Genomic DNA, 57,671 nt, shown 5'->3' with positions numbered 1-57,671 from the left:
GTGAACAGAAACTTCTTTCGGTGCATTTACACCAATACGCACTTGATTACCTTTTACGCCTAAAACGGTGACCGTTACTTCATCACCTATCATCAGTGTTTCACCAACACGACGAGTCAATATCAGCATACTTTTGCTCCTTTAGATACACATTCTGCTTTTACGGCACTATTCCGTTGTAGTCTTATTATACGATTAGCTTAATATAAATTAATAGTGTTGCTGCCAAAAACCCTACCTAACGCACATTAAAGTAATCTAAATATGCCATAAGTCTACTCCTACCACCAATTAATCTCAGTTAACACTGTAAACTATGGCATAAAAAAAGCGCTGAATAAGCGCTTTTTTTGAATTTAAATTAACTCAGCTTCTCAGAGAGCCAAGGCAACACAGAGGCGAGCGCCGAGTCCAGCTTAGCAGGCTCGCTACCACCTGCCTGTGCCATATCGGGACGTCCACCGCCTTTACCGCCCACCTGGGCTGCGACCATGGCGACCAGTTCCCCGGCTTTGACTTTGCCGGTCAGATCTTTAGTCACGCCAGTGATAAGGTTAACTTTATCTTCACCTGCGATACCCAATACCACTATGCCAGATTGCAGCTTCTGCTTAAGCTCATCCTGCAGGCCGCGCAGCGCACCGGCATCGACGCCTTCAAGCTTCTTCACCAGCACTTTCACGCCACCAAGGTCCTGGGCTTCGCCAGCAAGGTCGGCACTGGTCGCTGCCGCTAGTTTATCCTTAAGCTGAGCAAGCTCTTTCTCAAGCTGCTTAGTCTTATCCAACTGCGCCTTAAGCTTAGTCACCACAGACGCGCTGTCGCCCTTAAGCAGATGGGCGGCCTGCTCGAGCTGGGCCTGCTGCTCGCTAACATAAGCCATGGCCGCCGCTCCCGTTACCGCCTCGATACGGCGGACACCGGCGGCGATCCCACCTTCAGAGGTGATCTTAAACAGCCCTATATCACCTGTGCGGCCCACGTGTGTACCACCACAAAGTTCAATCGAGAAGTCGCCCATGGTCACCACACGTACCTGAGAGTCATATTTCTCACCAAAGAGTGCCATCGCGCCTTGGGCCTTAGCCGCTTCGATATCCATCACCTGCGCCTTCAGCTCATGGTTGCGACGAATTTGAGTGTTAACAAGATCTTCTACCGCTTTTAGCTCTTCGGGCTTAACCGCCTCGAAATGAGAGAAGTCAAAACGCAGTCTTTCTGGATCGACAAGCGAACCTTTTTGACTCACGTGAGTCCCTAAGATCTGACGCAGCGCCGCATGCAGCAAGTGGGTAACTGAGTGATTCAACTGAGTACGGTGTCTTAGCTTCTTATCTACATTGGCACTGAGCACTTGACCCACGCTCAGGCTGCCAGATTTAAGTGTGCCCAGGTGACCAACCGCTTGGGCATATTTTTGTGTGTCGTTAACCACAAACTCGACGCCGCCCGCCTGCAGTACACCTTTGTCACCACACTGACCACCGGACTCACCATAGAATGGTGTGCTATCCAGAACGACCACGGCTTCTTGCTCACCCTCAAGATGAGTCACGGCTTCACCATTTTGATAGATGGCAACCACCTTGGCCTCGCCATTCAATTCTGTGTAGCCACAAAAATCGGTTTGAGCATCAATCTTTAAACCGCTGTTATAGTCAGCTTCAAATTGACCCGCGGCCTGAGCACGGCTGCGCTGGGCTGCCATCGCCGCTTCGAATCCCGTCTCATCAACCTGAATATCACGCTCGCGGCACACATCTGCGGTCAGATCCACAGGGAAACCGTAGGTATCATAGAGTTTAAATGCCGTCTCACCGTCTAATGTGTTGCCTTCAAGTTCGTTAAGCGCACTGTCTAAAATTCCCAAGCCACGCTCCAGCGTACGGGCAAACTGCTCCTCTTCGGCTTTGAGTGATTTTTCGACTATGGCCTGAACTTCTTGTAGCCCTTTTGCCGCATCGCCCATCACCTCGATCAAGGTAGGAACAAGTTTATAGAAGAAAGCTTCGCTGGCACCCAGCTTGTTACCATGACGCACAGCGCGACGAATAATGCGGCGCAGCACATAACCACGACCTTCGTTCGATGGCATCACGCCATCTGCGATTAAGAAGGCACAAGAGCGAATATGGTCGGCGATTACGCGCAGTGATTTGTTTTCCAGATCTGTCACTTGGACAATTTCGGCCGCTTTTTTAATGAGGGCCTGGAAGATATCTATCTCATAGTTAGAGTGAACACCCTGTAAGATAGCGGCAATACGCTCGATACCCATGCCGGTATCGACCGAAGGCTTAGGCAGCTTATCCATAGTGCCATCGGCCTGACGGTTGTACTGCATGAATACGATATTCCAGATCTCGATAAAGCGATCACCATCCTCTTCAGGTGTGCCAGGACGGCCACCCCAGATATGCTCGCCGTGATCATAGAAAATTTCAGTACAGGGACCACAAGGACCCGTGTCGCCCATCTGCCAGAAGTTATCTGACGCATAAGGCGCGCCTTTATTGTCGCCGATACGGATAATATTTTCAGCGGCAACACCTATCTCTTTATTCCAGATCTCAAAGGCTTCATCATCTGTCTCATAGATGGTGACACATAGACGTTCTTTGGGTAACTTGAGCTCTTCAGTCAGGAAGGTCCATGCAAAACGAATCGCATCATGTTTGAAATAATCACCGAAGCTGAAATTACCTAACATCTCAAAGAAGGTGTGATGACGTGCCGTATAACCCACATTGTCCAGATCGTTATGTTTACCGCCCGCACGCACGCAACGCTGCGCCGTGGTTGCTCGGGTGTAATCGCGCTTATCATCGCCAAGGAAAACATCTTTAAACTGGTTCATACCAGCGTTGGTGAACAATAAGGTGGGATCATTACCGGGTACCAGTGAACTGCTGTCCACAACCTGGTGACTGTTTCTGCGGAAAAAATCCAAGAAAGCACTTCTCAGCGCTGCTGTGGTTTGATACATGAAATCATCCTGAAATTAGGTTAAATTCACAGTGAAATTCGCGATTCACCGATAGCGTAATAAGTCCGATATTATAAGCAGTCTGGCGTTGAACAACCAGAGGTTTAGCTAAGGAAGCGTGAAAGAAAACGAGAAATGTTCATTCGAGCAGCTACTAGTCGGCCCACGGGCGGCGACTCAGCTGTGAAGATTAATGGAGCGCAATGGCAATAGGTCGCTAAATTCTATTAGTTCAGACTAGATCTGAGCTAGTACATATTAATCAAGGCTAATCAGGCTCTATAGCCAAGGCATAGCTTATCTGATCATAATCGAAGCCTTGAGCAAGCAGATAACGAACCCGTTTAGCCCGCTCTTTCTGATCGCTTATCTCACCGCTATTGGCAAATTTCTTATTCGCCTTGGTTTTAGCCAGTTCATACCAGTCGCAATCACTGCTGTTGAGCGCCGTCTCACCGCAAGCCTTATCCAAGCCTTTCTGATACAGAGATTGCCGAATACGATTCTTACCATGACCTTTGCTGATATGGGAGCGAACCAGCAGAGCGGCAAACCGGACATCGTCTAAGAAGCCTCGCTCAAGACAGAGTTGCAGCGTCGATTCAATTTCGTTTGATTCGAACCCTTTTTGCTGCAATTTGGTTTTAATTTGGTGGGTCGAATAATCGCGGTGGGCAAGCAGGCCTACCGCGATATCCATAGCTGAAGCAGACATAGATCAGCGCAATGGCAACGGGTGATTAAAACACTTCACCGGTTTCTAAATCCACATTCTCATCACTGGTCGCTGAGGAAGCCGACACTTTCTCGCCAGAGAGCAGCATGGCACGTAGCGCGGTATCGATTTCGGCTGAAATATCTGGGTTATCCAGTAGATATTTACCGGCATTCGCACGGCCCTGCCCTATCTTGTCGCCTTTATAGCTGTACCAGGCGCCTGACTTTTCAATCAGCTTATGAGCCACACCTAAGTCAACCAATTCGCCTGTGCGGTTAATACCTTCGCCATAAAGGATCTGGAATTCGGCCTGTTTAAATGGGGCGGCGATCTTGTTCTTCACGACTTTAACGCGGGTCTCGTTACCGATAACCTCATCTCTGTCTTTAATCGCACCTGTACGGCGGATATCCAGACGAACAGAGGCGTAGAATTTAAGCGCGTTACCCCCAGTGGTGGTTTCTGGGTTACCAAACATCACACCTATCTTCATACGGATCTGGTTAATAAAGATAAGCAGGGTGTTAGATTGTTTCAGGTTACCGGCAAGTTTTCGCATCGCCTGGCTCATCATACGTGCTGCTAAGCCCATGTGAGAGTCACCAATTTCGCCTTCAATCTCGGCCTTAGGCGTTAATGCTGCAACCGAGTCAACGATGATCACATCTACCGCGCCAGAGCGAGTCAGCGCATCACAGATCTCCAGAGCTTGCTCACCTGTATCTGGCTGAGAACAAAGCAGATTATCGATATCCACACCCAGCTTTTTAGCATAGATAGGATCCAGCGCATGTTCGGCATCGATAAAGGCACACACTTTACCATTACGCTGGGCGGCGGCAATTACCTCCAATGTTAGAGTCGTCTTACCTGAAGATTCCGGGCCATAAATCTCAACAATACGTCCTAGTGGTAAACCACCCGCACCCAATGCGACATCCAGAGAGAGCGAGCCGGTTGAGATGGTTTCGACATCCATAGTACGGTTTTCACCTAACTTCATAATGGAGCCTTTACCAAATTGCTTCTCAATTTGACCCAGTACCGCGCTCAGGGCTTTCTCTTTATTCGCATCTATCTTCATTATGCTTTCCTCATCATCACAGACGCCGCGCTGTGTTAAATCCGTAAGTTAAGGCAAACGCCTAAATTGACGCCAGACCCTTTTCAATATGAAACCTAGTATACTGTACAATCATACAGTATCAAGTACTGTATCCAATTATTTTTTATCGATGCAAAAACAGCAACTTAACCAGAAGCCCTTCTCAATCGTCTCGAATTTCATCAATTAACCATGATAAATCAGTACGTAAAGCAAAATTATTGCTACTATTGTGGATTCAATTTTTAGCCATCTTGGCATTTAGTTTACCGAGCAATTTAGCAGGATATCTGAGTCTCTTCATGAACGCCGTCGATCATCAAAACCTCGAAAAGCACACACCTATGATGCGTCAGTATTTGACGCTAAAAACCGAAGCCCCAGATATGCTGCTATTTTATCGAATGGGCGACTTTTATGAGCTCTTCTATGATGATGCCAAGCGTGCATCTGAGCTGCTTGGGATCTCGCTGACGGCCCGTGGCAAAAGCGGTGGCGATCCGATCCCTATGGCGGGGATCCCCTACCATGCGGTCGAAGGGTATCTGGCTAAGCTGGTGCAGCTTAGGGTCTCTGTTGCCATTTGTGAACAGATTGGCGATCCGGCAACTTCCAAAGGCCCGGTAGAGCGTAAAATTGTTCGTATTGTCACGCCTGGTACTTTGACCGATGAAGCACTACTGCAAGAGCGTCAGGATAACCTGCTGGCCGCGGTTTACCATGGCAAAGTGGGTTTTGGTTATGCCACCTTAGATATCTCATCGGGTCGCTTTGTGGTCACAGAGCTGACAACAAAAGAGGGACTGGAAGCCGAGCTGCAACGCACGAATCCTGCCGAACTACTCTACAGCGAAGATTTCTCTGAGATGGGACTCATCAACCATTTCAACGGCAAACGTCGTCGCCCCGAATGGGAGTTCGACTATGACACAAGCCACAGGCTGCTGCTAGAGCAGTTTGGCACCAAAGATCTCTATGGTTTTGGTCTGGGTGATGTCCGGCTGTCGATACAGGCGGCGGGCTGTCTGATGCAATATGTCAAAGACACCCAGCGCACCGCCCTGCCCCATATCAATGCCATAGTGCGATTCAATCAATATGACAGCATCATCTTGGATGCGGCCACACGCCGTAATCTGGAGCTAACCCGAAACCTGCAGGGCGGCAGTGAAAACACCCTAGCCTCAGTGCTGGATAACACGGCAACCCCTATGGGCAGCCGAATGTTACAGCGCTGGATCCACGAACCGCTCAGAAATCATCATCACATTCGGGCACGTTTAGATGTATTAGAAGAACTGTTGGATTCTGGCAATTTTGAGCCACTGCACGAGATGCTCAAAGCCCTTGGCGATGTGGAGCGGATCACCGCCCGCCTGGCGCTGCGAAACGCCAGACCCAGAGACTTTGCCCGTCTGCGTCAGGCGCTCTCATGCCTGCCTGAGATTCAGATGCTGTTAGCCTCATGCCAGAGTACAAGGCTCAAAGAGCTGGCCCTCTCTCTTGGGGAGTTTCCCGAAGAACATGCCCTACTAAGCCGCGCTATTGTAGACAATCCTCCCATGCTTATCCGTGATGGCGGCGTCCTGAAAACCGGTTATAACCCTGAGCTGGACGAGTGGCGCAGACTCAGCCAAGGCGCCAGCGATTACCTAGATCAACTGGAAGCAAGAGAGAAAGCTCGCACTGGCGCATCCACACTTAAAGTGGGTTACAACAGAGTACATGGCTATTATATTGAGGTCAGTCGGCGCGAGTCCGACCTAGTACCTATGAGTTATCAGCGCCGTCAGACCCTAAAAAATACTGAGCGCTACATCATAGCTGAACTCAAAGAGCATGAAGAGAAGGTGCTCTCCAGTCAGGGCAAAGCCTTAGCACTGGAAAAACAGTTATGGGATGAGCTGTTCGATCTGCTGCTGCCCAAACTGCATGAACTGCAGGAGTTTGCCCGCGCCGCCGCCGAACTGGACGTGCTGAGTAACTTCGCCGAACGTGCCGAGCTGCTGGACTACCACAGACCCGAGCTAAGCGCCGATAGCGGCATCCTTATCGAAGCGGGCCGTCATGCCGTGGTCGAGCGCGTCAGCCAGACTCCCTTTATTGCCAATCCGGTTGCCATTAATCCACAAAGACGCATGCTGATCGTGACCGGCCCCAACATGGGCGGTAAATCCACCTATATGCGCCAGGTGGCGCTTATCACTCTGATGGTACACATAGGCTGTTTTGTACCCGCACAAAAAGCGGTGATAGGCCCAGTCGATCGCATTTTTACCCGTATTGGTGCCGCCGACGATCTCGCCTCTGGTCGTTCAACCTTTATGGTAGAGATGACAGAAACCGCCAACATTTTACATAACGCCACCCCTGACAGTCTGGTATTGATGGATGAAATCGGCCGCGGTACCTCCACCTATGATGGACTCTCCTTGGCCTGGGCGGCGGCGGAATATTTAGCAAATAAGCTAAACGCCATGACGCTGTTTGCCACCCATTATTTTGAGTTAACCCAGCTTGCAGACACGCTCAATAATGTGGCTAACGTCCACCTGGACGCCATGGAGCACGGCGACACTATCGCCTTTATGCATGCAGTGCAAGAAGGCGCCGCCAGTAAGAGCTATGGCCTGCAGGTCGCCGCACTGGCGGGTGTCCCCAGCAAGGTGGTACAAGCGGCAAAACATAAGTTGCATCATCTTGAGTCGCGGGATTATGATGCCCCTCAACCTATGACCGGGCAGCAGATGCTCAATTTCAGTGAACCTGAGCCATCTGCCGTGCAGCTGAAACTTAAGCAGATCGATCCCGACCAGCTCTCAGCCAAACAGGCACTGGATCTGCTTTACGAGTTAAAGGCCTTAAGTTAAGACTTACATTGACTTAAATTACTTGATGCTTGAGCGAGTGACTCCATCTGCGCAAACTCGCCAAGCAAATCAACTCAACAAGCAGATATCTCGACAAAGAAAAAGCGATAACGACTCATTAGCGGTAGAGTGGTTATCGCTTCTTATCTTTTTATCTAGAAAGAGAACGGTTAATCGCCGCCCATTATCGATAAGTGGCTTAGTTGTGACCCCAGCCGACACTGGGTTTAAGCCACAGGTGGACTGTGACTTCATCCCTGTCATGATAGAGATGCTTACAGGCGAGTTGAAACTCCTCGATACCATTCTCTTTCAATATGGTTCTCATCGTCTCTAAGATGGTTGACACCTCTTTATAACGGCTCTTCATCGGCAATTTAAGATTAAAAATCGCCTCTTTAAACCAGCCGTTGATCGCCCAGGCTTCAATAAGTTCGGCCACCCGCGAAGGCTTTTCCACCATGTCGCACACCAGCCAGTAGATATTCTTACGTGGCGGCTCGAAGCGAAACCCATCAGCCTCATAGTGTTTCACCTGGCCGGTATCCATCAGGCTCTGCGCCATGGGGCCATTGTCTACCGCAGCCACAAACATGCCGCGGCGCACCAACTGATAGGTCCAGCCGCCAGGACAGGCACCAAGGTCAACCGCGTTCAAACCGCTGCGAAGGCGCGTCTCCTGCTCCGGCTTGGGAATAAAGTGGATAAAAGCCTCATCCAGTTTCAAGGTCGAACGGCTGGGCGCGTCGCTGGCCATTTTCAATCTGGGGATCCCCATAAAATGGGGCGAGCTGTTATTGCTCAGAGAATAGCCCACATAAGCCGTCCCCGAGCCAACGAAACAGACATGAATAATGGGGCGCTTAGGATTTTCTTTCTCCAGCAAGCGTCCGCTGCGCTTGAGCGCCTGGCGTAGAGGCACGGTCAACTTACGACAGAAGGTCGACAGCTCTTTTGCCTCATTGGTGTCTGGGGTTTCGACTCTCAGCTCACCCGCTTTACTAACCTTAGCCAAGGCATCAACAATGGGACTGACCCGATCATTTTCCGGCAAAGATTTAAGCAGTTCGGTCGCGGCAAACATCTGCCGGGTGAAGATCAGCGAGTCCAGTGGCAGCTCCTGTGCTAGACGATCCGCGTCACCAGCTTGAAAACACTGGAAAATCACATAGGCATCATTTCTGTTGGTTTTAACAAACCCGCCAATACTCAGTTGTGCTGCGCGATCTTGGATCTCAGCGGCACACTCTTTCTCGTAGCCGGCGCGGCAGTATAAAAATAGGTTGATCATCGACATATCCTGAATAAAAAATGGCGACCATGATAATTGGCCGCCATTCTACACTGTCTGGTGAGACAATACGATTATCTTAGTCCCGCACTAATCCAGCTCCACCACACGATTGCGCCACACGGTTACCGCAATAAATAACCAGCCAAGCAGGAAACAGACACCGCCAATTGGCGTTACAGGCCCGGTCCACTTAGTGCCAAACAGGGCATAGAGATAAAGGGAACCGGAAAACAGCCCGATCCCAAGGATAAAGAGGTAGCCGGCCCAATCGATCAGCCGCGACTTGAGCCAGTGACCGCTGAAGGCCACGGCAATTAGCGCAAAGGTATGATAGAACTGATACTCCACCCCAAGATTGAAGATGGCTATCATCTCCGGCGAGGTGATATTTTTTAAACCGTGGGAAGCAAAAGCGCCCAGCGCCACCGCCAAAAAACCACTCAAGGCCGCAATTAAATAAAACCCTTTACGCATGTAAACTCCTTACAAAATTGTCGCTATAAGACACTGCCAGAGCAAGATTAGCCGCTTGGGTGGTCCCTGACGACTTTCTTGGGACAAAACTATGATCTCCGTCGGTCAACCACTTAAGCTCGGCATTGAATGGCGCTAACCAGGTATCGACCAGCCCTTTCCCCCCAAATTTATCACGCTCGCCCTGGATAACTAATAAGGGCGCATGACATTGTGCAATGGGTTCGAGTCTGGGCTCACCCCCTTTAAGCGCAATAAAGGGATAGCCTAAGCAGATAACGCCATCTAACTGTGTATCATGGCCTAACATGGCCGCCATGCGCCCGCCCATAGACTTACCCATCAGGATGAGACGTTTAGGCCGAAACCGCTCATTTAAATCTGTAATGTGCAACTTGAAATCCAACAGCAGTTTAGGCGCGCGATCCGGCGGTCGACGCTTGCCATCCAAGGCGTTGCACCGCATATAGGGGAAATTGAAACGCACGACATTAAGGCCTTGGGCCCCAAGAGACTTTGCCATATCTTGCATAAAGTCATGGTGCATATCGGCGCCAGCGCCGTGGGCGAGCAGAATAAGCGTGTCGACTTGTTTCGCTACTGAGTCATCTTCTGCTAATAACTGCAACGCAAGCGGGCCATTTACCAGACATTCACTGACAGGCAGCTCGTTAGCCAGCAGTGGACTGTCGATAATCAGCGAGGCGGTCACACTCTGAGCCTGAGTTGACCCATTATCCAGGCAGAAGCTCACTGCGCGACTCCTCCTCGAACATATCCAGCATCCACTGCCTAAAGGCAGCAATCTTACCCACTTCGGCATGATTTTGCTGACACACAAGATAATAGGCGTGTTTACTCACCAGCACGTCGGGGAAGGGACACACAAGACGGCCCGCCTTAATATCCGGCTGAGCCAATACGCTGTAGCCCAACGCCACCCCCTGACCATGAGCCGCCGCCTGTAATACTAATGAAGAATGACTAAAAACTGGACCCTGGTTCACATTAATATCATTAATTCCACATTGTCTAAACCACGCCTGCCAGTCGTGGCGACTGGCATCGTGTAATAGTGTGTGATAACGCAAATCGCTTGGCTGAGAAAGCGGCTTTGGGCCGTGGAGTAATAGTGGCGAACAAACCGGAATGAGCACTTCGTTACGCAGTTTATCGGCACGCAGTCCCGGCCAGTTGCCCACGCCGTAATAGATGGCCACATCCACATCATCAGTCAGGGAGCTATGCTCATCGTCCACGGCCTTGATCCGTACATCTATGTCAGGGTTATTCTCGCTAAAATTGGCCAGTCGCGGCACAAGCCATTGAATTGCAAAACTGGGTGAAGTACATACTGTCAGGGAGCCTATGGCACTTCGCGCCAATAGTCGATCGGTGGCATCGGCCAGTTGAATAAAAATATCTTTTATGTCGAGAAAGTATCCCTGGCCCTCTTCGGTCAATAGCAGGGAGCGATTCTTACGACGGAAGAGTTTTATCCCCAGATATTCTTCCAGAGCTTTAATTTGATGGCTAACTGCGGCCTGGGTCACAAATAGCTCTTCAGCCGCCCGGGTAAAACTCAGGTGCCTTGCTGCTGCTTCGAATGCCTTAACCGCGTTCAATGGTGGTAAACGTCTCGACATAGTGATCCCTGTCTCATATTTTAATTAGTTTTTCTAATCGATATTGTTACATTTTATCGTTTGTAAATAAATTACTATTTGTTTAAATTTGCACCATCGAAATTGACTTGGTTAGACAGCCTCTACGACGTGAAAGGGGAATGTCTGACATCCCTTATTGCCGTTGGAGGCGAATTTAAATGATCAACTTTAAAACTGTTTTTGCTATCGCACTGCTGAGTGCATCTACTGCTACTGTCGCCGATGAAATCCTTATCGACACAGATGAGCTCTATCAAGACATCAATATAGAGCTGGCGCAGGGTATAGAGCAGCTGCAACAAGAGCTCAGTCAGGATATAGATGTTATCCTGGTTGCCAAGGAAGCTAAACTCAACCAAGCGAATGTACAAGTTACCAGATAAAGCCGATACGTCTTTCGCAAAGTAAAAAAACGAGCTAACCAATGAAACCGCATCAACCGATGCGGTTTTTTTATCTCTAGCGACTTACGACTTTAACTGAAAGTTTATAACAATATCGTCAGTGCAGGCGATATTAAGTCGCTAAATCGGATAAAACTCAATCTAATAAAATCAATCTAGTAAAATCAAGTTGATAAAATCAATCTGATAAAATAAGCCTGCTATATCAGCAGGCTTAATTATCAGTTATCCGCAGTCAAATGTAAAAGATTACCTCAGGGCTCTCTTTACATTCTCCCAAACCTAGGCGTGTTTAAGGACGATAAACCTTAACGTTATGGTAGCCCTGCTCCTGCAGATAAAGCGCCTGTAACTTGCTCATCACGCCACGTTCGCAGTAGAGAAGATAGGTTCTGTCCTTGTCCAGATCGGCAAACTGAGTCGCCAACTTGAAGAAAGGAATCACCTTAACCTCGACCCCCTCGATCGCCAGCGGGCTCTGCTCCTCCTCTTCCGGGGCACGAATATCGACTATCACGTCGCCACCATTGATGGCATCGACGGTTTCGGTTGCTGTGATCTTGGTATCCATGCTTAAGGCAATCTCCCTAATATCAATAACTTCAGCGGCTTCAACCACACGTTCTATCAAATCTTCCGAAAACTTGGCTTCTTCAGCCTCCACCTTAGACAAAACGGCTTTCACTGTCGGCTTTTGTGAGATCACGCCGCAATACTCAGGGATAGATTTTGCAAAATCCTCTGTGCCTATCTCGCGGCTGATATTAATAATGTCCTGCTTATCCATCACGATCAGCGGCCGCAGGATCAGCGTCTGTGTACTGCGGTCGATCACATTCAGGTTAGTTAAGGTCTGGCTGGACACCTGACCCAATGCCTCACCTGTTACCAGCGCCTGAATGCCCATCTTATCGGCAATTTTACTGGCGGCGCGCATCATACAGCGTTTGAGGATCACCCCCATCTGGCCATTATCTATTTTCTCCAAGATCTCCTGAACTACAGGGTCAAAGGGAACAGAGATAAATTTCACCTTGTGGGATTCACCATACTTTTGCCACAGATGATAGGCCACCTGCTTCACACCTATCTCATGTTGATCGCCACCTAAGTTAAAGAAACAATAGTGGGTACGTGAGCCGCGCTTGATAAATTGATAGCTGGAGACGCCTGAGTCGAAACCGCCGGAAATGAGTGATAACACATCTTCCTGGGTCGCCATAGGGAAGCCACCCAGCCCCTCAATACGTTTCTCAACCAGATAGAGCTTGTCGTTATCTATCTCTAGATTCACTGTCATGTCGGGATTTTTCAGTCTGACACCGGTGGCATCGGTAAATTGATTCAGACCGCCGCCCACATAACGCTCAACCTCGATTGAGTTAAACTCATGCTGACCTGTGCGGCGCACCCTTACGCAGAAGGTCTTTCCTGCCAGCTGCTCCTTATATAGAGCGAGAGTCTGCTGGTAAATATCATCGACCGACTCGAAGGTGCTCTCTCTAACTTGCAGCACATGGGCGATGCCGGGAATACAGGCCAGGCGCTCGGCAAAAATCGCCACCTGCTCAGGTTTATCGGCCGGCACCTTAACCATGATCTTGTCCCACTGACGTTGCACTTTGGCTTCTTCATCGACTTTGCGCAGGACATTACGAATATTGGTCTCAAGCATCTTGGTAAAGCGCATTCTTACCGGTTTGCTCTTCATCATGATTTCGGGAAACAGTTTTACGATAAATTTCATTGGACTTCCGAGGGAATAATTTAAACAGCAATCCTGCCATTATACCAATATCGCTATAGAAATGCCTGTTAAGCAAAGTCGAAAAACGAAAAACTGTGCAAAGATAAAAAGAGAGTGCAAAGATAGAATATGCTGCTTACAGAAAGCCCAAATAGAAACGGACCCAGTTGCTGGGCCCGTCTCTTGTTTGAACTAATACATCGGGTTACTCCAGTGAGATCTCGCTCGACTCCTTGGCTTTCCCCTGCTCTATGGCTATCTCGACCCTGCGGTTTCGCGCCCTGTGCTCTGTGGAATCATTGGGCACAACAGGGGCTGTGCTGGCCATACCCACCACCTTCATGCGCTGCTCATCGAAGCCTTTGACCTTAATAAGCTCCTGGGCCACGGCAACGGCGCGCTTACTGGAAAGATCCCAGTTAGAGCTATAAAGCTCATTGCTGATCTTAATGTCATCGCTATGACCTGAGACAGTGACTATGCCGGGCACATCTTTGAGCAGTTCACCGATACGACGAATGACAGGGGTAAACTTAGGCTGTAAAAAACCCGATCCCGAGGCAAACGAGCCTTTCTCACGGATACGAATAATGATCTGCTGGCCTAAGGACTCAAGCTCAATGGCACCATCGACTATCTCCTCATTGAGCGCCTGGGCCATCTTCTTCAGTTCAGTATTGATCTGTTCCTGCGCCGCTTGCTGCGTCTGCTGAGCCTGTGCCGATTCACTCTGCTGCGACTGAGACTCGGCCTGAGCATCATCTTTACGCAGCTCCTGAGCCGTCGCTGTCGAGGCGCCACCGCGCTGCTTACCTGTTTGCTCCTGCACCCCGCCCGCACTGTCATCATCACCGGCCTGCACATCTATGGTCGGCTCTGTCATCTCGTTGGTTTGCTGATTGATGATCTCGATCGGCGTGGGCTCGGGCTTACCGGGACGAAACTCAAGTGCAATCACTGAGGTGCCCTTTGGAATATCTTTTACTTCCACCTTGTTCTGCACCCCGAAGGCATATTTCATCGAGCCGGCGATCTGCTTAAACTTCATCACGTCCATCTCAGAGAACGCCAGCAGCAGCACGAAGAAACACATCAGCAGCGACATCAGATCGGCAAAAGTCGACAACCATTTAGGTGAGCCAGGGGCACTATCGTATCTGACCTTCCTCGACACCGACTATTCCCCGTCCGTTGTATCTATCTGCCGCTGCTTTTCAGACAGGTAATTTTTCAAAAATCCCTCGATCACCCTGGGGTTCTGACCATCCTGAATCGCCAATACCGCATCCATGATGAGATGACGGTTCAGCATCTCCTCCCCCATACGCAGGGTCAGCTTATCGGCGATAGGCAGTGCCACCATGTTGGCAATGATGGCACCATAAAGCGTGGTTAACAGGGCGACGGCCATGGCAGGCCCAATCGATTTGGGGTCATCCATATTCGACAACATGGCCACCAGACCGATTAGTGTGCCTATCATCCCCATGGCTGGCGCCACATCTCCAAGCGCCCTGAAGATACCTATGCCGGTGCGGTGACGCTCCTCTGTCAGGGCGATATCTTTCTCCAGCGCCTCTCGCACCACCTCACCGTCATGGCCATCCACCAGCATATCCACGGCTTTTTGCATAAAGCTGTTGCTGATCTCGGCTTCTTCGAGAGCGAGAAAGCCCCCTTTACGGGCCGAGTCTGCCATCACAACCGACTGCTCGATTAACAGATCAGGCTTATCGAGCTTAAAAATAAAGGCCTTGGCTGCAATTTTCACCGCACCAAAAAACTGTTGTAGATTGTATTTCATCATGACGACAAAAAGTGAGCCTATGATAACAATGAGCACTGAAGAGACATCGGCAAATATGGTCAGTCCGCCACTGTTTATCATTGCGCCAATGATAAATGTAAAGGCGCCAATCAAACCTATTAAGGTTGCTAAATCCACAACGCTTCCTCATTCTTGTTGTTATATCAATATCTGCCCCGATCTTACCCTAAACCCGATACGAGCGACGATAAGATTCACCGAGCCGCTGACTTTAAGGTATACTCACTAGCAAAATGATGATTGTTCTAATGGGTTATCGGACAAACGGCGCCCAAGTTTAGCGACAATTTCGATTTTATGATAAAAATTCCTGCGTAAAGCGTGCTATTGCACAAATATACTTCAGCCTGATTTGACCCATAAGGTGCACTAAGCTACTTTGTGTGTCGCTAATTTTTTGGGAAAACCACAGTGGCTAAAAAACCTGAAAATCTCTCTTTTGAAGACTCTTTATCTGAGCTGGAACAGATAGTTGCCGACCTTGAACGGGGCGACGTCTCTCTCGATGATGCCCTCAAACAGTTTGAGCGTGGCATTAACCTGGTGAGAAACAGCCAGGGCAAATTAGAACAGGCTCAACAGAAAGTCACTATCCTGACCCAGGAAAACGATCAATCCAGTTTGCACCCCTATCTTCCCGAGGGCGAGTAATTGCTAAGTGACGCGATAACCCAATATCAACAACGTGTCGATAAACAGCTTGCTGACTTTATCGACAGCCAGAATGAAACCGAACCCAGATTAAAAGCGGCGATGAAACACGGCGCCCTTATCGGCGGTAAACGAATCCGCCCTTTTCTTGTCTATGCTGTCGGCGATATGCTTAATATCCCCTTGGCTCATCTGGATAACTGCGCCGCCGCAATCGAATGTATTCACGCCTATTCCCTTATCCATGACGATCTGCCCGCCATGGATGACGATGCGCTGCGCCGCGGACAGCCCACAGTGCATATTGCCTTCGACGAAGCCACGGCAATTTTAGCCGGCGATGCACTGCAGACCCTGGCCTTTGAGATCATCAGTAAAGAAACGCCCAACCTAAAGGCGCGCCAGCAGCTCGCCATGGTGCGAGCATTAGCTCAGGCCTCCGGCTATCAGGGGATGTGCGGTGGCCAGTCAATGGATCTTAACGCCACAGATAAAGAGATAGATTTAGACACCTTAAAGCGTCTGCACAGATTAAAAACCGGTGCCTTGATACGCTGCGCGGTGCAATTGCCCATCATTGCCGCCAACATCACAGATAGTGAGCGCGATCTCTTGCTAGAATTTGCTGACGCGATCGGCCTTGCATTTCAGGTGCAGGACGATGTGCTCGATATTATCGCCAGCACTGAGGAGCTAGGAAAGCCCCAAGGGTCGGATTGTGATTCAAATAAAAGTACTTACCCCAAGTTACTGGGGTTATCGGGTGCCCAGCAGACAGCAAAAAGTTTGATTGATGATGCCCTATCAGCGCTGGCTAAATTACCATACAATAGCCAGTTAATTGCCCAATTCGCCCGTTTCATCATTGAGCGAAGAGTATAATAAAGAGCCAAAGAATCTCGCTATGAGCTTGGATATAACCAAATACCCTGTATTAGCACAGGCCAATACCCCGGACGAACTCAGACAGCTTCCTCAGGGCGTACTCCCTAAACTTGCCGATGAACTGCGCAGTTATCTGCTGCAATCGGTCGGGATCTCCAGTGGCCATTTTGCCTCGGGCCTAGGTACTGTCGAACTGACGGTCGCCTTACATTATGTGTATAACACACCATTTGACCGTTTGATCTGGGATGTGGGCCACCAGGCCTATCCCCATAAAATATTAACCGGTCGTCGCGATCAGATGCCCACCATTCGTCAAAAAGGCGGATTACACCCTTTCCCCTGGCGTGAAGAGAGCGAATACGACACCTTCAGCGTCGGCCATTCAGGTACCTCAGTCAGCGCGGCGCTGGCGATGGCAGTGGCAGCCGAAAAAGAGCAAGCTGGACGCAAAGTGGTGGCAGTAATTGGTGATGGCGCCATGACTGGCGGCATGGTGTTTGAGGCGATGAACCACGCCGGCGATCTGCATAACGATATGCTTGTGGTGCTCAACGACAACGAGATGTCTATCTCGGAGAACGTCGGCGCCCTCAACAACCACCTCGCCCAGCTGATGTCGGGCCGTCTGTACACCACGATCCGCGAGAACAGTAAACGCGTCCTAAAAGGGATGCCTGTGATCAAAGAGATGGCCAAACGCACCGAAGAGCATTTAAAAGGCATGATGGTGCCCGGCACCCTCTTTGAAGAGCTAGGTTTTAACTATATCGGCCCAATCGATGGCCATGATGTAGATGCTCTGGTGGAAACCATGCGCAATATGCGTAACCTTTCCGGCCCGCAAATTTTGCATATCATGACCAAGAAGGGGCGCGGCTACGAGCCAGCAGAGAAAGATCCTATCGGCTGGCATGCGGTGCCCAAGTTCGATCCATCCACCTTTGCTAAGCCGGCCTCCAAGCCATCAAACCCCACCTTCTCTCAGGTGTTTGGTCGCTGGTTGTGTGACATGGCTGAGAAAGATGAGAAAGTGCTCGGTATCACCCCAGCCATGCGCGAAGGCTCGGGTATGGTGGAGTTCTCCCAGCGCTTTCCGAAACAGTATTTCGATGCGGCAATTGCCGAGCAGCATGCGGTGACACTGGCCGCCGGTTTTGCCTGTGAAGGCTACAAGCCAGTGCTGGCCATCTACTCCACCTTCCTGCAGCGCGGTTACGATCAGCTGATCCACGATGTGGCGCTGCAGAAACTGCCGGTGATTTTTGCCATCGACCGCGGCGGTATCGTCGGCCCAGATGGCCCGACCCACCAAGGCGCGTTTGATTTAAGCTATATGCGCAGCATTCCTAATATGGTGATCATGGCGCCCTCGGATGAGAACGAGTGCCGCCAGATGCTCTACACAGGTTACTGCTATAACGAGGGCCCAACCGCCATTCGCTACCCCAGAGGCAGTGCCACGGGCGCAGAGCAGGTCGAACAGATGACGGCGCTCGAAATAGGCAAGGGACTTATCAAACGTCAGGGTAAGAAGATAGCCATACTTAACTTTGGTACTACACTCGCTTCGGCCACTAAAGCGGCAGAAGCATTGGATGCCACCCTAGCGGATATGCGCTTCGTTAAACCCTTGGATGTCGAGCTTGTTAAGTCTCTGGCAAGCACCCACGAGGTGTTAGTCACGGTCGAAGAAAATGCCATCATGGGCGGCGCGGGCTCTGGCGTGCTTGAGTTACTGCAGCAGCTAAAACTGCCTATGCCTGTACTCAATATTGGCCTGCCGGATGAGTTTATCAAGCATGGTGAATGTGGCGAGATCTTGGCCGAGCTGAAACTCGATGGCGCTGGCATCGAAGAGCAGATCCGCACCTATTTGGCTAACTAAACGCCTAATTGACGGTACTCGCTTAAACGTACAAAAAAGGGCCTCAAATGAGGCCCTTTTTTACATCCAACTTTTCGTGTTCAGGCAGTTAATGCCTAGGCTAAACCGACTAAAACCGACTAAAACCGGCTAGACCGACTTAAGCCAAAGCAGCTTATGCCTGAGTATCGACACCACCGCCCTGAGATACCATCACCATGGCAGGACGCAGCAGACGCTCGTTAAGCAGATAACCTTTCTGCATCACCATCATCACTGTATTGGCTGGGAACTCTTCGCTTGGCTGCATGCCGATCGCCTGGTGGTGATCCGGGTTGAATGGCTCTCCCTGAGGATTTAACTGAGATAAACCAAACTTCTCAACCGCACTGGTAAAACTCTTTAAGGTTAGCTCAACCCCTTCATAGACGGCCTTGGTGGCTTCATCTTCAGCATTGGTGCCTTGCAATGCACGCTCCATGTTGTCAATCACTGGCAACAGCTCATTGGCGAACTTTTCCAGGGCAAACTTATGAGCCTTTTCTACGTCCATGGCAGCGCGGCGACGCACATTATCCACTTCGGCTGCCGCACGTACTACAGAGTCTTTTTGCTCTGCGACTTTCGCCTCTGCTGCGGCTAAGGCTTGTTCCAGCTCTTCAACACGGAAATTAGCTTGAGTAAGCTCATCCATCAAACTGGTATCGAAGGTTACTGCTTGCGCCTCATCCTGGGTTTCTACCTCAATCTGGGCTTCTACCGCCTCTTCAATCTGTGGCTCTTGGGCTTTGCTCGATTCTTTGCTCATTATTACTCCGGCTAAAAATGCTTTGTTTCTGCATGCTCTGGGCATATTATGGGGATCAAATTTGAGGTTTCAAGCCCTAAGGAACGGATCAAAGACAAATATGACCAAAGTGTTCAAAACAATTGGCTTAATTGGCAAACCCCATCACACTGGGACAAATAAAACCTTAAAACGCTTACATCACTGGTTAAGCATGCAGGGCTATGAAGTGTTAGTCGAGGAGCGGGTTGCCAGCGAAATTGGCGTCCATGTGCGCTCGGTCGATCTATTGCAAATTGGTGAGTCCTGCGATCTGGCCATAGTGGTTGGCGGTGATGGTAATATGCTCGGCGCCGCCAGGGTGCTGGCCCGATTCGATATAGGTGTGATCGGCGTAAACCGTGGCAATCTCGGCTTCTTAACCGACCTTCCCCCAGATACCTTCGAAGAAGCCTTAGGCAAGGTACTGCAGGGGGATTTTGATACCGAACACAGATTCCTGCTTGAGTCGGAAGTGCATCGTCACGGCGAGCTCAAGTCCAGCAATACCGCGGTGAATGAAACCGTATTGCACCCAGGTAAAATCGCGCACATGATCGAGTTTGAGGTCTATATCGATGACAAGTTCATGTACAGTCAGCGCGCCGACGGCATGATAGTCTCGACCCCGACCGGCTCGACCGCCTATGCTCTGTCGGCGGGCGGCGCCATCTTAACTCCAAACCTTGAAGCCTTGATCTTAGTGCCCATGTTTCCCCACACCCTCTCCTGCCGCCCCATAGTGGTCGATGCAAGTTGTACCATTAAACTTGTGGTCTCTCCCGATAATGGCGACACCTTAGAGGTCAGTTGTGATGGTCACGTGGCGCTGCCGGTACTGCCGGGCGATGAGATCATTATCCGCCGAAGTCAGGAGCGCTTGCGCCTTATTCATCCTAAGGGCTATAACTACTTCCATGTGCTGAGAAACAAACTGGGCTGGGGCAGTAAGCTGTTTTAGCTCAAATCGGACAATAAAAACGCGCCCCGGATCAATTAAGCGCGTTTTTTATTTTATTACAGCGCCTTGGAACCAAACTCAGCAGAACGCAATTGCCCCGCCAGGCGCTTTATCCGAAGCAGCATCCAGAGAGTTAACACCATACTGCAGCTTGCAAGAGATACCCAAACCCCGCTCACCCCAAATAACCAGGCAAACAGATAAATAATTAAGGCAATCAACAGCAACTTACTGCCGGTCAGTACTGAGGCTTCCCTCGGGTGATTGATTGCCTGGAAAAAGGCGGCGCCCACTAAGATAAGCCCCTCAAAAGGCAGCCCCCAGAAATAGAGGCGCATTCCATCGATGGCAACCGGCGTTAACTGAGCATTATCCCCAGCGAAGATATACACCAGGTACTCGGGCACTATGTAAATAAACAGCAAGCCAATTCCGGCGGTAGCAAGTGTCATTAAACCTGCAATTTTCAGTACCTCGAACACACGATCGAATCGCTTAGCGCCGGCATTGAAACTTAGCAGAGGCTGAGTCCCCAATGCTATCCCCTCAAACACCAAATAAAATAGCGCCTCGGCATAACTCACCACCCCATAGGCAGCGACATGGATAGGCCCACCAACCCAGAGAAATGCCATATTGTGCAGGGTTAACACAATAGAGAGGTAAAGATTCATCAGCAGGCTGGGGAAGCCCACCTTAACTATATTCAGGCAGTGATCCAGATTAAGGCGCATCTGCGCCCAATCTATCCTCAGCCGAGTTCGCTGGGTAAAAAAGTGCTGCAGACACAAGAGCCCTGTTACCCCCTGACAGATCATGGTGGCGATTGCTGCCCCGGCCAGACCGAAGGGAAAAACCACAATAAACACCCAGTCGAGCAGCGCATTTAAGCAGCCGCTAAAGATAAGCACATAAGTGACAAAGCCTGGGCGACCATCGTTTCTGAGCAGGGCGCTAAAGGCAATAGCCAGAATAGGAAACACCCCAAGGGCAAAATACCAGAACAGGTATTTATCGGCGCTGTGAAGCACCTCCCCTTCAGCGCCGAGCCAGATCAATATGTCTCGACTAAAAAGCACGCCTGTGATGGCAAACAGCACACCCGCTAGCAGACACAGGGTAAAAGTATTACCTAAGATCTGCCGAGCACGCACCACATCCTGGCGTCCAAGATTGATGGACACCAGCGCCGCGCCGCCCATTCCCAGCAGTGCGCCTATGGCATAGAGCACGGCGCCCACCGGATAGGCCAGCATCATGCCCGCCAAGCCCACTTCCCCCAGGTAGTGGCCGACAAACATGCCGTCTATCGCCACATATATCCCTGTCACCAGCATAGATAAGATGGTGGGTATGGTGTAGCGCCATACCAGTTTGGGGATTGGCTCAAGCGCGAGGGCCTGATCGTTATTACTCACATTTATAGGCAATTAGGCTAACTCACAGATAATTGAAATAACCCGTCCAAACGGATGCTGGCAAATGATTGAAAGTGACAATTTAACGACCCAAATTATCTATCAAGGCGCATAACTGCGCTTCGATGGCATCGAGGCCAATCGCCTGCTCACAGATCATCTCCAGACGCGAGTCCAAGGCATCGTCAAGCTCTACCAAGGAGAGCTGACCCTCCACCAGATTAATGGCGACTATCCCCTCTGAGCAGATCATCACAGCTTTCAGGCGCAAGCAGTTTTGCCACTTCACCCAGGCGAGCAAAGCATCGAAATCAAACTCGTGAAAGTAATCAAACACCCAGCCTGCAGTATAAATTCCCTCATGCTGATTACTGCGACGATAGACGCCGCGGGCATCGAACTCAAGCTGTGTGTGCACCTGGTTTTGCTCGCGTCCATCCCCAAATAGCGAGGCAGTTAACAGGCTAGGCCCTTCACTTTGCCCTTGAGTCTTATTGTTAAGTGATTGCGCCGCCTTATGCCAATGTGTCTTTGCAAGCCAATCGTAAAAACTGAGCCCCTGATACTCAATCTCGGCATCGAGCAGATTAATGGGCACCACAGGTGCGCAAATCCCTTTTCGCGCAAGATACTCTTTGAGCCTGTTGAGCTGAACCTCTTCAGACAGATCTTTCTTGGTCGCCAAGATAAGATCGCCAATGGCGAGCTGCTGATTAAAGGTGTCATTATCCCGATAACGCTCATCATCCAGCTTACGGGCATCCACTAAGCAAATTGTGGATTTTAACGCAATCACCTGGCGAAAATGGGACTGAGTTAAGGTCTGGATGATCGCCTTAGGGTGACCCAGACCTGTGGGCTCGATAAACAGTCGCTGGGGACGGGCTTTGGCGATAAGCTGATTAACCGCCACTTGAGTCGGCACGCCAGAGGCGCAGCAGATGCAGCCGCCTGCCACCTCTTTTATCGCCACTGTACCTGAGTAACTAGTACCGGACTGAGATGCGGGGCCAGACTGTGATTCCAGCAGCGCCCCATCTATGCCTATCTCGCCGAACTCGTTGACCAGCACGGCCCAGACTTCATCCTGCGGCTTATTGGCTAGCAGATATTTGATGAAACTGGTTTTTCCCACACCGAGAAAACCTGTGATCACATGGGTTGGAATCGCTTGAATTATCATCAATTGAACTCGATTAATAATGTCAGTTTAACAAGATCACTTCAGCAGATCATACTCGGCGCGATTGATTGGCACGACGACTGGCATAGCTGCTCTTCGCGCCACTATTGCTGCCGCCGCGCTTATGACCATGACGGCCGGATTTTGCCTTAGCGCCGCGGGCGTGACGGGAATGGGCGCCCTCTGCATTTTCCTGACGGGTCAAATCCAGTTGACGGTAACGCTCAGGCAGAGGCGCCCCCAGTTCATAACCCGGCACCTGATGACGGGGCAATGTCTGGCCAATCAGTTTCTCTATCTCCTGCAGCATCTTCTCATCACTCAGGGCAACAAAACTGATGGCGTGACCATCGAGCCCTGCCCGCCCTGTGCGGCCAATACGGTGCACATAATCTTCCGCCTCCAGCGGCAGCTCGACGTTGACCACTAAGGGCAGACCGGCAATATCTATGCCCCTGGCCGCCACATCTGTGGCTACTAAGACCCGCAGTTCACCGGATTTAAACTGCTCCAAGGCGCGGTTTCTCGCCCCTTGGGTCTTATCCCCGTGGAATACGGCATTGTTGACGCCATCGAGTTTAAGCTCTTTATGCAGGGCTTCTGCACTCTCCTTGCTACTAACAAACACCAGCACCTGCTGCCAGTTATGCTTGCCTATCAGCTCGGCGAGCAGCTCTGCCTTGCGCCGCTTATCCACGGGATAAACCTGCTGCACTATCTTGCTGCCACTGAGCTCAGGCTCTATGTTTATCCACTGGGGCGTATCGAGCATCTTGCTCGCCAGGGCCTTTATCTGCTCGCTGAACGTGGCGGAGAACATCTGGGTCGAATGCCTTGGTGCGACTAAGCTCTTCACCCTTTCTATATCTTTCACAAAGCCCATATCCAACATACGATCCGCCTCATCTATGATCAGCTGCTCGACACTGGAGAGATCCAGCTCATGCTGGCCTATAAGATCGAACAGTCGGCCTGGGGTCGCTACCAAGATATCCACGCCTCTGACCAGGGCTTTTCGCTGGGGATTGATATTCGCTCCGCCATAAACCGCCACACTGCGAAGCTGTGTCATCTGGCTGTAGTTTTTAATGCTCTCGCCGACTTGTATTGCCAACTCACGGGTCGGCGTCAACACCAGCACGCTAAGTGGCCGCGGCAAAGGCTCCTGCTGTGCCTGATGCTTCAACAGGCGATGCAGAAACGGCAGGCTGAAGGCCGCGGTTTTTCCCGTGCCGGTTTGGGCACACACCAACAAGTCTTGCCCCTGCAGCGCTTTTGGGATCACCTGCTGCTGCACTTGCGTCATCTGGGTATAACCACATAAGGCGGTGGCCTGAAGGAGCTGGGGGTGCAGCGAGAGGGCATCAAAATTCATAATGGCTCGAATGAGTTAGAGTTAGGCAAAGGCGAAGTCTAGCAAATTCGGCCTGATAAGGATAATTACTACTTGCCGCTTCCTCGCTTCCGGCTCCCCCTTAATCGGGAAAATATGTTAAGCTCCGGGGCATTTGCCAAGTCGCCTGAGACAAGAATGAGTAGCAGCCCCCAAGCTCAATGGAGCAACTGGTTTCACTTTCCGGTTCAAATCTATTATGAAGATACCGATTTTTCCGGTGTGGTCTATCACCCCAATTTCTTGAAATATTTCGAGCGCGCCCGGGAACATGTGATAGGCGCAAAGACGCTGGCACAGCTGTGGCAGCAGCAGGAGTTGGGCTTCGCCGTGTATCGCAGCGATCTCATCTATCATGATGGGGTCGAATTCGCCGACGTGGTGGATGTCAGGACCCGTTTTAGTGTCGAGAGTAAATACCGCACCCTGTGGCAACAGGAGATCTGGCGACCTGACGGCAAGAAAGCGGCCGTCACGGCTCATATCGAGATGGTGTGTATGAACAAAAAGCGCCAGCTCGCCCCTATGACAGCGGATTTACTCGACGCACTTAAACAGCAGTTTTAAAGCCTGGCGCCGCTCATTTTGGCACCGCTAGCTCAATTGCCGTTAACCTAATTGCCGTTAACATGAGCGCCGCTCTTAGGAGTTACGCGCTTTGGTGCGTAACAATAGGACGGTTGATACTGCCCCAGTTCATCTCCAGTTCGGCGGCCGTCATCGGCTTGGCTATCAAGTCGCCCTGCACCTTATCGACCCCCATATCCACCAGCAGGGAGAACACCTGCTCGGTTTCCACCCCCTCTATGGTGACCGAAAAACCTAAGCCTTTAGCAAGTTCGATAGCACTGCTTAAGATATGCTGGCCGCGATGGTCGCTCTCTATCTGTGTAAGGAAGGTCTTATCTATCTTAACCTCGTCTATAGGCAGGTGCTTTAAATAGGCTAGGGATGAATGGCCAGTCCCAAAGTCGTCGATCGCCACATTAATGCCGCTGCGTTTTAGCTGATTGAGCACAGAAACAGTGCGCGACATATCTGTCATCAACTGGCTCTCTGTCACCTCTATTGCCAGAATATCGACGCTTAGACCGTAATGTTTTAACAGCCCTAGAATCAGTTCAGTCAGGCGCTTGCTGCTTAGATCATCGATCGCTAAGTTCACAGCCACCTGCATCACCATGTCGCTACTTTGCCAGCGCTGCTGCTGTTTCAGTACATTTTCTATCACCCATTGGCTCAGCATGCGGATCATACCGGCGCACTCAAGCAAAGGAATAAACTCCCCCGGAGAGATACGGCCAAGCTCAGGGCTGTCCCAACGGATCAGCGCCTCGGCATGGGCGCAGCGACCATTACTGAGATCATATTTGGGCTGATAAACCAGATAGAGTTCATTGTTTTTCAATGCGCCGGGAAAACTGCTGATGATGGTCAGCTGTCTATGCTGACTGATATCGTCGCCCTCGCGGTAACTGGCGATTAAATTGGAGCTGCTCTTGGCGCGGACCATGGCGAGATCCAAGCGCCTGAGCATCTGGCTAACATCGCTGTGATGCCTGGCAAGATCCAGATACCCCAGCTGCACCTGCAGATTGATGACAGTGCCGCGAATATTGATCGGCTGTTGCAACTGATATTGCAGTACGCTCAGCTGAGCCTCACCCTGTGGCTGCTTATAGTAGATAAGAAACTCATCTTCATTCATCCGCGCTAGCAGCTCTGTGGCACTGATCAGTGACTTTAACCTTTTACTCCATGCCAGCAACAACTCATCACCAAAGCCAAAGCCGAACAGATCGTTCACATAACGAAATCGATAAATATCCACTAGGACAAAGGTTCCCTGGGTCACGGGCATCATGTGGGTCAGGGTCGATTTCAGTCCGACCCTATTAATGAGTCCTGTGAGTTTATCGCGCCCCAAAGGCGGCGGCAGGTGATCCAGTAGCTGTTGCAGTTGCAGATAGAGGGGAAGATAGCGATAAGGAACCGGGCTGATGGTCAAAGGCGCCCTCACCTTGTGCTGGCGACGAAGCTGAAGGATCAGACGTTTCAGAAACGTAAGTTCAGCTCGTCTATGCCAGAAAACCCACAGGCCTCCAGCGATGCCAATCACCAAGATATAAGCAATGATCCAGATTAGTTCCGTTTTACCCACACAGTACCTTAATAATTAAGGGAAAAGTGAAGCTTAATTATTAGCAGAGATAAGCCCGGCTCACAACTTAGACTTAATTCTATTGATAACTATCCTTAATCGAATGAAAAATCTCGAGAAACGCTTCGCTGCCCAAATACTCAGTCGTAACGGGCAAGCCACGCTCAGCAAACACGGCTAACCTTGAGTCTAGCTCTTCGCCGGAACGTAACTCGCCCACATAAAAGGCCGCGGCGCTAACAAAATCCACATAGGAGACCTGCTCCGAAAAATAGGGCAGATCGGCCCAACGCTCCACTACTTCCATCACCTCAGGCGAGAAATCCCAGCTTTTGAGTACAGCTCGGCCAATAGGGCCCTGCATCTTACGCACTAAGGCGCGCATCTGCTCGATATCGTTAAATAACGAGGGATTGGCCTCCGCCTCCGTCAGTACCGGCAAGGCACCGATATTATGCACTAGGCCCGCAAGGGTTAAGGTATCATAGTTCAAGCCGCTGTTTGGGTGGCTTTGGTTATATTTCAGCAGTAAGGCACAGGCCGCCGAAGTCACCTCGATAGAGGCGCGCCACACTTCATCCATCACTTCCCACACCATCTCATTGGTGGATATAAACAGCTGTTCCATGGCAACTGAGGTAGCAATAGACTTTATCTGATTTAAACCGATACGGGTCACCGCACTGGTGATATTCTCCGCCTTGATCCCCCGACTATATATGGCACTGTTAGCCACCTTGATGATCCGGGCTGAGATGGCCGCATCCTGGCCAATAATATCGGCTACCTGCTTTGGGCTGGACTCTTCCCGTGACACCACTTCCTGCACGCGCATCGCCACTTCGGGCAAGGTGGGTAATACTAAGGCATCCGCCTTTAACTTCTTGAGTAACCCGACCAGTAATTGATGCTCGTTAGACATTGATACTCCTTAAATTCAATCCGCTAATATCAGCACTATTAGCACGCTTGCTGTCGATGATGCTAAAAATCACGCTTTTGGTAAATAAATTGTTTAAAATTATTCAAAGGCAGGCAGATTTTTTTCTGTGACTTGGGCATGGGTAGAAAATAAACAGTTTCTAATTTGCATAAGTCTCCTTCCATTGAGTAAAATGCCCGCCCCAACTTAGTTGATATCCATGATGATATCCATGACTTGAGAGAAACCATGTTTAAACCTGAGCTACTGTCTCCCGCTGGGACGCTTAAAAATATGCGTTATGCTTTTGCATACGGCGCCGATGCTGTTTACGCCGGTCAGCCAAGATATAGCCTGCGGGTGCGTAACAATGATTTCAAAATGGAAAACCTGGCAACCGGGATCCAAGAAGCCCACAGCCTAGGTAAGAAGCTCTATGTGGTGAGCAACATAGCGCCCCACAATACTAAGTTAAAAACCTATATTGACGATATGAAACCTGTGGTGGATATGCAGCCCGATGCGCTGATCATGTCCGATCCCGGTCTGATTATGATGGTGCGTGAAGCCTTCCCCGATCAGGTTGTGCATCTGTCGGTACAGGCCAATGCGATTAACTGGGCCTCGGTAAAATTCTGGCAGCAGCAAGGCATTAAGCGGGTTATTCTGTCTCGTGAATTGTCGCTAGATGAGATTGAAGAGATCCGCCAACGCTGCCCCGATATCGAACTGGAAGTCTTCGTCCACGGTGCCCTGTGCATGGCCTATTCCGGTCGTTGTCTGCTGTCGGGCTATATTAACAAGCGCGATCCTAACCAAGGTACCTGCACTAACGCCTGTCGCTGGAAATATGATGCCCATGAAGCGGTGCAGACAGAAACAGGCGATATTGTCGCCGTCAATCCAGAGGTGCAAAGCTTTAACCCCACCCTTGGCGAGGGCGCCCCGAGCAAGGACGTGGTGCTGCTGCAGGAAGCGGGACGCCCAGGTGAATATATGCCCGCCTTCGAAGATGAGCACGGCACTTACATAATGAACTCCAAGGATCTGCGCGCCATCCAGCACGTAGAGCGTTTGACTAAGATGGGCATAGACTCGCTGAAAATCGAGGGGCGAACTAAGTCTTTCTACTATGTGGCGCGCACTGCCCAGCTCTACCGCCAGGCAATTGAAGATGCGGCCTCGGGTCGTGAATTCAATCCGGCGCTCATGTATCAGCTCGAAGGCTTGGCTCACCGTGGTTACACTGAAGGCTTCCTGCGCCGCCATGTGCACGACGAATACCAGAACTACGACTATGGCTACTCGATCAGCGACACCCAGCAGTTTGTCGGTGAATTCACCGGCAGACGTAACGACAAAGGCATGGCCGAGATAGATGTGAAAAACAAGTTTTCCGTGGGCGACAGTGTCGAGCTGATGACGCCACAGGGCAATATCAATCTCACCATAGAACACCTGGAAAATCGTAAAGGCGAAAGCGTCGAGGCGGGCCTGGGAGCCGGGCATTTCGTCTTCTTACCTGTACCTCAGGAAGTTGAAATAGACAAAGCCCTGTTGATGCGCAACTTAACCCATGGGCAAAACACCCGTAATCCCCATCAAGCTGTTTAGGCGGACATAAGCGAATGGCATTACTCATCGACGACACTTGCATCAACTGCGACATGTGTGAGCCTGAATGCCCGAACCAGGCGATCACCATGGGCGAGGAGATCTATGAGATAGATCCGAACCTGTGCACTGAGTGTGTCGGCCACTATGATAAGCCCACCTGCGTATCGGTTTGCCCTATCGATTGCATCGACCTGGATCCAGCCCATCAGGAGTCTGAAGAGGCGCTATTGGTCAAATACCATCTGCTCACAGGCAAGCCGATAGCGTAACCTGCTGAAAGAGTACTAAACAGAAAACATTTAAAAAGGCCAACTCCGTTGGCCTTTTTAAATTAAATCAGACTCGCTTTTTACGACCAAAGCAAGCTAAGAGCAGTAGAGACAAGAAACCTAAGCTTCCTCCGCTACTTTTCTCGCCGCTATCGCCTGAATCCCCACTATCGCCATTATCGTTCCCGTTATCGGCTGGTACAGCCTCAACGGTTACGGTAGCAACGTTAGAATCCGTTAGTGATACGCCATAACGAGCGCCTACGTTTAACACCATTTGGCTATCGCCATGTTCAACCGCCAAATCAATACGTTTAGTGGTTTCCCCTGGTGCGAAAGTGACTGTTTGATAAACAGCGTCATCGTAGTAGTTCGTGCCATCAGCGCCGCGACCTTCAACATACAGATCAATCGAAGCGGTTTTCGTTAATGGCAATTCAACACCATTCGCATCAACCAGCGACAACACAACCTCAGTCTCGTTCACACCGTAATTCAGCACACTATCCACAACCGACAATGCTACATTAGCATCATAGGTCTGACGTTCGCTGTAATCACCAACCCAAAAGGCTTCTGAATAATCATCCCAAAGATATTCTGGATCACGATTCATAACACCTTCTACACGTTGGGCATCTTCCACAGTAAAACCCACACTCTCTTCTACTGTGAAAATGTATGAACCCTGACACATCAAATAAACAGCAGTATCACATTGTTCATTCGATGTATGGCCTAAACCAAAGGTATGACCCAGCTCATGTGCTAACGTGATTGGATCGCTTTCCAAAAATTCAGAGGCCAAATACACCCCTTTATTCTGGAAACCTCGACCTAACAATGTACCACCAGTGCTTCCCGTAGTATCACGACTCACAAAAACCAGCTTGTCAGCGTGATAATAATCAACCAGAGATTTGATTTTTTGATTGAACTTTCCAGCCCAAATAAAATAATCTTCATCAAAACTGGCTTCTGTTTCACCGATAGAATACATCAAATGACCCAGCACCCCAGCCAATGAATCGCCTTGATTCATGGCATCAGAGATCCCATTGTCATCCCAAGTCACCACAGAGCTAATGTTATATTCAACATTGAACTGCTTGAACTCACTGTTAGCAATCAATACCTGTTTGTTAAGTGCTTTTGAAAACTGCTCTTGACTCAAGTTTTCATACACCCCAGGTTCAACCACTACCAATAAATCAACCACCTCTGATGCTTTCAGCCCCACAGAGAACATCATAGCGAAGATAAGCGCAAATAGTTTAATTTTCATAATATAAGACTTCCTATCTCTATTTTTATCTTTCTTTTGTTTTAAAAAAATCCCTATAAAAAGTGAAGTTTGCCAAACAAGCTTCGCTTTTTACTTTCCCCATCAGCACTAAGCTAAACGGCGACTTAAGCCCAGTTTGCCTCGGCGCGGTTTTGGAGTCGCTGCAGAAGTACAGCAAGGCGAGAGATACTCTCGCGGATCAAGGCGGGCATGGCATCGAATTCGATGCTCAGCAGCAGGTTTTTCACCTCAAGTCCCAGCTCGGTATCCCCTTCGATGGCCAGTTTTCGCTGGAAAAACAGGGTGTCTGGATCTTCTTTCCCCGCAGCAATCAAGACCAGCTCTTTGGTCTGGGCGCTGAAACTCACCTCGGCCTCGCCGGCTTCGCGCACACAAAAGCCCTTGTCGAAGCTCACCTGAAAACTTAAGCCCATGTCGACAATCTCAATCTTGACCCAACGCTGAGTTAAAAAGTCTAACTCCTCATCCTCAACCTGCTGGGCCAGCAACAGATCCATTAGTTTCTCTATCACGCGCGCCTTGATCGCAAACGGCACTATGGTCAGCGGTTTTGCTATCACTTTGGGACCATACTGCAGCAGATGTTTAGCCGCACTGGTCAATAACTTGTCTTGCATAAAAACTCCTGGCAGCAAGGAGGCAATGATCACTGCTGCTATTGGCTTATTTATTAAACAAAAATTTGCAAAGTTTAAATTTTACCGCCCTTTTATGATCTCAAACCTGTTTTACATCAAGATTTAGCTCAGCAAATGCCATTACACTGCACATTTTAACGATAAAAGGCTGCCATGGAACTCTTATGCCCAGCAGGGAATCTTGCATCACTTAAGGTCGCACTCAATGCCGGTGCCGATGCCATCTATTTGGGGTTAAAGGATGATACCAATGCCCGCTCCTTTGCCGGACTGAACTTTACGCCCCAAAAATTAGCCCAGGCGGTCGACTATACCAAACAGCGTAATAAGAAGATTTTTCTGACCATCAACACCTTTCCCAAGCCCGGCGAGGAGTCCCGCTGGTATCAAGCGATCGATCTTGCCGCCAACACAGGTGTCGACGCCCTGATCATGGCCGATCTGTCGCTGCTGGACTATGCCCACAGCCGCTATCCCCATCTGCCGCTGCATCTATCGGTACAGGCCAGCGCCACTAACCTTGGAGCGTTAAGCCTCTATAAGAGTGAGTTCAATATTGAGCGCGCCGTACTGCCCAGGGTACTGTCGATGAAACAGGTGCGGGATCTGGCAAAAGTCACCCCAGTTGATCTGGAAGTCTTCGCCTTTGGCAGTTTGTGCATCATGGCAGAGGGACGTTGCCATCTCTCCTCCTACGTCACAGGCCAATCGCCCAATACCGGCGGCTCCTGTTCGCCAGCCAAAGATGTTCGCTGGCAGGAACAGGGCAACCAAAGGCTAACCAGATTAAACAATGTGCTTATCGACCAGTCCGATCTCGATGAGCAGATGGGTTATCCCGTGGTCTGTAAGGGGCGCTACATCACAGAGGAAGATACTCAGCCTCAGCACAGGCTCGAGTCACCCACCAGCCTCAATACTTTGAGTTTGCTGCCAGAGCTGGCCAAGGCCAAGGTGGTCTCTCTTAAGATTGAGGGACGTCAGCGCAGTCCGGCCTATGTGGAGCAGGTCGCCCGAGTCTGGCGCAGCGCGATAGACACCTATTTAAATGATCCCCAGGCCTACACAACTCAGGCGCAATGGGATCAGGCGCTAGCCAAGGTGTCTGAAGGACAGGTCACCACACTTGGGGCTTATGAGCGCGCCTGGCAATAGCATAAGAGTAGTAGAGGAGTTGCAATGAAAACCGCACTAGGCCCAATTCAATATTGCTGGCCCAAAGCCGAAATTGAGGCTTTCTATCAAAAGGTTGCCGAGACAGACATTCCCCTGGTTTATTTGGGTGAAACCGTCTGCAGCCGCCGCCGGGAAGTAAAATTCAGCGACTATTTAGCCTTAGCACAGATGCTCAAAGCAGCGGGCAAGCAGGTAGTGTTATCTACCCTGACGCTGATCGAAGCCCAATCTGAATTTACCGCCTTAAAAACTCAGGTAGAAAATGGCGAGTTTTTGATTGAAGCCAACGATATGGGCGCAGTTCAGGTGGCAAAGTCCTTAGGCCTGCCCTTTATCTGTGGCCCGAGCGTCAATAACTATAATGCCGCCACATTGAAGAAACTGGCCTCTTGGGGAATGCAGCGCTTTGTTATGCCGCTGGAGTTATCTAAAGATTGGCTCGAACATGTAATAAGTGAATTGAATCCCAATCCTCAGAGCAAAACCGTCGAGGTTGAGGTCTTTGGTCATGGCTACATGTCTCTGGCGCACTCAGCTCGCTGCTTCACCGCACGTAACCGAGGGCTGAGCAAAGATGGCTGTAAAACTGTGTGTATCGAATATCCTAAAGGGGTGTTAGTGCAAACTCAGGAATCGCAATCCTTGCTGCGTCTTAACGGCATTCAAACCCAATCGGCCAGCCTTATCGACTTACGAAATCAACAAGATAAGATGCTGGCCATGGGAGTCGATTATTTCAGGGTCTCCCCTGCCTCCATGGCGTCAATCGATATCGCGGCCAACCTGGGGGATCTGCAGTTACATCTCAGCCAGGACTCCTGTAACGGCTATTGGTTTAATCAAGCCGGATTAAATCAACACGCGACTTAATCGGCTCTGCTATCCTCTTCTGGCTTCTCGCTGGCTCCATACCAGCGAGAGCAGCCATAACATAAAGGCAAAAAACGACAACCACTCAAGCACTGCAGGCCACCAGATGTTAGGACGCGGCTCCACCATGGTCATGTCATGGTAAAACCAGCGACCATCGGCAACCAGGCCGATATCCACATGAGCAAGGGCAATAAACAGGGCGAAGATAACTAAGCTCAGCAGGCTGATAACCCAACTGCCACGAATCGCAAACCGCTTGGGCTGTTTGGCACGTTTAGCCAGATACACAAGATACAAACCCACACTCAGGGCGGCAAAATGGAAGAAATATTCCACCCCCAGCTTGTGCAGGTGGTAAACATTGATAGGGAATAAACCGATTATCGCCAAAGATAAGAGCGCCAATACTGCGATAAATAAACAGGGAAAGAGCCAGGGACTATCGCCGTTTTGCACCGAAAACAGGCAAAACAACACCAGGCTAAGACTGCCAAAAAACAGACCGCCATTAAAGACAACGGCAAGTTGTGAATGACTATATTGACCCAGCTCACTCAGGCTGTAGCTTAAGAAGCTAAAGCCTTCCCCGGTGAAATCACTAAACCCCACCATGGCGATCACTAAACCAATCAGGTGACCAAAGAGTCCAAGCAAGCCGAACCTAAACGCAAGTCTCGATAATTTTCGCTCTCTTGGATTCATGATCCCTTTATAATCAATTTCATTCATAATACCTAACATATCTCGAATCTGTTTTTAATGCAGCGCTCCAGCGCATATTTTTTACAAAAATTTAGGGTTTAACACTAGTTATGGATAAGTATGAGGGTAAAGATTCGCTGTTTTACTACAGGAGTAACACTTCTCAGTGGCCTTCTCAGTGACATAGTTAGTCAAAAACTCATAATAAGTATCTAGTTAACAATTCTCATCATTGAACTAAGATAAAGGTTTTACAACCGCAAGTTTAGGGAGTAATCTTGCCCGCTTGCAAATGAATGGATATTCACCATTCTTACATGAATTTTGACAATTTATCGCCGTTAACAGGCAGCAATAAATTAAGGCTAACAAAGTGGCTGAAAAACAATCATTTAACATTAAAACTTTTTTGACTTTTCTGATCCCGTCACTGGTAGGGTTATTGTTGTTTATGACCCCAGTCAGCTATCAGGATGCGATAACGATTCCTATCGCCATCGTCTCTAAGAGTCTGCAAAATCTACTTGGCGATGCCATCACCCTAATCGTCTGCTTGATAGTGGTGTTCACCGCCATTGCAACTCTGATTTGTAAGCTATTTAAACCCGCATTCATACTAAAACATGAGTTTGCCTCGGCCTTACTGAATGTCAGTCCCATCTGGACATTAGTTCGGGTTTTAGGCGCCATCTTTATCGTTTTAACCTATAGCGAAATCGGCCCTGAGGCTATCCACTCGGGTAATACGGGTGCGCTAGTGTTGAACGATCTGCTGCCTGTACTATTTTGCGTATTTATCTTTGCCGGTATGCTGCTGCCCTTACTACTCAATTTCGGCCTGTTAGAGCTATTTGGTACCCTGCTGACCAAAGTGATGCGCCCTGTATTTAACCTGCCAGGTCGCAGCGCCATCGACTGTATGGCCTCTTGGCTTGGTGATGGCAGTGTTGGTATCCTGATGACCAGCAAGCAGTATGAATCACGCTTCTATACCCAAAGAGAAGCGGCCGTGATAGGCACCACCTTCTCGGCTGTGTCCATTACCTTCTCTTTAGTGGTGATCTCACAAGTCAAGCTTGAGCACCTGTTCGTGCCTTTCTATCTGACTGTCTGTCTGGCTGGGGTTGCTGCCGCGATAATCGTGCCTAAGCTGCCTCCGCTCTCCTGGAAGAAAGATAACTATATCGATGAAACGCCGCGTCATCCCGATGATGAAGTGATCCCCCATGGCCGAGGTGCTATCTCCTGGGGATTTGAGCAAGCCATGCTCAAGGCGCAAAAGTCGGCAGGCTTTACCCATACGATTAAAGATGGTCTGAAAAATGTCATCGACATGATCTTCGGTGTGATCCCAATCGTGATGGCCATAGGTACTGTCGCCCTGATCGTCGCCGAGTACACGCCGATTTTTGACTACTTAGGTATGCCATTTATTCCATTGCTGGAGCTGCTGCAGGTGCCTGAGGCCACCGAAGCATCGAAAACCATAGTGGTTGGCTTTGCCGATATGTTTATTCCCTCGATTCTGGCAAGCTCTATCGAATCTGATATGACCCGCTTTATTATCGCGGCCCTGTCAGTGACTCAGCTTATCTATATGAGCGAAGTGGGTGCGCTGCTGATTGGCAGTAAGATCCCGGTAAACGTCATCGAGCTGTTTGTGGTGTTTATCTTAAGAACCCTGGTCACCCTGCCGGTTATCGCAGGTCTTGCCCACCTGATCTTCTAGCTTATTGATAAAAGCCAATAAGCTAACCAGTTAGAACAATAAAAATCCCATCCCTTATTCAAGGGATGGGATTTTTTTATCTCATATTCAACCAAACCTGGTTTCTTTTTTATTCACTTGCTTAGCCTCGATAGGCTCTAGAAACATAACCTAAACGCTCACTAAGCTTAGCTTACGGCTTTCTGTTTGTGGCTCATGGCTTACGGCTTGAGCTTGCGTCCATCAGCAAAGTCCAATAAAAAAGGCGAAACCTTAAGTTTCACCTTTCATTTAATGTGTTTCGATTAAGGGTTAAATCGCCCACCCCCCCAGATAGAAGACCACCAGGCCGAGAGTAATAGCCAAGACACCCGGCTTGATTGCGCGCCACTCGCCGCTGAAGATACGTCCCACAACTAGGGTCACAAAGCCAAGCATAATACCTGTCACGATATTACAGCTAAGAATAATGAACACGGCGCAGGTGAGGCCCGACATGGCATCGACTTTATCGTCAAAATTGAGCTTAGTAACATTGCTTAGCATCAGAAGGCCCACATACATCAAAGCAGGTGCTGTCGCATAGGCAGGAACCAGGTAGCTAAGTGGGGCTAAAAACATCATCAGCAGGAACATCACGCCCACTAAGGTAGCGGTTAAGCCCGTCTTACCGCCCGCGGCCGTACCCGCAGCCGATTCAATATACACAGCGGCAGGTGCACCGCCAACTACGCCAGCAAAGGCGCTGCTGACAGAATCTGAGGTTAACGCCTTACCGCCACCAACAATATTATCATCTTTATCCAGCAGCTCGGCTTGTCCGGCAACCGCGCGGATTGTACCTGTGGCATCGAAAATGGCTGTCATCACCAGAGCCAATACGATAGGCAGAATGACAGGATTCAGGGCGCCCATGATATCTAACTGGCCTATCAACGAGGTATCAGAAAAGAAGTCGGGAAAGGCGAAGAAACCTTGATAGGTTACGCTTGGGTCGAAAATCAGGCCGAACACAGACAGGGCGATGATCACCAGCAAAATCCCACCGGGCACGCCGCGACGCTCAAGGCCGATTGTCGCCGCTAAACCAACGATAGTGGCCAGAACCGGCAAGCTGTGGATATCCCCCAGCTTCACAGGTAGCCCCGCATCGTTTGCCACAATCAAGTGCACACTGTTGGTCGCAATCAATAGCAGAAACAGACCGATACCTATTCCTGTGCCGTGGGCTATCCCTTTTGGCAGGTTAGTTAAGATCCACTGACGAATGCCGGTTACACTCACAAGGGTGAACACCACACCCATCATGAAAATCGCCCCTAAGGTGACAGGAATAGAGATCCCTTGTCCCAGCACCATGCTAAAAGCGGTAAAGGCGGTTAGCGAAATAGCACAGCCAATCGCCATAGGCAGGTTTGCCCACAGCCCCATAAGCAGCGAGCCAAAGGCGGCAATTAAACAGGTGGCAACAAACACAGCGCCTGTGTCAAAGCCTGCGACACCTAACATGTTAGGAACAACAATCACGGAATAAACCATGGCTAGGAAGGTAGTGAAACCCGCTATCACCTCCTGCTTTACTGAACTGCCTCTGGCAGAAATAGAGAAATAACGGTCGAGCGTAGAACGAGATAGAGGGACAGCCTGATCAGACTTCATATAGAGTTACCTTATTTTTGATCTCTTAATTTGGAAGGCTGTGGCAAGTTAGAGCCCCACTTAAACAGCGGGTGAGAGATCCACCTGGTACTTATTTTGTACCTAACGTGACCTGCAGATTGCCGATTTCCCGTCAATCCATATAGTAAACACACACTTACTATTATCACAGCCTTGGTTGGGCGCGAATTCTACCCTAAAGCCCAGTTGAGAAACTAGAGCGGTTTAACAAAGTGATGATTGAAATGAAATTAATCGCACACTTTGTCCCGCCACGGCTTAAGATTTTCTCAAACTGCGCTTTTTGGCACGGCGCTTTTGTGCCGATTTACGATTACGCCCGGCGAAAAGATCGGCCTTGGTCAGATCCGGTTCAAAACCCGGTAACCACTGCTGAGGCAAACGCTTATCCAGCAGCACTTCAACTTCTTCGAGCAGCATGGTATCTTCGCTGCTAAACAGGGTAATGGCGACACCTTTGTTACCGGCCCGGCCCGTGCGGCCTATGCGGTGTACATAATCCTGAGCCACATAGGGCAGCTCAAAATTGACCACATAATCCAAAGATAGGATATCTAGCCCTCGGGCAGCGACATCTGTGGCCACTAGCACCTGGAGCTCGCCCTGCTTAAAGTCCTGCAGCACTTTTTCCCGCGCCCCCTGGGTCAGATCGCCATGAAAGGCATGGGACGCTATGCCCGCCTGACACAAGTTCGCCACCAGCTTATCTACCGCCACTTTCTTGCGGCTAAAGACCAGAACCCGCTGCCAGCTCCCCTGTCTGATAAGGTGAGATAACAGGGCAAACTTTCTGTCACTATCGACCGCATAGACACGCTGCTCAACATCCTTAGCAGCGCTATTACTGCTGTCGACCTCGATACGTTTAGGTGACTTAAGCAGATCGCGACTGAAACCCTGCACCTTGTCATCCAGGGTGGCCGAAAATAGCAGTGTCTGACGCGCCCTAGGCAGATGAGAGAGCACGGCGCGGATCTCATCCTTAAACCCCATATCCAGCATACGGTCGGCCTCATCGAACACCAGGTAGGCCACCTTATCCAGCTTCACAGAGCCGCGCTTTAGGTGATCCAGCAGCCGCCCAGGGGTGGCCACCAGCAGGTCCATTCCCAGTGCCAGCTCGGCTTGCTGCGCCGCAATACTGACGCCGCCATAAACGAGGCCCGATCTGAGGCTGGTAAACCGAGCCAAGGCTTGCAGGCTGCCGTGCACCTGCAGAGCCAGCTCCCGTGTCGGCACCAGAATCAGGGCTCTGACCGCCCTAATAGGGCTAGTCAAGCTCGCCTGCTCGCCGCTTGTCTCTATTAAGCGCTGCAGCAGCGGCAGGGCAAAAGCGGCTGTTTTTCCTGTGCCGGTTTGCGCCGATGCTAGGAGATCCTCGCCAGCTAAAATCACTGGGATTGCGCTCGCCTGAATGGGTGTTGCATGCTCAAAACCGAGTTGTGCTAAACCCGCTAATAGAGGTTGGCTCAAGCCTAACTGTGTAAATTGCATTGCTGTTCTGCCAAATGAATCGAATGGAGCAAGTTTACCCGAATCGGGGACACCTTGTGTAACTTTACCCAAATGACTCAATAGCACTCAAATAGTCTCAATCGCACGGGGGTGATAACTATCACACAAGATACTAAAAAGTAATAAATTTATCGCAAGCATTTATACATAAATGCCCGATATGACATATGCTGTAAACAAGGCATATCCATACTCGATCAAGGAATCATGATGCAGGAAAGACGACAATTTTTTCGGTTCTTATTCGAGGCCAGCGCCACGCTTACGCAGCAAGAAACGATTTGGCCAACCCAGATCTATGATTTAAGCCTTAACGGGGCCCTTGTTAGCAAGCCAGAAGGTATGATTGTGACATCGCAGCCGCTGACCCTGGATTTCTCCTTAAATGACAGCGAGATTAACATCACTATGCAAGTTAAGGTCGTTCATGAGCGAAACACACTCCTAGGACTGGCCTGTGAGCATATCGATATCGACAGCATCAGCCACCTGCGGCGCATTATAGAGCTGAATATGGGTGATACCTCAAAATGGGATAACGAACTAAATGCCTTTATCGAGATACATGATAAGGAGCCTGCGGCTTAGTCTGACTCCGTTTCATTCTGGTTTTTCTGCCTTTTATTCTGCGCTTTCTTTTACTGAGCTTTGTTTTAGTGAGCCTAGCTTATCAGCTCCAGCAACTCATGAATCGTTTTGATGGGGTAGATTTTCGCCCCTAACCCTTCCATCGATTTATGGTAATTTCGATGGGGAATATAGACTTCGGTAAACCCATGCTGCACCGCCTCTCTCACCCGCGGCACGCCACTGTCGATGGGGCGCACGTCGCCATTGAGACTCAGCTCTCCCATGATGCAAGTGGTGCGCGGCACCACAAAATCATTCAAACTGCTGAGCAACGCCGCCACTAAGGCAAGGTCGATACAGGTCTCTGACTCATCGATTTTCAAGCCGCCAACCAGGTTAAAATAGGTATCGTGGAAAATTTTGGTGCGGGTATGTTTACGCAAGATACCAGTTAACATCTTGATCCGGTTCATATTCAAACCAACACAGACTCGCTGTGGGAACTCCCCTTCCGTCTCTGTGGTTAAACACTGGATCTCCAGCAACAGATTGCGATTACCTTTACGAATGCAAGTGATGGCCGCGCCGGGTGAATCTGTGGTGGAGCCGGAGAGAAAAATCTCACTGGGATTATCGACACTGATCATGCCCCGCTCTGTCATTCTGAAAATCCCAACTGTGTCCACATCGCCGAAACGGTTCTTGTTTGCTCTCAGTGTACGGACCTGACCATCATTGCACTCTATGTGAGTCAAACAGTCGACGATATGGATCAGGGTTTGTGGGCCGGCCGTCTCATTATTTTTATTCACATGGGCCACCAAAAACATGGTGACATTGTTCTGCTTACAATATTGAGTCAATGCCTGTGCGCTACTTTTCACCTGAGAAGGAGAGCCAGGACTGCCATTGGCCAAGTCCGTGACCACAGCCTGAATGGAGTCAATTACCGCAAACTTTATCTGCTTAGCTTCCAACTCCGCGATAATCGCCTCGACATTGGTTTCGGCCATCAGATAGAGGTTTTCTTCGTTATAATCCAGCTTTAATCGATTAACCCGGTTCTTAAACTGGGAGAGAGACTCCTCGGCGGTACAGTAAAGGGAGGGCATCAGCTGCGACATACGCGAGACCAGATCCGATAAAATCGTGGTTTTGCCCGCACCGGGATCACCGGAAATGATATTGACCGACCCTGTGGTTAATCCACCACAGAGCACCCTGTCAAGCTCCCCAATTCCTGTCAGCAACTTTTTCGCCTCGAACTCCTCAACCTCATTGAGCTTTTTTGAACCGCCCCCCACAGCGCCAGCATAGCCTGCAATTGAGGCCGATGCGGGTTTAACCGCCCCAAGCCTCACCTCTGTGATGCTGTTCCATTCATGGCAGGCGCTACATTGGCCCTGCCAGCGAGGAAAGTCCTGCCCACATTCATTACATACGTATGCTGTTTTATTTTTCGCCATAGGAATTTTAATCAAGTATCACTCTGCCATCGATAGGTCCTAGTCTATCTCGAACAAAGAGGTTTGACTAACCTTCAGGTATATAGGTGCAGGCAAACTGGATGAAACTGGCTAACAAAAGCTCAGTAGATGAATAAATTAGATCTCTGTCTAGGATTCACCGGTGCATTAACGCCATATTAACCGTACACTAACCCCACAAAATGGTTTCCGCCTATCCGTTATTTCTCAGTGACATCGGTAAAATGTTCAAGTTTAGCCGCTGTTTGCCGACAACAGATTAACACTGCCAGATAGTCGTCTCTCGATAAGATAAATAGAATGAGTGTAGAGCAACACAATGCTTTGATTGAGCAACTTAAACCTCTGTTAATGGAACAGGACTTCCAGGAGCTGTTTGACCACCTTACCGCTCAGGAGTCCAACTCGACTCGTTTCTTAATTAAGATGGAACTCAATCGCCTCGCCACGCCCTGCACTAGGGTGATCGATTTAAGGGACAAATCCGAGCTCCCCTGCGAACCCATAGAGCATGGGCAACAATCCCACTTTATGGACACCCCGGCTAAAAACAGCTTTATCGAGGCCTTAGGCATATATCAAAACCACTACACCTTAGGGGTGTATGAGCATGTGTTGAGCACCCATAAGCAAAGGCGTAAAAAAGAGCGGCGCCAGGATGAGCACAGCGAGCCTGAGCCGCAACCATTTATCGCTTCTGGTGCAGTCCTTGGCAGCTACTTTAACCGTAGCGAAGAGCGAATGAACTATGCCATACGTATTCAGGTATCCCAGCCAGGTAGTAATGAGATCGGCGGCATTACAGTGGATCTCTCTGTTAGCGGCGCTCGCATTCGCCTGCCACTTAACCATGGATTGAATATCGGCCAGCCGCTGCGGGTTAAACTGCTGGACTTGAGTAAAGAGTATTATTACGACGACCTGCAAAAAGGGGTCGACTATCAGGTAGTCGATGTCGAAACCAATCACGAATACAGCTGGATGCGCCTGAAACGTCTCGGGGGAAGTGAAGGCCTATCAGAAATGATAGCCAACCTTATCCAAGGCTATAAGTTTCGCTATAAGGTGGATATTAATGATATTTTAGTCGCTGCAACTGGGCTGGGTCTTGAGCGGCATTATCTGCCACACCTGCCACACCTGCCCCTTTATGTTGAGCAAATTGAGCGCGATTATAAAGTCACTCACGGACTCACCAGCCTTAACAATCAGGCCCTGTTACAGCGATTTAATGACGAGAAAGGGATTTGTCAGCTGCCTGGACTGCTAACAAGCTCGCGCCTGAAACGCCTTATCGAAGCGCCCAATGACATTACCCATCAACTGCTGTTTTGTTTCACCTTCCATGCCCAGGGGGAAATTTATTTCTACTCGGCAAGTTTGGCCGAACTCATAGAGTCCGATCTACTCGGCCTGTTTATCAGCTTCGGCGCCAATAAATCCAACTGGCGAATTCTCAAGCTAAGCAGCCATGAGATAGATCATCAGACCTCCTATAAGGCCAGTATTCTACCCGGTGACAGCAGTTATTATTCGGCACTGACCGAGACCCAGCTGAAACATTTCACCCATGTGCTCCAGCTGATGGATCTCACCAATGAGGCTATGCTGGCGCAATACCGGCAGTGGGACAATAAAGGCTATAAAGCCAACCTGTTAAAACAGTTTGGCCAGCATAAGGTCAGCGAAAACCAAATTAAATTTATCTCATTGCAATTTGGTGAACGGCGCAACGAGCCCAGATTCAGCTTCAAGACGCAGGTCAGCATCAGCCAGGATGGCAAACCGACTGTTTCGGGGATCACTCAGGATATCTCGGGCAAAGGCCTGCAGATAATATTGGATGAACCAGTACAGTGGCAGCCAAGAACGCCCCTGCTGCTGAGTTTTACCACGCTGCAATCTCTGGCGGGCAAAACCAAGTTGGAGCAGCTTCCCTATCGCATCGTTCGCAGCCAAAAAAATGGCACCCTGTTGCATCTGGCCGCCATGATAAGTCACGAGCCCCATATTGGCGTCGCTTTTTTCAATAAACTGATTGAAGTTAATCGCGACAAATTGAAAAAACTCACTCAGGCCAATGGCGATCTGAAAGAGCTCTCAGATGGTATGAAGAACCTCTTGATGCGCGAGTTAGCTTCTGTGCTTTACTTTGCTGAAAAAACCACAAAATCGGCCAAACTCGCACTACTGGGCGTGAGTAAATATGGCAACGATGTCAGCGATATTTTTGCAGCCCTCACTGCCAACGTGCTGCAATATGATCTCAGCGCCTTACTTGAAAACGGCCGCCTGAAGCAGGATTTCATCGACCCAATCAAACGCCTCAAGCCACAACAGGGATTGGAATACTTTGAGGTTTACCTGCAGATATCCAGGCAATCTCAGGGCGGGATCAGACTCATCTGCCGGCCTCCAGAGGAGATAGGCGATGCCCAGCGCCAGCAGCATTTTATCCGCCAGAGCCAGGATCTAGGTCAGTTTATGGCGCTGCGTATCTATCGCGGAGCTGCAAGTAAACCGGATCTCAACTACATCAAACGTGAACTGGAATACATTGGGGTGCATGCGCAGCACAAAGCCAAAAACCTGGAACAGTTACTTTGGCATATCATAGGGATAGGTGAGTTTGTGGATATTACTCCAGAAGTCATGCTTCGTTTTCCTGAGCTCGCCTGCGAACAATTTAGCCAACTGGAATGAGTGATAATAAACAGATCCACAAGCTGCCATGCTTTTACAGATAAGCAGCCTGTGAACTAACAGCTTTTGATTGAGTGCGCCTATGACTCATCTGCCACTCAAATCCAACAGCATATAAGGCAGCACCCGCAGATCCAATTTATCTATTACCGCATCCGCCGCCTGGCGTAATTTCGGCTTAGCATGGTAGGCTATGCCAAAGTCGGCACTCTGCACCATAGGAATATCATTGGCGCCATCGCCAATGGCCACGCGCTGGCCTGTAGCAATCTGCCAGCTCTCAGCTGACTTAATAACGGTATCGGCTTTAAACTGTGCATCGACAATGGTGCCTCGCACCTCGCCACTTAAGCGATTGCCCTCGATGACCAACTCGTTGGCATAGGCCGCATCCAAAGCGAGCAGCTGTTTTAAATGCCCCACAAAAGGAGTAAATCCGCCGGAGGCCAGCACTAGGCGCCATTGGTGAGATTGCAACTCACGGATCATCGCAGTTAATCCCGGCATCAAAGGCAGGCGAGCACAGAGATTATCGATAATGGCAGCATCGGCACCGGCAAGTTTAGCGACCCTAGCCCGCAGGCTCTGCTCAAAATCCAGCTCACCCTGCATGGCTCGCTCAGTCACCTCGGCGACCGCCTCACCCACACCCGCCATGGCGGCCAGCTCATCGATACACTCAATCTCAATGGCAGTGGAGTCCATATCCATCACCAATAAACCTTGGCGATCCAGGCGCGGCGCATGATCAGCCAAGGTGATCAGCTCAACCCCATCAAAGGCCTGTAACTGGCATTGCCTTGCCTCGTCCAACGGAGAGTTAAGAGCGAGCTCCACACAGAAAAGCCCAGCCTCTCTTTGAATGCGTCCCACACTTTGCAGCGATGGCAAGGACAGGAAAAGTGGTGCTAATTGGGCTTCATATTTTAAGTCAGCATAGACGAGTCGTACACGACAAAAGGAGGCTAAAACATCGGCCTCATGGTGGCGTGTAAAACTGTGGCCCTCATGGTTAAAACTGGCGGAGTTCTCATTATATATCCATGAAAACAATGCATTTTGCTGCTGACTTTCCATAAGTATTACATCTCCGGGTATCGGGTTTATTAATAATCGATTATGATTAATAAAACCCTTATCGCTTCAGGTATAACGTGTTTTTTCTTAAAGGACTCAAAATATCCCATAGGCTTGCCCGATTGGTTCAAATCGTCATTGCCTTAGCGTTAATGATAGGCCTCTATCATCTTTGGGAAACTAGCCTACTACAAGGGCAGCAGCTTCTAAAGTCCCAAACACAAAAGATGGCAAGATTACTGGTGCAACAAACAGCTTATGGGGCAACGCCAGCACTGCAACTGCAAAATGATGAGCAGCTTCAATGGCTCACCAACGCCTTGGTGCTAGATCCCAAGGTGATGTCGGCCACCATCTACAGCGAACAGGGACAGAGACTCTCCTTTGCCCAAAGTGTCACTCAAGACGATCTCGATGCCGACTCTGATGAACTCAAATCGTTACTCTCCCCCTATCCTCCCTACGTCGAAGCCGTCTTACAGGATGGAAAAAACCTCGGCTATATCGAGGTAAGGCTGGCACCAGAGCTATTTTTCGATGAAATTAAAGAAGCCCATGAGCTCAATATGGAACAGCAGCAGATCATGTTGCTGATCGCCGGATTGATCGGCATGCTGATCTCACGGGCGCTCTCCTTTAAACGGGCCGATTTCGATCGCCGTAAGAGTAAAAGCCAACTGGGTAAGAAACTTGCTGCCGCACTTAATAAGGGTGACTCGAAAGAGCAGACAAAAGAGAAGAGTAAAGAATCCAGCGCCTGAACCATCTTAATCAGGCATAAAAAAACGGGCAAGCAGCCCGTTTTTTCGCGATGAAGAGTAAGATGAAGCCTAAATTAAAGGGTGATCGCCGCGTCCAGCGTCATCTCAATCATCTCGTTGAAGGTGGTTTGACGCTCATCAGAAGTGGTCTTTTCACCTGTACGGATATGATCAGATACTGTCACCACACACAGAGCTTTAGCACCAAATTCTTTGGCAACACCGTATAAACCGGCGGCTTCCATCTCAACACCTAATACATCCATCTTTTCCATCACGTCGAACATTTCAGGATCCGGTGTATAGAAAAGATCGGCAGAGAACACATTACCTACACGGTATTTGGTGCCCTTAGCTTCGGCTGCTTTAACCACAGCACTGAGTAAGCCATAATCACAAATTGCCGCAAAGTCCTGACCTTTAAAACGTAAACGGTTAACCTGTGAATCGGTACAAGCACCCATGCCGATCAGTACGTCACGTACCTTAACATCTGTGCTGATGGCACCACAGGTACCCACACGGATCAGGTTCTTCACACCATAGTCTTTAATCAACTCGGTGGCGTAGATAGAACATGAAGGGATACCCATGCCGGAACCCATAACAGAAACACGCACACCCTTGTAGGTACCAGTGAAACCTAGCATGTTACGTACATCTGTCACCTGCTCTACATTTTCTAAAAATGTTTCAGCAATATATTTGGCGCGTAGTGGATCGCCAGGAAACAGAACGGTATCGGCAAAAGCCCCTTCTACAGCATTAATATGTGGTGTAGCCATTGTTTTAACCCCTATTTTTAGACTCTAGTCTGTATAGTATTGGCAGTCATCATGGTACCGCCAACTTGAAACTTACTTTTTTACCCGTTGAAGCGCCTGTGCCCTTAGGCAACAAAGGACTCCCCATAAGCCATTGGCTCGAGTTCGAAATACTTAGCGATACTCTGGCCGATATCGGCAAAACTGTTGCGAAGACCCAATGATCCCGCCGTTAAGCCTGCCCCATAAGCCAAAACGGGCACTCGTTCACGGGTATGATCTGTGCCCTGCCAGGTAGGATCACAGCCATGATCGGCCGTTAATAACAGAAGATCATCCTCACCCAATATGGCGAGGATCTCGGGTAAACGACTGTCGAAATACTCGAGTGCTCTGGCATAACCGGCGATATCGCGGCGATGGCCATAATGAGAGTCAAAATCGACGAAGTTGGTAAACACGATAGTGCGATCGCCCGCCAGTTTGACCTGCTCAAGGGTGGCATCAAACAGGGCTTCGAGGCCACTTGCCTTAACCTTTTTAGTGATACCGCAGTGGGCGTAGATATCGGCAATCTTACCGACACTCACCACCTCACCACCGGCCTCTTTCAGCTTATCCAGAACCGTTTTTGCGGGTGGCTCAACCGCGTAATCACGACGATTACCTGTGCGAGCAAAATCACTTGCGCCTGTCCCCACGAAAGGACGCGCGATCACTCGGCCAATGTTATAAGGCTCAAGTTCTTCACGGGCGATAATGCACAGCTCATAGAGTTTTTCTAAGCCAAAGGTCTCTTCATGGCAGGCAATCTGGAAAACTGAATCGGCAGAAGTATAGAAAATAGGTAAGCCGCTTTGCATGTGCTCCTCGCCAAGCTGCTCTAAAATCGCCGTACCCGAGGCATGACAATTCCCCAGATAACCACTCAGTCCGGCGCGTGCCAGGATCTTATCGGTCAACTCCTGAGGAAAAGAGTTAGTGTGATCGCTAAAATAGCCCCACTCATAGAGCACTGGCACGCCCGCCATCTCCCAATGACCACTTGGGGTATCTTTACCCGAGCTGAGCTCATCAGCATGGCCATAGGCACCGATCACTTCGATATCATCGCCAAAACCTGCAGCAAAACTGCCCGTACTCTCTTTGCCCGCATGGGCTAGACCTAATTTAGCCAGATTTGGCAACTTCAGCGGGCCTTCACGCCCTTCGTTTGCCTTTCCTTCCGCGCATGCCTTAGCAATATGCCCAAAGGTATCGGCACCAATATCGCCAAAATCGGCAGCATCTTTCGCAGCGCCAACCCCGAAAGAGTCGAGCATCATAATTACGGTTCTTTTCATCTATATCTTCTCCTAGAGATCGGCCTGACGAATGTAACGGTAGATCTCTGGTGTTTTCTCTGGCGCACGTTCGCCAATATGAATCGCCTTTTTCACGGCACTAGCGGCTTCTTCGAAGGCGCTTTCTGATTGCGCATGTATCATGGCAATCGGCTTATCTTTGGTGATCTCATCCCCTAAGGCACACACTTGGGTCAGACCCACGCTGTAATCTAAGGCATCGCCCGGCTTGCGTCGACCGCCACCTAGGGTAACTACGGCCAGCCCCAGCTCACGGGTATCCATGGCAGTGGCAAAACCTGTTTTGTCAGCATAGACAGGACGTATGATTCCAGCTTGCGGCAGATAGTTAGCATAGTTTTCGATAAAATCGGCCGGACCACCTAAGCCTGAGATCATGCGACCGAAAATATCCGCCGCCTTACCGTTATCTAAAACCTGATTGAGTTTAGTGCGCGCCTCGGTTTCACTGGCCGCTAAGCCGCCCAGTTGCAGCATCTCGGCGCAAAGCCCCATAGTCACTTCATACAGGCGGGGATTACGATAAGCACCGGTTAAAAAATCCACCGCTTCTTTCACTTCCACCGCATTGCCCGCACAGGATGCGAGCACCTGATTCATGTCGGTAAGCAGTGCTGTTGTGCGAGTGCCTGCGCCGTTAGCCACAGCGGTAATACTGCGAGCAAGCTCTTCTGAAGCTTCATAAGTCGGCATAAATGCGCCGCTGCCAACTTTGACATCCATCGCTAAGGCATCGAGACCAGCAGCCAGCTTTTTAGAGAGAATAGATGCGGTAATGAGCGAAATGGACTCGACTGTGGCAGTGTTATCACGAATGGAGTAGAAACGTTTATCGGCAGGCACCAGATCGCCGGTTTGACCGATAATGGCCACGCCAGCTTCTTTGACTACCTTACGAAACAGCTCACTGTCGGGCTCAGTCTGGTAACCTGGAATGGCATCGAACTTATCTAACGTACCGCCAGTATGGCCTAAACCACGGCCGGAAATCATAGGCACATAACCGCCACAAGCCGCCGCCATAGGACCAAGCATCAGGCTGATCACATCGCCTACACCACCCGTGCTGTGCTTATCGATAATCGGACCATCGAGTCCCAAATTCTTCCAGTTTAATACTGTTCCGGAATCACGCATGGCTGTGGTTAGCGCGATACGCTCATCCATGTTCATATCGTTGAAGTAAACTGCCATGCCCAGTGCGGCAATCTGACCTTCAGAAACGCTATTATCAGTGATCCCTTTGACGAAAAATTGGATCTCTTGGGTACTTAACGCCTCACCATTTCGCTTTTTACGGATAATCTCTTGTGCTAGAAACATAATACAGCCCCCAAATTTTTCGCGGCATGACCTCGCCGAGATAAACTCTGTAAAGACTGACAACAAGGAAAAGCAGAGTTGTTGCCAGCCTCTCTGAATGGATTCAATAACACTAAAACTGCCTAAGCAGTGAGTACTTAGTAGCCCTGAGGTCCCTTAGGCGCATCACCTAAGTCTAAAGTGTGCAATAAGTTAGTCAGCAGACTTGAGGCGCCAAAACGGAAGGTTCTTGGTGTCACCCAATCATCACCCAATAAACGTGCCGCCAAAGTTAAAAACTCTTCTGCAGCAGCGGCATCACGCACACCACCGGCTGGCTTAAAGCCCACCTTAGGGTTCTTCTCACTGATCACTGTCATCATGATCTCGCCTGCTTCAATCGTCGCGTTCACAGCAACTTTACCGGTTGAGGTCTTGATAAAGTCGGCACCGGCATCGATAGAAAGTTCAGAGGCTTTGCGGATTAACGCAGGATCTTGCAATACGCCAGACTCGATAATCACTTTTAGCAATACATCATCACCACAGGCTTCTTTACAGGCTTTAACCAACTCGAAGCCGACAGTTTCATTGCCTTCCATCAGGGCGCGGTATGGGAAAACCACATCCACTTCATCGGCACCATAGGCAACTGCAGCACGGGTTTCTAATACCGCAATAGCGATATCGTCATTACCGTGAGGGAAGTTAGTTACTGTAGCGATTTTGATCTCTTCACAACCCATTTCGTTGAGGGTCTTACGCGCAATAGGAATAAAACGAGGATAGATACAGATAGCGGCAGTATTCCCAGCTGGAGTCTTGGCCTTGTGACACAACTCGATCACTTTCTGATCGGTATCGTCATCGTTTAGCGTGGTCAAGTCCATCAATTCAATGGCTTTTTGGGCTGCTTTTTTTAAATCGCTCATAATAGCTTCTCCGGAACGTAATTTATTAAATTTAAAGTAAAAATAAAAAATTAAAACGATATCTGGCGGCGCCTAAGCATTGGCATTTTGTGATTATTCTTGTGGCCTGGCCTTCGGCATTGCCGTAAATCTTGTCTATGTTTGTGAACATGTACGACTAAAGTTTACATAACTCAGGTATTCAATGCCTCAAATGCATTTGAGGCTATCCCGACACAGGGTCACGACTTGAATCCTTGAAGACCGGGAAGGGGAACGGATCATGATATGAAGAGTGTTCCTGCCTTTCCGCGAAAAATCCCTTTTAGCGCGTAAAAACGACTAATTTTTATCTAAACAAGCTCTACAAATATAGAACATGCTTGGGTAAAGACTAATCAAAAAGTGGCAAAAATTGATGACGGATAACGAAAAAGTGGAGTCACACTCTGTGCGACTCCACCCACTCGATTCTTACTTCTTAGAACTTGTAAGTTGCAGTGAAGTAGTGAGACCAACCTGTAGACTCAAGTGCTAATTGACCAGCACCATCTTCTAGCAGATATACGTCTTTGAAGCCTTTCAAACCATAACCCAGTGCGTAACGGTCAGTGTGCCAGTATAAACCGAAGAAGGCCGCACCACCGTTAGAGGTTGTTGGTACGAATGCAGTTTCATCTGCGTCGCCACCGAACTGGTAATCAACATAACCTTGGAAAGAAAGGAAGCTCTTGTTGTCGAAGAAGTAGAAAGGCTTGAACCAGTTAGCAGAGAACTGGTAACCGTTCCACTCTTTGTTGTTTAGGTCGTAGTGGGCATACAGGTTCATGCCAGTTTTGCCTAACCAAGGTACGTTAACGTCAGCACCAACACCCCAGAAAGAAGCGTTTACGCCTTCACCGTTCAGGCCGTCCCAGTTAAACAGAGTAGAGAAGTAAACTTCTTGAATAGGACCGAAAGAAAGATCTTTACCAGTCAGAGCATCGATAGAAACACGTGGTGCAAACTTCATGAACAGTTTGCTGGTACCAGAACCTGGGTTCTTGTCACCGTTGCTGGTTTCTTGGTTGCCTAGGTTGAATACATCAACATAACCGTACAGATCGAAGATACCTGAACGACCACCAAATTCCATCTCTAGGTAGTTATGCTGATCACCCGTTGCTGGGTTATCAGGCTTCTCACCTACAGAGTACATTGCATTGAACTGCATCCATTTGTAATCGCTACCATGAAGATCTGAACGATCTGCGGCAACTGCAGTGCCTGACATTGCTGCTACCGCAGTAGCTGCTAAAGCTAAAGTTTTAACGTTTTTCATCATCAACCCCATTTTAAAATTACCGCTCTAATTCTGAGTCGGCGTTTATTTTCATCGGTCGCATTTTACGTAATTATTATTAAATCACAATTAAATTAACGCAAAAATGCGAACACAATATTTTAATAACAAAACAAACTTTTGATTTAACGCTAAATTTAACGTTACATTTTTAACCAATTAGCTTGCTTTAGTTACAGCTTCTCCTAACAGATGTTAACGAGACTCTGCCTGTAAAATTATCTGAAAATGGTTAGGTCAACTTTGGCTCTGCCCTCATAGCAGAGCCATAGTTAAGGGGGGCTCCCCCAGGAATAAAACGACTTACAGAGCTAGGAATAGACCTGCCAGTGTTGCACTCATCAGGTTAGCTAATGAGCCAGCAATCACTGCACGAATACCCAGTTTTGCAAGATCATGGCGACGAGTTGGTGCCATTGCACCTAGGCCACCTAGCAAAATTGCGATAGAAGACAGGTTAGCGAAACCACATAGCGCGAATGAGATGATCGCCTTAGTTCTGTCTGACATAACTGCATTGGTTGCTTCTACCAAGATACCGCCATCGGCTACATCTTTCAGGTATGGAGCAAAGTTCAGGTATGCAACGAATTCGTTAACAACGATCTTCTGACCGATGAATGAACCAGCAACTAATGCTTCGTTCCAAGGTACACCGATAAGGAAAGCCAAAGGCATGAAGATATAACCTAAGATCAGCTCAAGAGTAACACCTTCAGCACCAAATAGACCGGTTACACCACCTATGATGCCGTTCAACATGGCAATCAAACCAACGAAGGCTAACAGCATAGCACCTACGTTTAGGGCTAAGTGCATACCAGATGAAGCACCTGCAGCTGCAGCGTCTAACACGTTAGCTGGCTTATCAGGATCTTCTGGAAGTTCATCCATTTCGTTAACGGTTTTTTGTGTTTCAGGGTGCATCAGCTTGGCCATTAACAGACCACCTGGCGCCGCCATGAATGATGCCGCAACTAGGTATTCAATAGGTACACCCATCTGCGCGTAACCAGCAAGTACTGAACCAGCAATCGATGCAAGACCACCCACCATGATAGCGAACAGCTCAGATTGAGTCATAGTTGCAATGAATGGGCGAACCACAAGTGGTGCTTCTGTTTGGCCAACGAAGATGTTAGCTGTCGCAGACATAGACTCTGTACGGCTAGTACCCAGGGCTTTTTGTAGACCACCACCGATAATACGGATGATCCACTGCATAACGCCTAAGTAATAAAGTACAGCGATAAGAGAAGAGAAGAATACGATAACGGGAAGTACGTTAATCGCGAAGATGAAACCCACTTTAAATTGGGCTAAATCGCCGAATAAAAAGTTGATACCGTTCTGTGCATAGCTGATTACGCTCGACACACCATCTGAAACGGTTTTTAGAATATCTTTACCGACAGGTACGTATAGTACGAAACCAGCAAAGAAAGCCTGAATACCAAGCGCACCGAAAACAGTACGCGGACTGATCGCTTTTCTGTCAGTAGATAACAGGAAAGCGATTGCAAGTAGGGTGACCACCCCTACCAAGCTCATTAAAATATCCATTAACCATCACCCTATATGTTAATACTTTTTAATTTTGTTGTTAACCAACCTTTTTCGCAGACAATTATACTCGACACTCGAGTTAAAATCGTTGTTTCGATCAAGTTTTTGAACTTTTATTTCAATACCTTAGCTCAAAAACTCGATGCGATTTACATCTGTTTTAAAAAAAACAAACTAGAGGTCAAATAGTTGCTGAGTATTGGCAAACATCTGTTCTGATATTAGAACACTAGATTTTTTTTGCAATTCGGCGATTTTTTTAATGAGTAAAGGCAAAATCAACTCTGAATCATCGGCAAATCGATTCAATTGTAGTTGATTTAGCTTTTGTGTGAGGGAAAGATCGGTTTCGATAACGAAAGAAGTTAATGGTAACTGCGCAATTAACATTTGTAACTTTTTAGCCTGTTCGTTAAGCAGCAGATGCCCAATCCCAAGTTTCAGCCCAAGATCCAGATACTGTTTTGCCAATTCCACACTGCCGTAAAATCCATGAACCACACCGCCTCGTTGCGGTTTAATACGTCTGAGCAGAGCCAGCACCTCATTATGGGCTTTCACGCTGTGGATGATCAGCGGCAGTTGGTACTGCTGGGCAAGTTGTAATTGCGCCTCAAAACAGCCAAGCTGCCATTCCCAAGTCTCTTTATACAAGCCATCTAAACCGCATTCCCCCAAAGCCACTAACTTTGCATCTTGATGCTGCTGGGCAATCAAGTTGCAAAGTTTATTTACCTCTTGCTGCCAGTCATCCTTGCAATACCAGGGATGAATACCCAAGGCGTAATGGCAGTCATATTCACTGGCAACCTGCTTCTGCTTAGGCCAATGGGCCATTGACACCCCAGGGATCACTAAATGAGTGAGTCCGGCCTGGCGCAATGCCGCCACCAAAGGTTGGCGCATTCCATCAAAGGCATCGAAATCCAAATGGATGTGACTGTCGATAAACCTAAGCTTATCGGGCAGAGTCGCTGACATAGTTTCGCATCCTAACTCTTCTTTTATTACCAGTTCTTTTATTATCAGTTATTTTGCTAGCAGTACTTTTACTATGAACTTATTTCGAATCGGTTTGTTTCCCTATCTGCTCGCTTTCTAGCAAATATATCTTTCATTTAGCATCATAGTCTTAGCATAACTTATTGGGTTAATTCTGGTGCAATCGTTCTGAAATTTGGGCATAAAAAAAGCAGATTGCTCCGCTTTTCTTTTATCGAGTGTTATCCCCTAACTCAATAGAGGATCAATTCTCACGAGTCTTGGCAAACTCTATGTCTGGATAACGCTCCATCGACAGATTCAAGTTCACCATAGAAGGCGCGATATAAGTGAGGTTGTCGCCACCATCGAGGGCCAGGTTGTTGCTGCACTTACGCTTGAACTCCTCCAGCTTCTTATGATCGCTGCAATAAACCCAACGCGCCGTTGCCACACTAATGGCTTCATAGATGGCTTCCACCTTATATTCGCTCTTAAGGCGCTGTACTACCACTTCAAACTGCAGCACACCAACGGCGCCCACGATCAAATCGTTCGAGTCCAGAGGCCTGAACACCTGCACAGCCCCCTCCTCAGAGAGCTGTACCAGACCTTTTAGCAGCTGTTTCTGCTTTAAAGGATCTTTTAAGCGAATACGGCGGAACATCTCAGGTGCGAAATTAGGCACACCGGTAAAGCGTAATTTTTCACCTTGGGTAAAGGTATCTCCGATACGAATAGTGCCGTGGTTATGCAGACCAATGATATCTCCTGGATAGGCGACTTCGGCGCGCTCGCGATCGCCGGCCATAAAGGTCAAAGCATCGCTGACGTTCACATCTTTACCTATACGCACATGGTGCATCTTCATCCCCTGCTCATAACGACCAGAGCAGATACGCATAAAGGCGACGCGGTCCCTGTGCTTAGGATCCATGTTAGCCTGGATCTTGAACACGAAGCCGCTGAACTTAGGCTCTTCCGGCTCAACATTACGCAAATCTGACTCACGAGATTGTGGCTTAGGCGCCCACTCGGCTATGCCATCGAGAATATGGTCAACACCGAAGTTACCCAGAGCTGTACCGAAAAATACCGGCGTCAGCTCGCCTTTAAGAAAGGCATCGAGATCGAACTCATGGGAAGCCCCTAGTACCAACTCCATCTCATCGCGCAGGTCTTGAGCATAACTGCCAATGGCTTGATCCAGCTCAGGATTATCCAAACCTTTGATGACACGAGAGTCTTGGATCGTGTGTCCCATACCGCTTTGATACAAAACCACTTCATCACGCAGCAGATGGTAAACCCCTTTAAACTCCTTGCCCGCACCAATCGGCCAGGTAATGGGCGCACAGGCGATATTGAGCACCTGCTCCACCTCATCCATCAGCTCGATAGGGTCGCGAATATCACGGTCAAGCTTGTTCATAAAGGTCACAATCGGCGTATCACGCAGACGGGTAACCTCCATCAGCTTGATGGTACGTTGCTCAACACCCTTGGCCGAGTCGATCACCATCAGGCAGGAGTCGACTGCAGTTAATGTTCGGTAAGTATCTTCGGAGAAGTCTTCGTGACCCGGTGTATCGAGCAGGTTAACCAGCGCATCACGATAGGGAAACTGCATCACAGAGGTGGTGATAGAGATACCACGATCTTTTTCCATCTCCATCCAGTCAGATTTTGCATGCTGACCCGACTTTTTGCCTTTTACCGTACCGGCTTTTTGTAACGCGTTGCCGAATAACAAGACCTTTTCGGTGATAGTGGTTTTACCCGCATCGGGGTGCGAGATAATAGCGAACGTTCTTCGCTTATTGATTTCATTAAGATTATTCATTAATGACAACTCTAACCTTGCTCAATCTACACAGGCTTTTACGCTCAAGCCTAAAGAAAATAAGTAAATATAAAAATAGTTGGCGCGGAGTATAACAGATATGCCGATTTAAAATCCCGATCAATCTCAGGTGAGCGTACATTCTTAAAGCCTCGCTAAAGCAGATCAGGATAATCCTGGTATTAATGAGTGAAAAAACAAAAAGCCTCCATAACGGAGGCTCAAGGCATGGCTTAGGTTTTAGCTTGGGCTTGGGTGTTGAACTAGCTTAAGTGCTGAACTAGTTTGCCTCAATTGCGTCAACCTCAGGAGCCAACAACTGCTCCATCCGTGCCAATTCGACACGGGCATACCTGTGCTCGACAAAATCATAGATATTGGTAGCTAAGGCCAGCTTGTAATAGTTAGCCGCATCGCTGTATTCGCCACTGTCTTGAGCTATCTTGGCCAGATAAAAATAGGCTTCACATAGGCGCTCTGCGTATTCATTAGGACGCTGCAAACCTTGCTGTGCTGCGCTAAAAACCGCATTTTTATCAATTCTACCTAGGTAATAATCAACGATAGTTGTCGCCCAATCGCTGTCGGATAAACGGCTTCTGTGAGACTGCAGGTGGGTTTTCGCCTGTACCTTATCTCTTTGAGACTCAGTAATATAGAGCCAAAGGGCGCGATAACCATCATTTTCATCCCCTTGATAGAAACGTTCCATATCGGCAATGGCGAGATCGTTACGTTCACCGTAATAGAGGGCGATACCGCGGTTAAGGTAGGCGTAATCATAATCTGGTGATAACTCAAGCACGGCGTCGAAAGCTTCATAGGCGCTTTCAAACTCCCCTTCCTGGGTGAAATAGATCCCAATGAAGTTGTAGGCATCTGCCAGATCCGGCTGGATTTTTAATGATTGGTGGAAATCGATTCGGCTGAGGATACGCAGGCCAACACTATCGTAGATAACGCCGCGATCATAATAGAAACGCGCCCGCTGCTCTGGGGTCAGTTCGGCGGAATTTAAAATATCATTAAGCCTTGCTAAGGTGATCTCCAACTTATAATCCGGTAGCACAGGCGCCACAATCAAGCGATCTTGCTGGGCACTCATATCCGTCTGAGTCGAAACACATCCCGTAAGCAGTAAACTCAACCCCGCTAGTAGGATCAAGGCGGTTGAGCGCAATCTATAAGTCATCCATTTAACCTTTTTACTTCCACAATTCAATCAATCATAGCAACCCCAAAGGGTAACGGCTATCTGCAATTGAAAAAACCAATAAAAAAAGGAGACTCAATGGTCTCCTTTTTTCAGATGCTTAGACGATTATTCGCCTGCCGCTTCCTCTTTTGGCTGTGCTTCTTTCATCGAAAGACGAACACGTCCTTGGCGATCCACTTCCATCACCTTCACTTTAACTTCCTGACCGACTTCTAAGTAGTCAGACACATTCGCCACACGCTCTTCTGCGATTTGCGAAATGTGTACCAGGCCATCTTTGCCAGGCAGGATAGTAACGAAGGCACCAAAATCGACGATACGAACCACTTTGCCGTTGTAAACCATACCGACTTCAACTTCAGCGGTGATCTCTTGAATACGACGGATAGCTTCTTTGGTCGCGTCACCGTTTGCAGAGGCGATCTTCACTGTGCCATCATCTTCAAGTTCGATGGTAGTACCGGTTTCTTCGGTCAGCGCACGGATAGTCGCGCCGCCTTTACCAATCACATCACGGATCTTCTCTGGGTTGATCTTGATAGTGGTAATGCGTGGAGCGTGATCTGAGATCTCTTCGCGGTGACCAGAAATAGCCTGATCCATCACGTTAAGAATGTGAACACGAGCGCCATAGGCTTGCTGCAGTGCGATCTGCATGATCTCTTGGGTAATACCTTCGATCTTGATATCCATCTGCAGTGCAGTCACACCATCACGGGTACCGGCCACTTTAAAGTCCATATCACCTAAGTGATCTTCATCGCCGAGGATGTCAGAAAGTACAACGAAATCATCGCCTTCTTTCACAAGACCCATAGCAATACCGGCTACCGATGTCTTGATAGGCACACCCGCATCCATCAACGCAAGTGAAGTACCACAAACAGAAGCCATAGAGCTTGAACCGTTAGATTCGGTGATCTCAGAAACCACACGAACA

General features: G+C 49.1%; 49 protein-coding genes (2 of these 49 running past the window's edge). 15 read left to right on the top strand and 34 right to left on the bottom strand.

The window, feature by feature from the left end; translation table 11 throughout:
- From csrA to recA, 4 genes are all read right to left on the bottom strand, one after another.
- A protein-coding gene (csrA, locus tag LZP69_RS08150; protein WP_234199765.1) for a carbon storage regulator CsrA crosses the window boundary here: on the bottom strand, window positions 1–129 show its 5' portion. 69 nt of this gene lie to the left of the window's left edge; the window shows 129 of its 198 coding nt (coding positions 1–129); its start codon is at window positions 127–129; its stop codon lies beyond the left edge, outside the window.
- 232 nt (window positions 130–361) lie between these two features.
- Window positions 362–2,986 (bottom strand): alanine--tRNA ligase, encoded by a 2,625-nt coding sequence (gene alaS, locus LZP69_RS08145; protein ID WP_234199764.1) that lies wholly within the window; start codon window positions 2,984–2,986, stop codon window positions 362–364.
- A gap of 268 nt (window positions 2,987–3,254) precedes the next feature.
- Window positions 3,255–3,701: a recombination regulator RecX gene (recX, locus tag LZP69_RS08140; protein WP_234199763.1), complete on the bottom strand. Its 447-nt coding sequence runs from the start codon at window positions 3,699–3,701 to the stop codon at window positions 3,255–3,257.
- A 25-nt stretch (window positions 3,702–3,726) separates the two neighbouring features.
- Window positions 3,727–4,788, bottom strand: a complete 1,062-nt coding sequence (recA, locus tag LZP69_RS08135; protein WP_234199762.1) for a recombinase RecA — start codon at window positions 4,786–4,788, stop codon at window positions 3,727–3,729.
- Window positions 4,789–5,111: 323 nt separating this feature from the next.
- On the opposite strand from recA, the gene mutS reads away from it, so the two are divergent.
- Window positions 5,112–7,679, top strand: a complete 2,568-nt coding sequence (mutS, locus tag LZP69_RS08130; protein ID WP_234199761.1) for a DNA mismatch repair protein MutS — start codon at window positions 5,112–5,114, stop codon at window positions 7,677–7,679.
- Window positions 7,680–7,878: 199 nt separating this feature from the next.
- Here the strand turns inward: mutS and rlmM are convergent, their stop codons facing one another.
- From rlmM to LZP69_RS08110, 4 genes are all read right to left on the bottom strand, one after another.
- On the bottom strand, window positions 7,879–8,970 hold the full coding sequence (rlmM, locus tag LZP69_RS08125) for a 23S rRNA (cytidine(2498)-2'-O)-methyltransferase RlmM (RefSeq protein WP_234199760.1): 1,092 nt from the start codon (window positions 8,968–8,970) through the stop codon (window positions 7,879–7,881).
- 90 nt (window positions 8,971–9,060) lie between these two features.
- A complete protein-coding gene (locus LZP69_RS08120; protein ID WP_234199758.1) occupies window positions 9,061–9,447 on the bottom strand; it encodes a DUF423 domain-containing protein in 387 nt (128 codons plus the stop codon).
- Entirely contained in the window at window positions 9,440–10,075 is a 636-nt protein-coding gene (locus LZP69_RS08115; RefSeq protein WP_234199907.1) for an alpha/beta fold hydrolase, read from the bottom strand. Before LZP69_RS08115 ends, LZP69_RS08120 begins: the two co-directional genes overlap by 8 nt.
- A gap of 106 nt (window positions 10,076–10,181) precedes the next feature.
- On the bottom strand, window positions 10,182–11,093 hold the full coding sequence (locus LZP69_RS08110; protein ID WP_234199756.1) for a transcriptional regulator GcvA: 912 nt from the start codon (window positions 11,091–11,093) through the stop codon (window positions 10,182–10,184).
- A gap of 179 nt (window positions 11,094–11,272) precedes the next feature.
- Between LZP69_RS08110 and LZP69_RS08105 the strand changes: the two genes are divergently transcribed.
- Window positions 11,273–11,497: a hypothetical protein gene (locus LZP69_RS08105; RefSeq protein WP_234199754.1), complete on the top strand. Its 225-nt coding sequence runs from the start codon at window positions 11,273–11,275 to the stop codon at window positions 11,495–11,497.
- A 313-nt stretch (window positions 11,498–11,810) separates the two neighbouring features.
- On the opposite strand, the gene thiI is transcribed toward LZP69_RS08105, so the two are convergent.
- The 3 genes from thiI to pomA all read right to left on the bottom strand — a co-directional run bounded on the left by thiI (window position 11,811) and on the right by pomA (window position 15,210).
- Complete coding sequence (gene thiI, locus LZP69_RS08100) at window positions 11,811–13,265, bottom strand: tRNA uracil 4-sulfurtransferase ThiI (protein WP_234199752.1); 1,455 nt, start codon at window positions 13,263–13,265, stop codon at window positions 11,811–11,813.
- A 205-nt stretch (window positions 13,266–13,470) separates the two neighbouring features.
- Window positions 13,471–14,439, bottom strand: a complete 969-nt coding sequence (locus LZP69_RS08095) for a flagellar motor protein MotB (RefSeq protein WP_234199750.1) — start codon at window positions 14,437–14,439, stop codon at window positions 13,471–13,473.
- A 3-nt stretch (window positions 14,440–14,442) separates the two neighbouring features.
- Entirely contained in the window at window positions 14,443–15,210 is a 768-nt protein-coding gene (gene pomA, locus LZP69_RS08090; protein WP_234199749.1) for a flagellar motor protein PomA, read from the bottom strand.
- Between the two features lie 294 nt (window positions 15,211–15,504).
- Between pomA and xseB the strand changes: the two genes are divergently transcribed.
- The 3 genes from xseB to dxs are packed head-to-tail and all read left to right on the top strand — an operon-like array spanning window position 15,505 to window position 18,517.
- Window positions 15,505–15,744 carry an exodeoxyribonuclease VII small subunit gene (xseB, locus tag LZP69_RS08085; protein WP_234199748.1) on the top strand — a complete coding sequence of 80 codons (240 nt, stop codon included), beginning with the start codon at window positions 15,505–15,507 and terminating at the stop codon, window positions 15,742–15,744.
- Complete coding sequence (ispA, locus tag LZP69_RS08080; RefSeq protein ID WP_234199747.1) at window positions 15,745–16,626, top strand: (2E,6E)-farnesyl diphosphate synthase; 882 nt, start codon at window positions 15,745–15,747, stop codon at window positions 16,624–16,626.
- 22 nt (window positions 16,627–16,648) lie between these two features.
- The gene (dxs, locus tag LZP69_RS08075; protein ID WP_234199746.1) at window positions 16,649–18,517 is read left to right on the top strand and encodes a 1-deoxy-D-xylulose-5-phosphate synthase; all 1,869 of its coding nucleotides are present in this window, start codon (window positions 16,649–16,651) and stop codon (window positions 18,515–18,517) included.
- 154 nt (window positions 18,518–18,671) lie between these two features.
- Here dxs and grpE read toward each other — a convergent pair whose 3' ends face one another.
- The gene (gene grpE / locus LZP69_RS08070; RefSeq protein ID WP_234199745.1) at window positions 18,672–19,304 is read right to left on the bottom strand and encodes a nucleotide exchange factor GrpE; all 633 of its coding nucleotides are present in this window, start codon (window positions 19,302–19,304) and stop codon (window positions 18,672–18,674) included.
- A 100-nt stretch (window positions 19,305–19,404) separates the two neighbouring features.
- Between grpE and nadK the strand changes: the two genes are divergently transcribed.
- Complete coding sequence (gene nadK / locus LZP69_RS08065; RefSeq protein ID WP_234199743.1) at window positions 19,405–20,283, top strand: NAD(+) kinase; 879 nt, start codon at window positions 19,405–19,407, stop codon at window positions 20,281–20,283.
- A gap of 56 nt (window positions 20,284–20,339) precedes the next feature.
- On the opposite strand, the gene LZP69_RS08060 is transcribed toward nadK, so the two are convergent.
- From LZP69_RS08060 to LZP69_RS08050, 3 genes are all read right to left on the bottom strand, one after another.
- Window positions 20,340–21,707: an MATE family efflux transporter gene (locus LZP69_RS08060; RefSeq protein ID WP_442800673.1), complete on the bottom strand. Its 1,368-nt coding sequence runs from the start codon at window positions 21,705–21,707 to the stop codon at window positions 20,340–20,342.
- A 76-nt stretch (window positions 21,708–21,783) separates the two neighbouring features.
- Window positions 21,784–22,884, bottom strand: a complete 1,101-nt coding sequence (locus LZP69_RS08055; RefSeq protein WP_234199906.1) for a CobW family GTP-binding protein — start codon at window positions 22,882–22,884, stop codon at window positions 21,784–21,786.
- Window positions 22,885–22,933: 49 nt separating this feature from the next.
- A complete protein-coding gene (locus LZP69_RS08050; RefSeq protein ID WP_234199740.1) occupies window positions 22,934–24,259 on the bottom strand; it encodes a DEAD/DEAH box helicase in 1,326 nt (441 codons plus the stop codon).
- A 156-nt stretch (window positions 24,260–24,415) separates the two neighbouring features.
- Here LZP69_RS08050 and LZP69_RS08045 point away from each other — a divergent pair, with 156 nt between their 5' ends.
- Entirely contained in the window at window positions 24,416–24,844 is a 429-nt protein-coding gene (locus LZP69_RS08045; RefSeq protein WP_234199738.1) for a thioesterase family protein, read from the top strand.
- Window positions 24,845–24,926: 82 nt separating this feature from the next.
- On the opposite strand, the gene LZP69_RS08040 is transcribed toward LZP69_RS08045, so the two are convergent.
- Together LZP69_RS08040 and LZP69_RS08035 are read right to left on the bottom strand one after the other, a co-directional pair.
- The gene (locus LZP69_RS08040) at window positions 24,927–26,438 is read right to left on the bottom strand and encodes a putative bifunctional diguanylate cyclase/phosphodiesterase (RefSeq protein WP_234199736.1); all 1,512 of its coding nucleotides are present in this window, start codon (window positions 26,436–26,438) and stop codon (window positions 24,927–24,929) included.
- Between the two features lie 79 nt (window positions 26,439–26,517).
- Complete coding sequence (locus tag LZP69_RS08035; RefSeq protein WP_234199734.1) at window positions 26,518–27,360, bottom strand: HDOD domain-containing protein; 843 nt, start codon at window positions 27,358–27,360, stop codon at window positions 26,518–26,520.
- Between the two features lie 249 nt (window positions 27,361–27,609).
- Between LZP69_RS08035 and trhP the strand changes: the two genes are divergently transcribed.
- Both trhP and LZP69_RS08025 read left to right on the top strand, forming a co-directional pair.
- Entirely contained in the window at window positions 27,610–28,974 is a 1,365-nt protein-coding gene (trhP, locus tag LZP69_RS08030) for a prephenate-dependent tRNA uridine(34) hydroxylase TrhP (RefSeq protein WP_234199733.1), read from the top strand.
- Window positions 28,975–28,988: 14 nt separating this feature from the next.
- Window positions 28,989–29,246 carry a YfhL family 4Fe-4S dicluster ferredoxin gene (locus LZP69_RS08025; protein ID WP_234199732.1) on the top strand — a complete coding sequence of 86 codons (258 nt, stop codon included), beginning with the start codon at window positions 28,989–28,991 and terminating at the stop codon, window positions 29,244–29,246.
- Window positions 29,247–29,313: 67 nt separating this feature from the next.
- Here LZP69_RS08025 and LZP69_RS08020 read toward each other — a convergent pair whose 3' ends face one another.
- Together LZP69_RS08020 and ubiT are read right to left on the bottom strand one after the other, a co-directional pair.
- A complete protein-coding gene (locus LZP69_RS08020) occupies window positions 29,314–30,531 on the bottom strand; it encodes an SVAGG family GlyGly-CTERM protein (RefSeq protein ID WP_234199731.1) in 1,218 nt (405 codons plus the stop codon).
- A 125-nt stretch (window positions 30,532–30,656) separates the two neighbouring features.
- Complete coding sequence (gene ubiT, locus LZP69_RS08015; protein ID WP_234199730.1) at window positions 30,657–31,169, bottom strand: ubiquinone anaerobic biosynthesis accessory factor UbiT; 513 nt, start codon at window positions 31,167–31,169, stop codon at window positions 30,657–30,659.
- Window positions 31,170–31,343: 174 nt separating this feature from the next.
- Between ubiT and ubiU the strand changes: the two genes are divergently transcribed.
- On the top strand, window positions 31,344–32,345 hold the full coding sequence (gene ubiU / locus LZP69_RS08010) for a ubiquinone anaerobic biosynthesis protein UbiU (protein WP_234199729.1): 1,002 nt from the start codon (window positions 31,344–31,346) through the stop codon (window positions 32,343–32,345).
- A 24-nt stretch (window positions 32,346–32,369) separates the two neighbouring features.
- Entirely contained in the window at window positions 32,370–33,236 is an 867-nt protein-coding gene (locus tag LZP69_RS08005; RefSeq protein ID WP_234199728.1) for a U32 family peptidase, read from the top strand.
- Window positions 33,237–33,245: 9 nt separating this feature from the next.
- Here the strand turns inward: LZP69_RS08005 and LZP69_RS08000 are convergent, their stop codons facing one another.
- Window positions 33,246–33,968 carry a DUF998 domain-containing protein gene (locus tag LZP69_RS08000; protein ID WP_234199727.1) on the bottom strand — a complete coding sequence of 241 codons (723 nt, stop codon included), beginning with the start codon at window positions 33,966–33,968 and terminating at the stop codon, window positions 33,246–33,248.
- Window positions 33,969–34,392: 424 nt separating this feature from the next.
- On the opposite strand from LZP69_RS08000, the gene LZP69_RS07995 reads away from it, so the two are divergent.
- Complete coding sequence (locus LZP69_RS07995; protein WP_267962041.1) at window positions 34,393–35,670, top strand: YjiH family protein; 1,278 nt, start codon at window positions 34,393–34,395, stop codon at window positions 35,668–35,670.
- 291 nt (window positions 35,671–35,961) lie between these two features.
- Here the strand turns inward: LZP69_RS07995 and LZP69_RS07990 are convergent, their stop codons facing one another.
- Together LZP69_RS07990 and LZP69_RS07985 are read right to left on the bottom strand one after the other, a co-directional pair.
- A complete protein-coding gene (locus LZP69_RS07990) occupies window positions 35,962–37,308 on the bottom strand; it encodes an NCS2 family permease (RefSeq protein WP_234199723.1) in 1,347 nt (448 codons plus the stop codon).
- A 279-nt stretch (window positions 37,309–37,587) separates the two neighbouring features.
- Entirely contained in the window at window positions 37,588–38,823 is a 1,236-nt protein-coding gene (locus LZP69_RS07985; protein ID WP_234199722.1) for a DEAD/DEAH box helicase, read from the bottom strand.
- A gap of 228 nt (window positions 38,824–39,051) precedes the next feature.
- Between LZP69_RS07985 and LZP69_RS07980 the strand changes: the two genes are divergently transcribed.
- The gene (locus tag LZP69_RS07980) at window positions 39,052–39,432 is read left to right on the top strand and encodes a PilZ domain-containing protein (protein WP_326490256.1); all 381 of its coding nucleotides are present in this window, start codon (window positions 39,052–39,054) and stop codon (window positions 39,430–39,432) included.
- A 74-nt stretch (window positions 39,433–39,506) separates the two neighbouring features.
- On the opposite strand, the gene radA is transcribed toward LZP69_RS07980, so the two are convergent.
- Window positions 39,507–40,880: a DNA repair protein RadA gene (gene radA / locus LZP69_RS07975; protein WP_234199905.1), complete on the bottom strand. Its 1,374-nt coding sequence runs from the start codon at window positions 40,878–40,880 to the stop codon at window positions 39,507–39,509.
- 321 nt (window positions 40,881–41,201) lie between these two features.
- Between radA and LZP69_RS07970 the strand changes: the two genes are divergently transcribed.
- On the top strand, window positions 41,202–43,604 hold the full coding sequence (locus tag LZP69_RS07970; protein WP_234199720.1) for a PilZ domain-containing protein: 2,403 nt from the start codon (window positions 41,202–41,204) through the stop codon (window positions 43,602–43,604).
- Between the two features lie 87 nt (window positions 43,605–43,691).
- Here LZP69_RS07970 and serB read toward each other — a convergent pair whose 3' ends face one another.
- A complete protein-coding gene (gene serB / locus LZP69_RS07965) occupies window positions 43,692–44,681 on the bottom strand; it encodes a phosphoserine phosphatase SerB (protein ID WP_234199719.1) in 990 nt (329 codons plus the stop codon).
- 152 nt (window positions 44,682–44,833) lie between these two features.
- Here serB and LZP69_RS07960 point away from each other — a divergent pair, with 152 nt between their 5' ends.
- A complete protein-coding gene (locus tag LZP69_RS07960; protein ID WP_234199903.1) occupies window positions 44,834–45,442 on the top strand; it encodes an AhpA/YtjB family protein in 609 nt (202 codons plus the stop codon).
- Between the two features lie 74 nt (window positions 45,443–45,516).
- Here LZP69_RS07960 and deoD read toward each other — a convergent pair whose 3' ends face one another.
- The 10 genes from deoD to pnp form a co-directional block, all read right to left on the bottom strand.
- Window positions 45,517–46,227: a purine-nucleoside phosphorylase gene (gene deoD, locus LZP69_RS07955; RefSeq protein ID WP_234199718.1), complete on the bottom strand. Its 711-nt coding sequence runs from the start codon at window positions 46,225–46,227 to the stop codon at window positions 45,517–45,519.
- A 104-nt stretch (window positions 46,228–46,331) separates the two neighbouring features.
- Complete coding sequence (locus LZP69_RS07950) at window positions 46,332–47,549, bottom strand: phosphopentomutase (protein WP_234199717.1); 1,218 nt, start codon at window positions 47,547–47,549, stop codon at window positions 46,332–46,334.
- A 12-nt stretch (window positions 47,550–47,561) separates the two neighbouring features.
- Complete coding sequence (gene deoA, locus LZP69_RS07945; protein ID WP_234199716.1) at window positions 47,562–48,893, bottom strand: thymidine phosphorylase; 1,332 nt, start codon at window positions 48,891–48,893, stop codon at window positions 47,562–47,564.
- 137 nt (window positions 48,894–49,030) lie between these two features.
- Window positions 49,031–49,804 (bottom strand): deoxyribose-phosphate aldolase, encoded by a 774-nt coding sequence (deoC, locus tag LZP69_RS07940; protein WP_234199714.1) that lies wholly within the window; start codon window positions 49,802–49,804, stop codon window positions 49,031–49,033.
- Window positions 49,805–50,264: 460 nt separating this feature from the next.
- Complete coding sequence (locus tag LZP69_RS07935; protein ID WP_234199712.1) at window positions 50,265–51,104, bottom strand: nucleoside-specific channel-forming Tsx family protein; 840 nt, start codon at window positions 51,102–51,104, stop codon at window positions 50,265–50,267.
- A 324-nt stretch (window positions 51,105–51,428) separates the two neighbouring features.
- Window positions 51,429–52,688: a NupC/NupG family nucleoside CNT transporter gene (locus tag LZP69_RS07930; RefSeq protein WP_234199710.1), complete on the bottom strand. Its 1,260-nt coding sequence runs from the start codon at window positions 52,686–52,688 to the stop codon at window positions 51,429–51,431.
- 177 nt (window positions 52,689–52,865) lie between these two features.
- The gene (locus LZP69_RS07925) at window positions 52,866–53,672 is read right to left on the bottom strand and encodes a TatD family hydrolase (protein WP_234199709.1); all 807 of its coding nucleotides are present in this window, start codon (window positions 53,670–53,672) and stop codon (window positions 52,866–52,868) included.
- Window positions 53,673–53,937: 265 nt separating this feature from the next.
- On the bottom strand, window positions 53,938–55,515 hold the full coding sequence (prfC, locus tag LZP69_RS07920) for a peptide chain release factor 3 (RefSeq protein ID WP_234199708.1): 1,578 nt from the start codon (window positions 55,513–55,515) through the stop codon (window positions 53,938–53,940).
- Between the two features lie 280 nt (window positions 55,516–55,795).
- Window positions 55,796–56,707, bottom strand: coding sequence for a lipoprotein NlpI (gene nlpI, locus LZP69_RS07915; protein ID WP_234199707.1), 912 nt, complete (start codon window positions 56,705–56,707; stop codon window positions 55,796–55,798).
- Window positions 56,708–56,836: 129 nt separating this feature from the next.
- On the bottom strand, window positions 56,837–57,671 hold the end of the coding sequence (pnp, locus tag LZP69_RS07910) for a polyribonucleotide nucleotidyltransferase (RefSeq protein ID WP_234199706.1). The gene runs 1,268 nt beyond the window's last position; the window shows 835 of its 2,103 coding nt (coding positions 1,269–2,103); its start codon lies off the right edge, out of view; it ends in the stop codon at window positions 56,837–56,839.

The organism is Shewanella sp. AS1 (assembly GCF_021412565.1).
GTDB lineage: Bacteria > Pseudomonadota > Gammaproteobacteria > Enterobacterales > Shewanellaceae > Shewanella.
This window is presented reverse-complemented; position numbering and strand designations above follow the sequence as displayed.

Coding starts and splice junctions, on each gene's coding strand:
- ubiT (WP_234199730.1), bottom strand. CDS start 31,169: ATGCAAGACAAGTTATTGACCAGTGCGGCTAAACATCTGCTGCAGTAT.
- LZP69_RS07970 (WP_234199720.1), top strand. CDS start 41,202: ATGAGTGTAGAGCAACACAATGCTTTGATTGAGCAACTTAAACCTCTG.
- alaS (WP_234199764.1), bottom strand. CDS start 2,986: ATGTATCAAACCACAGCAGCGCTGAGAAGTGCTTTCTTGGATTTTTTC.
- deoA (WP_234199716.1), bottom strand. CDS start 48,893: ATGTTTCTAGCACAAGAGATTATCCGTAAAAAGCGAAATGGTGAGGCG.
- LZP69_RS08055 (WP_234199906.1), bottom strand. CDS start 22,884: ATGATAATTCAAGCGATTCCAACCCATGTGATCACAGGTTTTCTCGGT.
- LZP69_RS08025 (WP_234199732.1), top strand. CDS start 28,989: ATGGCATTACTCATCGACGACACTTGCATCAACTGCGACATGTGTGAG.
- LZP69_RS07990 (WP_234199723.1), bottom strand. CDS start 37,308: ATGAAGTCTGATCAGGCTGTCCCTCTATCTCGTTCTACGCTCGACCGT.
- nlpI (WP_234199707.1), bottom strand. CDS start 56,707: ATGACTTATAGATTGCGCTCAACCGCCTTGATCCTACTAGCGGGGTTG.
- prfC (WP_234199708.1), bottom strand. CDS start 55,515: ATGAATAATCTTAATGAAATCAATAAGCGAAGAACGTTCGCTATTATC.
- rlmM (WP_234199760.1), bottom strand. CDS start 8,970: ATGATCAACCTATTTTTATACTGCCGCGCCGGCTACGAGAAAGAGTGT.
- LZP69_RS07995 (WP_267962041.1), top strand. CDS start 34,393: ATGACCCCAGTCAGCTATCAGGATGCGATAACGATTCCTATCGCCATC.
- nadK (WP_234199743.1), top strand. CDS start 19,405: ATGACCAAAGTGTTCAAAACAATTGGCTTAATTGGCAAACCCCATCAC.
- LZP69_RS07930 (WP_234199710.1), bottom strand. CDS start 52,688: ATGGATATTTTAATGAGCTTGGTAGGGGTGGTCACCCTACTTGCAATC.
- LZP69_RS08110 (WP_234199756.1), bottom strand. CDS start 11,093: ATGTCGAGACGTTTACCACCATTGAACGCGGTTAAGGCATTCGAAGCA.
- LZP69_RS08120 (WP_234199758.1), bottom strand. CDS start 9,447: ATGCGTAAAGGGTTTTATTTAATTGCGGCCTTGAGTGGTTTTTTGGCG.
- dxs (WP_234199746.1), top strand. CDS start 16,649: ATGAGCTTGGATATAACCAAATACCCTGTATTAGCACAGGCCAATACC.
- grpE (WP_234199745.1), bottom strand. CDS start 19,304: ATGAGCAAAGAATCGAGCAAAGCCCAAGAGCCACAGATTGAAGAGGCG.
- deoD (WP_234199718.1), bottom strand. CDS start 46,227: ATGGCTACACCACATATTAATGCTGTAGAAGGGGCTTTTGCCGATACC.
- thiI (WP_234199752.1), bottom strand. CDS start 13,265: ATGAAATTTATCGTAAAACTGTTTCCCGAAATCATGATGAAGAGCAAA.
- mutS (WP_234199761.1), top strand. CDS start 5,112: ATGAACGCCGTCGATCATCAAAACCTCGAAAAGCACACACCTATGATG.
- radA (WP_234199905.1), bottom strand. CDS start 40,880: ATGGCGAAAAATAAAACAGCATACGTATGTAATGAATGTGGGCAGGAC.
- LZP69_RS07985 (WP_234199722.1), bottom strand. CDS start 38,823: ATGCAATTTACACAGTTAGGCTTGAGCCAACCTCTATTAGCGGGTTTA.
- LZP69_RS07935 (WP_234199712.1), bottom strand. CDS start 51,104: ATGAAAAACGTTAAAACTTTAGCTTTAGCAGCTACTGCGGTAGCAGCA.
- LZP69_RS08005 (WP_234199728.1), top strand. CDS start 32,370: ATGAAAACCGCACTAGGCCCAATTCAATATTGCTGGCCCAAAGCCGAA.
- LZP69_RS08035 (WP_234199734.1), bottom strand. CDS start 27,360: ATGTCTAACGAGCATCAATTACTGGTCGGGTTACTCAAGAAGTTAAAG.
- LZP69_RS08020 (WP_234199731.1), bottom strand. CDS start 30,531: ATGAAAATTAAACTATTTGCGCTTATCTTCGCTATGATGTTCTCTGTG.
- recA (WP_234199762.1), bottom strand. CDS start 4,788: ATGAAGATAGATGCGAATAAAGAGAAAGCCCTGAGCGCGGTACTGGGT.
- LZP69_RS08050 (WP_234199740.1), bottom strand. CDS start 24,259: ATGAATTTTGATGCCCTCTCGCTGCACCCCCAGCTCCTTCAGGCCACC.
- recX (WP_234199763.1), bottom strand. CDS start 3,701: ATGTCTGCTTCAGCTATGGATATCGCGGTAGGCCTGCTTGCCCACCGC.
- LZP69_RS08045 (WP_234199738.1), top strand. CDS start 24,416: ATGAGTAGCAGCCCCCAAGCTCAATGGAGCAACTGGTTTCACTTTCCG.
- serB (WP_234199719.1), bottom strand. CDS start 44,681: ATGGAAAGTCAGCAGCAAAATGCATTGTTTTCATGGATATATAATGAG.
- ubiU (WP_234199729.1), top strand. CDS start 31,344: ATGGAACTCTTATGCCCAGCAGGGAATCTTGCATCACTTAAGGTCGCA.
- trhP (WP_234199733.1), top strand. CDS start 27,610: ATGTTTAAACCTGAGCTACTGTCTCCCGCTGGGACGCTTAAAAATATG.
- LZP69_RS07980 (WP_326490256.1), top strand. CDS start 39,052: ATGATGCAGGAAAGACGACAATTTTTTCGGTTCTTATTCGAGGCCAGC.
- deoC (WP_234199714.1), bottom strand. CDS start 49,804: ATGAGCGATTTAAAAAAAGCAGCCCAAAAAGCCATTGAATTGATGGAC.
- LZP69_RS07960 (WP_234199903.1), top strand. CDS start 44,834: ATGATAGGCCTCTATCATCTTTGGGAAACTAGCCTACTACAAGGGCAG.
- LZP69_RS08105 (WP_234199754.1), top strand. CDS start 11,273: ATGATCAACTTTAAAACTGTTTTTGCTATCGCACTGCTGAGTGCATCT.
- LZP69_RS08000 (WP_234199727.1), bottom strand. CDS start 33,968: ATGAATGAAATTGATTATAAAGGGATCATGAATCCAAGAGAGCGAAAA.
- LZP69_RS07950 (WP_234199717.1), bottom strand. CDS start 47,549: ATGAAAAGAACCGTAATTATGATGCTCGACTCTTTCGGGGTTGGCGCT.
- LZP69_RS07925 (WP_234199709.1), bottom strand. CDS start 53,672: ATGTCAGCGACTCTGCCCGATAAGCTTAGGTTTATCGACAGTCACATC.